We start from the raw sequence: 55,852 nt of genomic DNA, 5'->3' as shown, positions 1-55,852 counted from the left end.
CTGCTGTCGCTCATCGAGGGCCGCCCGAACCTCGTCGTCTCGCGGACGATGTCCAAGGCCTTCGGCGCGGCCGGGCTGCGGCTCGGCTACCTCGCCGCCGACCCGGCCGTGGTCGACGCCGTCCAACTGGTGCGGCTGCCCTACCACTTGTCGGCCGTGAACCAGGCGACGGCGCTCGCCGCCCTGGAGTACACCGACACACTGCTCCAGTATGTGGAGCAGCTGAAGGCCGAACGCGACCGTGTCGTCGGCGAGTTGGAGGGGCTCGGCTTCGATGTCACCGTCGCCGACGCCAACTTCATCCAGTTCGGCGTCTTCGCGGACCCGCACGCCGTGTGGCAGTTCATCCTCGACCGCGGCGTCCTCATCCGTGACAACGGAGTCCCGGGGCGCCTGCGGGTGACCGTCGGCACCCCCGAAGAGAACGACGCGTTCCTGGACGCGGCACGCGAAGTGAAAAAGGACCGAATGAACAGTCAGGAGCGGGGCGCATGAGCCGCGTAGGACGCGTAGAGCGCACGACCAAGGAGACCTCGGTCCTCGTCGAGATCGACCTCGACGGCACCGGAAAGGTCGATGTGGCGACCGGGGTCGGCTTCTACGACCACATGCTCGACCAGCTCGGCAAGCACGGCCTTTTCGACCTCACGGTGAAGACCGAGGGCGATCTGCACATCGACTCGCACCACACCATCGAGGACTCCGCCCTCGCGCTCGGCGCCGCCTTCAAGCAGGCGCTCGGCGACAAGATCGGCATCTACCGGTTCGGCAACTGCACGGTCCCGCTGGACGAGTCCCTTGCACAGGTGACCGTCGACCTGTCGGGCCGCCCGTACCTCGTGCACACCGAGCCCGAGAAGATGGCGCCGATGATCGGCGAGTACGACACGACGATGACCCGGCACATCCTGGAGTCCTTCGTCGCGCAGGCCCAGATCGCGCTGCACGTCCACGTCCCGTACGGGCGCAACGCGCACCACATCGTGGAGTGCCAGTTCAAGGCCCTCGCGCGCGCCCTGCGCTACGCGAGCGAGATCGACCCGCGCGCGGCCGCCGCCGGCATCCTCCCGTCCACGAAGGGCGCGCTGTGAGCGGCCTGTCGGCAGTACTGATCTTCGTCGGCCTCTTCCTCGCCGGCGGTGCCTGGTCCTTCTGGAAGCAGAAGCTGCCCAAGGGGCTCGTGGTGCTGATGGGGATCGGTGCCGCGATGTGCCTCGTCGCCGGAGTCCTGCGGTTGGAGTGGCTCTACTGATGTCGGCCGACAAGAGCAAGAGTGTCGTCGTCTTCGACTACGGCTTCGGCAACGTGCGCTCCGCCGAGCGCGCCCTCGCCCGCGCGGGCGCCGACGTCGAGATCACCCGCGACTTCGACAGGGCCATGAACGCGGACGGGCTGCTCGTGCCCGGCGTCGGCGCGTTCGCCTCCTGCATGCAGGGCCTCAAGGACGCGCGCGGCGACTGGATCGTCGGCCGCCGTCTCGCCGGGGGCCGTCCCGTGATGGGCATCTGCGTCGGCATGCAGATCCTGTTCGCGCGCGGCATCGAGCACGGTGTGGAGGCCGAGGGCCTCGACGAGTGGCCCGGCGTCGTCGAGCCGCTCAAGGCCGATGTCGTCCCGCACATGGGCTGGAACACCGTGGACGCCCCGCAGGGCTCCCAGCTGTTCGCGGGCGTCGACACCGACGAGCGGTACTACTTCGTGCACTCGTACGCCGTGCAGAACTGGGAGCTCGAAGTCCACAACCCTTCCATGCGTGCGCCCAAGGTCACCTGGTCCACGCACGGCGGCCCGTTCGTCGCCGCCGTCGAGAACGGCGCGCTGTGGGCGACGCAGTTCCACCCCGAGAAGTCCGGCGACGCCGGAGCGCAGCTGCTGAAGAACTGGATCTCCGTACTGTGACCGTTTCCCCGAGTGCCCAGAGCAACAAGCTCGAACTCCTCCCCGCCGTCGACGTCCGCGACGGCCAGGCCGTCCGTCTCGTGCACGGCGAGTCCGGCAGCGAGACCTCCTACGGCTCCCCGCTGGAGGCTGCCCTCGCCTGGCAGCGCTCCGGCGCCGAGTGGCTGCACCTGGTCGACCTCGACGCCGCGTTCGGCACCGGCGACAACCGCGACCTGATCTCCGAGGTCGCGAGGGCCATGGACATCAAGGTGGAGCTGTCCGGCGGCATCCGCGACGACGACTCGCTCGCCGCCGCCCTCGCCACCGGCGCCACCCGCGTCAACATCGGCACCGCCGCCCTGGAGGACCCCGAGTGGGTCGCCAAGATCATCGCCGAGCACGGCGACAAGATCGCGGTCGGCCTCGACGTCCGCGGCACGACGCTGCGCGGCCGCGGCTGGACCCGCGACGGCGGCGACCTGTACGAGACCCTGGAGCGCCTCAACTCCGAGGGCTGCTCCCGGTACGTCGTCACGGACATCGCCAAGGACGGCACGCTCCAGGGCCCGAACCTGGAGCTGCTGCGCAACGTCTGCTCGGCGACGGACCGCCCCGTCGTGGCCTCCGGCGGCGTCTCGTCCCTCGACGATCTGCGCGAGATCGCGGCGCTCGTCCCGCTCGGCGTTGAGGGCTCCATCGTCGGCAAGGCGCTGTACGCCAAGGCGTTCACGCTGGAAGAGGCGCTGGAGGCGGTGTCCGCGACATGAGCCTCGCGGTACGCGTCATCCCCTGCCTCGACGTGGACAACGGCCGCGTCGTCAAGGGCGTCAACTTCCAGAACCTGCGCGACGCGGGCGACCCCGTCGAGATGGCGAAGGTCTACGACGCCGAGGGCGCCGACGAGTTGACCTTCCTGGACATCACCGCGTCCTCCGGCAACCGCGAGACCACGTACGACGTGGTGCGCCGCACCGCCGAGCAGGTCTTCATCCCGCTCACGGTCGGCGGCGGCGTGCGCACCGCCGAGGACGTGGACAAGCTGCTGCGCGCCGGTGCGGACAAGGTGGGGGTCAACACCGCCGCGATCGCCCGCCCGGACCTGATCCGCGAGATCGCCGAGCGCTTCGGCCGCCAGGTGCTCGTCCTGTCCGTGGACGCGCGCCGCACCCAGTCCGGCTCCTTCGAGGTCACGACGCACGGCGGGCGCAAGTCCGCGGGCATAGACGCCGTCGAATGGGCGCACCAGGCCGCCGAGTTGGGCGCGGGCGAGATCCTGCTCAACTCGATGGACGCCGACGGCACCAAGGACGGCTACGACATCGAGATGATCGAGGCCGTCCGCAAGCACGTGTCGGTGCCGGTGATCGCGTCGGGCGGCGCGGGCCGCCTCGACCACTTCCCGCCGGCCGTCGCCGCGGGCGCGGACGCGGTGCTCGCCGCCTCCGTCTTCCACTTCGGCGATCTGCGCATCGGCGAGGTCAAGGACACGCTGCGCGCGGCGGGGCACCCCGTCCGCTGAGGCGGAGTGCTCAACTGCCTTACGAGACCGGTGATTTCGCCGATGCGGACGCGGCGGTACCGGCGCCACCGTGGTCGCTGTCAGTGACCACGGCGGCGCCCTCGGGACGGGCTCCGCCCTTCCGAGAGGAACCCGTCATCGTGCAGCAGCACAGAAGTGCGGCGCCCCCCGTGCACGCCGGGCGAGCCGTGAGCACGTTCCGAACCCGCCTCATCCGTACGGGACTTGCCACCCTGCTGGCCCTCGGCGGCCTCGCCACCCAGCAGGCCCTGACCGCAGAGGCGGCCGAGAACCCCTACGAGCGCGGCCCCGCCCCGACCGTCTCCAGCATCGAGGCCTCGCGCGGCTCCTACGCCGTCTCGCAGGCCAACGTGTCCTCGCTGAGCGTGAGCGGCTTCGGCGGCGGCACCATCTACTATCCGACGTCGACGGCGGACGGCACGTTCGGCGCGGTCGCGATCTCGCCGGGCTACACGGCGTACCAGTCGTCCATCGCCTGGCTGGGCCCGCGGCTCGCCTCGCAGGGCTTCGTCGTCTTCACCATCGACACCAACACCACGCTCGACCAGCCGGACAGTCGCGGCAAGCAACTCCTTTCCGCGCTCGACTACTTGACGGAGAAGAGCTCGGTGCGCAGCCGCATCGACACGAGCCGGCTCGGCGTCATGGGCCACTCCATGGGCGGCGGCGGAACGCTGGAGGCGGCCAAGAGCCGGCCCTCGCTCCAGGCGGCGATCCCGCTCACCGGCTGGAACCTCGACAAGACCTGGCCCGAGGTCAAGACCCCGACGCTCGTCGTGGGCGCCGACGGTGACACGATCGCGCCGGTGGCCTCGCACTCCGAGCCGTTCTACCAGAGCCTTTCGGGCTCGCTGGACAAGGCGTACCTGGAGCTGCGCGGAGCCACGCACTTCACGCCGAACACGTCCAACACCACGATCGCGAAGTACAGCATTTCGTGGCTCAAGCGCTTCGTGGACAACGACACCCGGTACGAGCAGTTCCTCTGCCCGCTGCCGAGTTCGAGCCTGACGATCGCGGAGTACCGGGGCAACTGCCCGCACACGTCGTGACGTTCTGAGATCTGTGCGCCGCGACAGCGTACGCACGCGCCGGTTGGGTTCCTGCCCAACCGGCGCTGTGCGTGCGACGGTTCGCGACTAGCGTGCGGCAAGTGAGCGGAAGAACCGTCCTGTTGCTTGCCGCCGCCGCGTACGAGGCCGACCCCGAGGGGCCCGGTGTCGACGCGGGGCTCGTGCTGCGGGCGGCCGAGGCCGCCGGGCTCGGCGCGGACGCCCTGGACGCGGCCGAACGGGCGGGCCTGCGCCGCGGGCCCGACGGCCGTCTCCACCTCCCCGGCCGGCGTCGCCTGTACGGGGCCGTGCGGCCGGAACGGCGCAGAGCCGCACACCAGTTGCTCGCCGCCGCGGCGACGGGCTCGGCGGCGCTGCTGCACCGGCTGCTCGGCGCGGCCTACCCGGACCCGGAGCTCGGCGCGGAACTCGCCGCGGCGGAAGGCGCCTCGCACGGCGAACGCACCACGGCGCTCACCCACGCGGCACGGCTCGCGGACGACCCGATGGACCGCGCCGAGCGCCTGGTCGCGGCAGCGGACCACGCCCGCCTCGCGGGCCGCCCGCACCGGGCACGTGAACTCCTCGACGAGGTGGGCGACTTGGCGGGGCGGGGCGTCGTGTGGAGCTGCGCCGCGCCTGCCTCGGGTGCCGCGCGGGGGTGTGCCGCGCTGGTCCCGGATGCCGTGCGGGGCGGCGGCGCGCTGGTCACGGATTCCGTACGGAGTTGCGGCGCGCTTGAGGTGGGTGGTCTGCGAGGGCGGGTCGCTCTGGTTCGTGGTCTCCTCGCGTTGCGCGACGGGCCGGTGGCGGACGCCCGTGAGTCGCTGCTGCTGGCGGCTCACCTCTGTCCCGAACCGGTCTCCCTCGAAGCCCGCCTCGGCGCGGCGGAGGCCTCATGGGCCGTGGGCGACGCCGACGGGTATCTGCAGGCGGCAGGGCCGACCGGGGGCCCGTGGCGTGCCGGAGCCCTGGGCGGCGGCCGGGGGGTTGCGGAGGACGCCGCCCGCTCCGCCCGCGACTACCGGGACGGCATGGCCGCGTCGCTGGGGGAGCGGGCCGGGGTGGGGCGGGTCGCGTTGCGGCGGGTCGTGGCGCGGTCGGCAGGGGAGCGGGAGCCGGGTGCGCTGCTGCTGGCCGGGGCCGCCGCCCTGGTCGCCGGGGACGTCGACGCGGCGTGCCGCCTGGGCAGCCGTGCGCTCGCCGCCGCGCGGGACCGGGACGCGGGGGTCGAACTGCCGCGCGCCCTGGAGCTGTTGGCCTACGGTGAGCTGCGCTCCGGGCGGCACGCCCGCGCTCGCGTCCATGCCGAGGAGGGGGTGCGGGCCGCGCTCGTCGCGGGGCAGCGCAACGTGCTCGCGCACCAGCATGCCGTCCTTGCCCTCGTCGCCTCGCTCGACCGCGACATCGGCACCGTCGCCCGCCATGCCGCCGCCGCGCAGGACATCGCGGGCCTGCACGGTCTCGTACAGGCCGCGACCCTCGCGCAATGGGCCCTGGCCCGCGCCGATCTGGCGCGCGGCGACGCGGCGCGGGCCGCCGCCCGGCTCGGCCCGCTCGTCGGACCCGGGCCCCGTCGCGGTCACTTCGCCGTGCGGATGCTCGCCGTCCCGTGCCTGGTGGAAGCCGCCGTCCTCGCGGGGGAGCCGGACGGGGCGCGGGTCGCGGTCGAGGAGTTCTCGGTGTGGGCCGAGCGCGGCTACGACCCGCTCGGTCCGGCCCAACTGGCGCGCTGCCAAGCCCTGTTGGCGTGGAGAGACCCTGCCACCGCCGAGCCCCGCTTCGACGAGGCCCTCGACCGCCACGAGCACGCGGGCGGCGACTTCGAACGGGCCCGCACCCTCGCCCTCTACGGCAAGTGGCTGCGCCGCACCCGACGCCCGGCGCGTGCCCGTACGTTGCTGCGCGATGCCCTCGTGGCCTTCGAGCGGTGCGGGGCCTCGGTCTGGGTCGGGCAGGTGGCGGCCGAGCTGCGGGCCACGGGCGAGTCGCCGGATGACGTCGAACCTCCGGGCAGACTTGCGGAGTTGACGCCGCAGCAGTTGCGGATCGCCCGCTGCGTCGCGACGGGTGACACCAACCGCGAGGTCGCCCGCCGGCTCTCGGTGAGCCCCCGCACGGTGGACCACCACCTGCGCAACGTCTTCGACCGGCTGGGTGTCCGCTCCCGCGTCGAACTGACCCGACTGGTGGACCGCACGGAGGCGGCGGGACGCCCCTGAATGCCCCACCCCACCCCTTCCCGAAAGTCCTGCCGGACGGGCCTGCTCAATCGCCGCAGGGGCTTGATGGATCAAGCGGAGCCCCGTGGCGTGAGGGGGTACACCTGCACGTTTGTCGCTAGGGCTGGAGACCGACCAGACGGTATGTCATTCTGCGGACTCGTGAGCCGAGCCGTGGAGGACCGCCATGCCCGCGCATCTCGTACGTCCCCGACCCCCCGCACGGGCCGGCGCCGGTTCGGACGCGGTCGCCGTCCTGCGCCGCGCCGCACGACCGCTCCTCGGCCAACTGCCCACGCTCACCGACCGGTTGGCGGCGCAGCTGTACGAGCAGGAGCCGGTCTACCGCGCCGTCCTCGACACCGACCCCGGCGACGTACGCGCGGAGATCCAGCGTTCGCTGCGGCACAGCGTCGCCTCGCTGCTCGACCCCGCGCGCAACCGGGACGCCGCCCGCGTCTGCTCCGCCCGGATCGGCGCCGCCCGCGCCGCCCGCGGGTTTCCGCTCGACGCCGTGTCGCACGCCTTCCGGCTCGGCGGCGCCCTGGTCTGGCAGGCGCTCGTCGACGAGGTGACCCTGCGTCATCCCGAGGACGCGCACCTGCTCGTCCATCTCGCCGTCGACGTGTGGAATTACGTCGACGAGCACTGTGCGCACGTCGCCGCGTCCTACCGCCGCGCCGAGCGCGAACTCACCTGGCGGCGCGAGAACCGGCGCAGAATCATGGCCGCGGCCCTCCTCGACGGCGCGATCCGCATCGCCGACCTGCCGGACGCCGCCACCGCGCTCGACCTGCCGGAAAGCGGCCGGTACGCGGTGCTCACCGCCGCCGGCGGCAGCCGGGGCGCGCCGCGGCCCACCCTGCCGGGTGCCGTACGGGCCGTGTGGCACACCGCCGCCGAGGCCGACCGCGCCATCGTCGACCTCGGGGGCCTTGACGCGCCTGACATGCCTCAACTCGCCGCCGTGCTACGGGAGTTCTGTCACCGCAGACCCGGCCTGCGCGTCGGCATCAGCCCCGCCGTCGAAGGGCTCGCCGCCGTGGGCGGCGCCCGGCGGCTCGCCGAGACCGCGCTGCGCATCTGCCCGGAGGGCGGCGGCACCGTACTCCTGGACGAGCAACTGCCCGCCGCGCTCGTCGCCGCCGCGCCCGCGCTCGGCCGGATCCTCGCCGACCGTGTGCTCGGCCCACTGCTCGCCCTGCCGCCGGCCGACCGGACCCTGCTGCTCGACACCCTGACGGCCTGGCTGGACTGCGACGGCTCGGCGCAGCGCGCCGCCACCCGCCTCTACTGCCACCGCAACACCGTCCTGAACCGGCTGCGCCGCTGCGAACAGCTCACGGGCCGCAGCCTCGCCCGCCCCGCCGACCTGGTGGAACTGGGCCTCGCCCTCAGCGCGCACCGGCTTCAGGCGCAGGCGGTCAGAGCCCCAGCGCCTTCGTCTCGGTGAGCCGGTCGACCGCCGACTTCTCGCCGTCCATCTCCACGTCCGCCGCCTCCTGCCGGCCGAACACGAACATCACCAGCTCCGAGGGCGCACCCGTCACCGTGACCACGGGAGCGCCGCGGTGGGCCACCGCCGTCTGGCCGTCGGGGCGGCGCAGCACCAGGCCGACGGGCGCCTTGCGGCCCATCACCCGCGCCATCCGCTCCAGGCGCGACCACAGGACGTCGGCGAAGACCGGATCGAGCTCGCGCGGCGTCCAGTCGGGCTGCGCACGGCGTACGTCCTCGGTGTGGACGTAGAACTCGATCGCGTTCGACGCCTCGTCGATCTGCTTCAGCGAGAACGGCGAGAAGCGCGGCGGCCCGGTGCGGATCAGCTGGATCAGCTCTTCGTACGGCTTCTCCGCGAACTCGGCCTGCACCCGTTCCAGGCGCGACGCGAGCTGTTTGACGAGGAGGCCGCCCGCGGCGTCCGGGCGGCGCTCGCGCACCACCACGTGCGCCGCGAGGTCCCGGGCGTTCCAGCCCTCACACAGGGTGGGGGCGTCGGGGCCCGACGCCTCCAACAGATCGGCTAGCAGAAGTCGTTCACGCTTGGCATGGGTCGACATGCCGCCAGCCTACGACCGGCCGTGCCACACCGGACAGTGGACGTCCGGCTCGGCGCGGCACAATGGTCCGTATGACCAGCGCGCCGGAACCCATCAGCAGCCTCGACCCGGCCATCGCCGCCCGCCTCAAGCGCAGCGCCGACGGCCTGATCCCCGCCATCGCCCAGCAGTACGACACCGGCGAGGTGCTCATGCTCGGCTGGATGGACGACGAGGCGCTGCACCGCACCCTGACCACGGGACGCTGCACGTACTGGTCGCGCAGCCGCCAGGAGTACTGGGTCAAGGGCGACACCTCCGGTCACTTCCAGCACGTGAAGTCGGTCGCCCTCGACTGCGACGCCGACACCGTGCTCGTGAAGGTCGACCAGGTGGGCGCCGCCTGCCACACCGGAGCCCGCACCTGCTTCGACCGCGACGAACTGCCGATCAGCGACAGCGCAGCGTGATCTCCTGACCGTCCCGGAAGACGATCCGGGCCGGGTCCCCGGCCACCGGGGCGCCGTCGACCTCGGCGCGGCACGTGGGACGCACGCCCCACTCCGTGAGGAACTGGCCGAGCGTGAAGTCCCGCCACTGGGCCGACTCCACGTGCACGGTGCCGCTGGTGTCGTGCGTGTGCAGCGGGCTGTACCGGGGCTTCGCGCCGGAGCGGTCGATGCCGATGTCGGCGGGCACGGTCACCTGGCGACCGCCCGCGTACACGGTCAGGTGCGGGTGGATGTGCATGGTCAGCTTCTCGGAGTCGAGCATCTTCAGGCCCGCGGCCTCGACCCGCGCCTCGACGTCTCGGGGAGCGGGCGCGGCCCAGTCACCGGAGGCGGAAGCAGGGACGGGCGCGGCGCCGGTCAGCGCGGTCACGGCGACGGCGGCGAGGGCGATCCCGGACAGGGCGCTCGCGATGCGGGGGTTTCGGTGGCTCTTGTTCTTCGTCACCGCTCCCTTCTAGCGGGACGCCGTCCACCCCTCGACCAGGCGCGCGGGGCGTCCCCCCGACGGAAGTAGGCTCCTGCCATGGACCTCGAGACCTTCCGCAAGCTCGCGACCGACCGCCGAGTGATCCCCGTCAGCCGCAAGCTCCTCGCGGACGGTGACACGCCCGTCGGTCTGTACCGCAAGCTGGCCGCCGAGCGGCCCGGCACGTTCCTCCTGGAGTCCGCGGAGAACGGCCGCTCCTGGTCCCGGTACTCGTTCGTCGGCGTACGCTCCGCCGGGACGCTCACCGAGCGCGACGGACAGGCGCACTGGCTGGGTACACCGCCCGTCGGTGTCCCCGTCGACGGCGACCCCCTCGCCGCCCTGCGCGCCACCGTCCAGACACTGCACACGCCCCGCTACGAGGGCCTGCCCCCGTTCACCGGCGGCATGGTCGGCTACCTCGGCTACGACATCGTGCGCCGCCTCGAGAAGGTCGGCCCGGGGGAGCGCGACGACCTCAAGCTCCCCGAGCTGACGATGCTGCTCACCAGCGACCTCGCCGTGCTCGACCACTGGGACGGGTCGGTCCTGCTGATCGCCAACGCGATCAACCACAACGACCTGGAGACCGGCGTCGACGAGGCGTACGCCGACGCCGTCGCCCGCCTCGACGCCATGGAGGCCGACCTCGCGAAGCCGGTCGAGAGCGCGCCCGTGGCCCTCCCGCCGTCCGAGGTCCCCGAATTCAGCGCGCTCTGGGGCGGCAAGCAGTACCAGGACGCCGTCGAGGACATCAAGGAGCGGATCAGGGCGGGCGAGGCCTTCCAGGTCGTACCGTCCCAGCGCTTCGAAACCCCTTGCACCGCAAGCGCGTTGGACGTGTACCGGGTCCTGCGGGCGACCAACCCCTCCCCGTACATGTACCTGTTCCGCTTCGACGGGTTCGACGTCGTCGGCTCCTCGCCCGAGGCGCTCGTCAAGGTCGAGGACGGGCGCGCCATGGTGCACCCGATCGCCGGGACCCGGCCGCGCGGCGCGACCCCGCAGGAGGACCACGACCTCGCCGAGGAACTGCTCGGCGACCCCAAGGAGCGGGCCGAGCACCTGATGCTCGTCGACCTCGGGCGCAACGACCTGGGGCGGGTCTGCGAGCCCGGCTCCGTCGAGGTCGTCGACTTCATGTCCATCGAGAAGTACAGCCACGTCATGCACATCGTGTCGACGGTGACGGGGCAGGTCCGCGAGGAGCACACCGCCTTCGACGTGCTGACCTCCTGCTTCCCCGCCGGCACCCTGTCCGGCGCCCCCAAGCCGCGCGCGCTCCAGATCATCGACGAGCTGGAGCCGTCACGCCGCGGCGTCTACGGCGGCTGCGTCGGCTACCTCGACTTCGCGGGCGACTCCGACACGGCCATCGCCATCCGCACCGCGCTGCTGCGCGAGGGCACCGCGTACGTGCAGGCGGGCGCGGGTGTCGTCGCCGACTCCGACCCGGTCGCCGAGGACACCGAGTGCCGCAACAAGGCGGCGGCGGTGCTGCGCGCCGTGCACACCGCGAACCGGATGTGAGGCACAACGCCCTGTGACGTGACGCACGACTCCGCGCCCCGGCTCACCTAAACCCGTACAGACAGGCGATAGTGGAGTACGTGACTGCTGTACCGCACCCCCGAACCGATGCCGCCGAGCCGGCCGAGTCGGCCGCTTCCTCGTCGAACGGCCGGCGCAGCCTTGCCGTCGCCCTGCTCTGCGGAGCCGCGGGAGCCGCGATCGCGCTGCTCGCCTCCCGGCAGGAGTGGTGCTCGGGCGTCGCCGCCGTCGCCGGCGGCAAGCTGCCGCTGACGGCCAAGGGCAGCGACGTCACGGGCGTCCCCGCTGCCCTCGCCATCGTGGGCCTCGCGGCGCTCGTCGCCGTGTTCGCGGTCCGCAAGGTCGGCCGCGTCCTGGTCGCCCTGCTGCTCGCGCTCAGCGGCGCGGGAGCCGTCGCCGCCGCCGTGCTCGGGGCGCGCGACAGCGCCGCGCTCGACGAGAAGGCGGCGCAGGCCGCGGGGGACGCCTCCGCCACCATCCACGCGCTGAGCAGCACCGCGTGGCCGTACGTCTCGGCGGTCGGCGGCGCACTCATCCTGATCGCCGGGATCCTCGCCGTGATCTACGGCGCGGCCTGGCCCTCGATGGGCGGCCGCTACGAGCGCTCCGGCGCTCCGCGTTCGCGCCGCGCCAAGGCCGTGGACCCGGAGCGCCCCGAGGAGCTCTGGAAGGCCCTCGACCGCGGCGAGGACCCGACCGGCGCCTAGGGCCCTGTCGTTTGGATCAGGACGGGCGTCCCGACCCCGCGTGCCGAGCATGCGTGCGAGTACGGGACAATAGATAGGAACGTCGTACGTCATGCGTACGCATAGGCCATAAGCAACGAGGAGCAAGCCATGGCGGACAGCAGCCACGGACACACCCCGGCCGCCTGGACCGGTGTCATCATCGCCTTCATCGGTTTCTGTGTCGCTGGCACCTTCATGGTGATGAGCAACGTCGCCGGTTTCTGGGTCGGCATGGCCCTGCTGGCGCTCGCCGCGGTCGTCGGCGGCGTGATGAGCGCCATGGGCATGGGCAAGCCGAAGCGTGCCGAGCTGCAGCTCAAGTCCGCCGGCGCGGCGCAGCCCGCGGGCTCAGGAGCCTGAGTTCTCCCACATACCCGCGGAAGGGGTGGAGCGGCCGACCGACCGGCCGCCCTGCCCCTTTCGCGTTTCCCGGGGAGCGGTCGCCGCCCCGCGGATGCAGAATTCACGGGTGACCGTGGAGACGACCGACACCGACACCGATCCCGACCTCGACGCCGCCCCCGCCCGCTTCGGCGCCCTGCGCCGGCTGGCCGTCCCGCTCGGTGTGCTCGGCGGTGTCGCCCTCGCCTTCGCCTATGTGGGCGCCGTCGACCCCAATGAGCCCGGCCACTACCCGGCCTGCCCGCTCCTCCGGCTCACCGGCGTCTACTGCCCCGGCTGCGGCGGACTGCGCAGCGCGCACGCGATCGCGCACGGGGACCTCACGGGCGCGCTCGGCGCCAATGCCCTCGCCGTCGTCGGCTACGCGCTGTTCGCCGTGGTGTGGACGGTGTGGGCGGTACGGGCGGCCCGCGGCAGGCCCGTGAGCCTCGCGCTCGGCCGCGTACAGCTGTGGGTCGTCGGCGGGATCGTGCTCGCCTTCACCGTTGTCCGGAACCTGCCGTTCGGTGGCTTCCTAAGCCCTTGATCAATAGTGTTTGTCCAGGTAGTGGGACCGGTGTCAACCGGATGCGGGACCTTCGCCCTTCGACGGATACCATTCACAAAGACCAGATGAACGCCCAGGGGATGCCCGGAAAGGAGTCCGCTCGCGTGAGTGTGCTCGACGAGATCATCGACGGAGTCCGTGCCGACCTTGCGGAGCGGCAGGCGCGCGTCAGCCTCGACGAGCTCAAGGAGCGCGCGGAGCAGGCTCGCCCGGCCAAGGACGGGGTTGCCGCGCTCAAGGGCGACGGCGTCAAGGTGATCTGCGAGGTCAAGCGGTCCAGCCCCTCCAAGGGTGCGCTCGCCGCGATCGCCGACCCGGCCGCCCTCGCCGCCGACTACGAGGCGGGCGGCGCGGCCGTCATCTCCGTCCTCACCGAGCAGCGCCGCTTCGGCGGCTCGCTCGCCGACCTCGAGGCCGTCCGCGCCAAGGTCGACATCCCGATCCTGCGCAAGGACTTCATCGTCACGTCGTACCAGCTGTGGGAGGCCCGCGCGTACGGCGCCGACCTCGCGCTGCTGATCGTCGCGGCCCTGGAGCAGCCCGCTCTGGAGTCCCTCATCGAGCGCGCCGTGTCCATCGGCCTCACGCCGCTCGTCGAGGCGCACGACGAGGACGAGGTGGAGCGGGCGATCGACGCCGGGGCGAAGATCATCGGCATCAACACCCGCAACCTCAAGGACCTTTCGGTCGACCGCGGCACCTTCGAGCGCGTAGCCCCGGACATCCCGGACCACATCGTCAAGGTGGCCGAGTCCGGTGTGCGCGGCCCGCACGACCTGATCGCGTACGCCAACGCGGGCGCGGACGCCGTCCTCGTCGGCGAGTCCCTGGTGACCGGCCGCGACCCGAAGTCCGCTGTCGCCGACCTCGTCGCGGCAGGTGCCCACCCGGCCCTGCGCCACGGACGCTAAACTCACCGCCATGCCCATCGCCTCCCGCCTCGCCCCCGGCTGCCGCCCTCGCGGCTGCCGCGCGCCGGCGAGGCGTGTGCGCGGGCGCCGGGTCCGCTACCACATCGGTGCGGAACCGGGCCAGATCAACGGAATGCGATGGCAGGGCGCCCCTATAAGGGGCGCGGGGAACTGCGCAAAAAACGGGTAACCGCAAGGCGCGATTCCGCACGCCCCACGGCCTTTAGTGATCACACACCTACCGTGAGGCACACGCATGTCCAGCGACTACTTCATCCCTGACCCGGAGGGTCAAGTCCCCACCGCCGAGGGGTACTTCGGCGCGTTCGGCGGCAAGTTCATCCCGGAGGCCCTCGTCGCCGCCGTGGACGAGGTCGCCGTCGAGTACGACAAGGCCAAGAACGACCCGGCCTTCGCCGCCGAGCTCGACGACCTCCTGGTCAACTACACGGGCCGCCCGAGCGCCCTCACCGAGGTGCCCCGGTTCGCCGAGCACGCAGGTGGCGCCCGCGTCTTCCTCAAGCGCGAGGACCTGAACCACACCGGCTCGCACAAGATCAACAACGTGCTCGGCCAGGCCCTGCTCACCAAGCGCATGGGCAAGACCCGCGTCATCGCCGAGACCGGCGCGGGCCAGCACGGCGTCGCGACCGCCACCGCCTGCGCGCTGCTCGGCCTCGAGTGCAAGATCTACATGGGCGAGATCGACACCGAGCGCCAGGCCCTCAATGTGGCCCGGATGCGCATGCTGGGTGCCGAGGTCGAGGCCGTGAAGTCCGGCTCGCGCACCCTCAAGGACGCCATCAACGAGGCGTTCCGCGACTGGGTCGCCAACGTCGACGACACGCACTACCTGTTCGGCACGGTCGCGGGCCCGCACCCGTTCCCGGCGATGGTCCGCGACTTCCACCGGGTCATCGGCGTCGAGGCGCGCCGCCAGATCCTGGAGCGCGCAGGCCGGCTCCCGGACGCCGCGATCGCCTGCGTCGGCGGCGGCTCGAACGCCATCGGCCTGTTCCACGCGTTCATCCCGGACGCCGGCGTCCGCCTGATCGGCTGCGAGCCGGCCGGGCACGGCATCGAGACCGGCGAGCACGCGGCGACGCTCAGCGCGGGCGAGCCCGGCATCCTGCACGGCTCCCGCTCCTACGTCCTCCAGGACGAGGAGGGCCAGATCACCGAGCCGTACTCGATCTCGGCGGGCCTGGACTACCCGGGCATCGGCCCCGAGCACGCCTACCTCAAGGACTCGGGCCGCGGCGAGTACCGCGCGGTCACGGACGACGCCGCGATGCAGTCCCTGCGCCTGCTGTCGCAGACCGAGGGCATCATCCCGGCCATCGAGTCCGCGCACGCGCTCGCGGGCGCGCTGGAGGTCGGCAAGGAGCTGGGCAGGGACGGGCTGATCGTCATCAACCTGTCCGGGCGCGGCGACAAGGACATGGACACGGCCGCGCGCTACTTCGGCCTGTACGGCACGGACGGCGCCGTGGCGGCGAACGCCGACACCGCGGTGGCCGAGATCGAGGGAGACGCCAAGTGAGTGCCACTGAAAATCGTCGCGGCGTACAGCTGCTGGACGACACCCTCGTCGGCGCGAAGGCCGAGGGCCGCTCCGCCCTCATCGCCTACCTGCCCGCCGGTTTCCCGACCGTCGACGGCGGCATCGAGGCGATCAAGGCCGCCTTCGACGGCGGCGCCGACGTGGTCGAGGTGGGCCTGCCGCACTCCGACCCGGTGCTCGACGGCCCGGTCATCCAGACCGCCGACGACATCGCGCTGCGCGGCGGCCTGAAGGTCAAGGACGTCATGCGCACCGTGCGCGAGGCGCACGAGGCCACCGGCAAGCCGGTCCTCGTCATGACGTACTGGAACCCCATCGACCGCTACGGCATCGAGCGGTTCACCACCGAGCTCGCGGAGGCGGGCGGCGCGGGCTGCATCCTGCCGGACCTGCCGGTGCAGGAGTCGGCGGTGTGGCGCGAGCACGCGGACAAGCACGGTCTCGCGACCGTCTTCGTCGTTGCGCCCAGCAGCAAGGACGAGCGCCTGGCCACCATCACGGCGGCCGGTTCGGGCTTCGTGTACGCGGCGTCCCTGATGGGCGTCACCGGCACCCGCGAGTCCGTCGGCAACCAGGCCAAGGAGCTCGTCGAGCGCACCAAGGCCACGACCGACCTTCCGGTGTGCGTGGGCCTCGGCGTCTCCAACGCGAAGCAGGCCAAGGAGGTCGCCGGTTTCGCGGACGGGGTCATCGTCGGCTCGGCGTTCGTGAAGCGGATGCTGGACGCCCCGGACGAGAAGGCCGGATTCGAAGCGGTGCGCGCCCTCGCCGGTGAACTCGCCGCGGGCGTAAGGGAAAAGGGCTAGAAACCACCCGTAGTAACAGGGAGTCACGTCACCCATACGGATGGAAACCGGACCGGGGAGGCACGCTCGTGCCTTCCCGGTTCGTTGGCGCTGATGTGAGCGAGAAGAACCGAGACGGAAAGCGCGCGGCCCGCGAACGCCTTGCCGCAGAGCGCCAGAAGCAGAAGTCCGCCGAGAAGCGGCGCAGGACGTTGATCGTGGGCGCGTCCGTGGTGTGTGTGCTCGCCCTGGCCGCGGTGATCGGGGTGGTCGCCGCGAATTCGGGTGACGACAGTTCTGGTGACGCGGCGGCGGGGCCCGTGGTCGCGCCGAAGGGCGCCGACGGCAAGGACGAGCTGGCGATCCCCGTCGGCAAGGCCGGTGCGAAGTCGACGCTGGAGGTCTGGGAGGACTTCCGCTGTCCCGCCTGCAAGACCTTCGAGGACACCTACCGCTCGACGATCCACGAACTCGCCGACGCGGGTGAGCTGAGGGTGCAGTACCACCTGGTCACGCTGATCGACTCGAACATGCAGGGCACGGGCTCGCTCCGCGCGGCCAACGCGGCGGCGTGCTCGCAGGACGCCGGGAAGTTCCGCGACTACCATGACGTGCTGTTCGAGAACCAGCCGGAGGAAACCGACGACGCCTTCGCGAAGAACGACAAGCTGATCGAGCTCGCCGGAAAGGTCGGTGGCCTCGACACGGGCACGTTCAAGTCGTGTGTGAACAAGGGCACGCACGACAGCTGGGTGAACAAGACGTACAAGGCCTTCCAGGACGCGAAGCACACCGGCACGCCGACGGTCCGGCTCAACGGCAAGGACATCCTGAGCGACCAGAGCCTGACCCCGGCCAAGTTCAAGAAGATGGTCGAGGAGGCGAACAAGTAGTCGGAGCCGTTACTCAGCCGTTGCCGGGCTGCCCGTCGTGGCAGCGGCCCGGCACGGTAGCGTCGGACCTGCCATGGAACTTGCCTTCATTCCCAGCCCCGAGCAAGGAGTGGTCCATCTCGGACCCATTCCGCTGCGCGGCTACGCGTTCTGCATCATCATCGGCGTCTTCGTGGCCGTCTGGCTCGGCAACAGACGCTGGATCGCCCGCGGCGGGCGGACCGGCACGGTTGCCGACATCGCCGTGTGGGCGGTGCCCTTCGGCCTGGTCGGCGGTCGCCTCTACCACGTGATCACGGACTACGAGCTGTACTTCAGCGAGGGCCGTGACTGGGTGGACGCCTTCAAGGTCTGGGAGGGCGGCCTCGGTATCTGGGGCGCCATCGCCCTCGGCGCGGTCGGCGCCTGGATCGGCTGCCGCCGCCGCGGCATCCCGCTCCCGGCCTACGCCGACGCCCTCGCACCCGGCATCGTCCTCGCCCAGGCCATCGGCCGCTGGGGCAACTGGTTCAACCAGGAGCTGTACGGCCGGGCCACCGATGTGCCGTGGGCCCTCAAGATCACCTCGGACACGGACGGGCGGGTGCCGGGCACGTACCACCCGACGTTCCTGTACGAGTCGCTGTGGTGCATCGGCGTCGCGCTGCTCGTCATCTGGGCCGACCGGAAGTTCAAGCTCGGGCACGGGCGGGCGTTCGCGCTGTACGTCGCGTCGTACTGCGTGGGCCGGTTCTGGATCGAGTACATGCGCGTGGACGACGCGCACCACATCCTCGGCCTGCGCCTCAACTGCTGGACGGCGCTGGGCGTCTTCCTGCTCGCCGTGATCTACATGGTGGTGTCCGCGCGGAAGCGGCCGGGCCGCGAGGAGATCGTCGAACCGGAGGTCTCCGACGGGGCGGCGGACGAGGGTGACGGTGACGTCGAGGACGACGTCGACCTCTCGAAGAGTGGGGCCTCCGACAAAAAGACGTGAGGTTTTGGCTGTACGTGGGTGAGGGCGCCGGGCCGGTGGGTTCGGCGCCCTTTGCCGTTGCGGTGTGCCGCCTGAACGGCGTGTCCTCAATCGCCGGACGGGCTGGGAGTGGTGGAGCCGGCCAAGGTGAGGGTTCTGCGGGCGGAAGCGACGACCGCCGCGTCGACGAACCGGCCGTCCGGGAGGGCCAGCGCGCCCGCCTCCGTGGCCGCCGCGCACACGATCTCCTGGGCCGCCGCCACCTCCGCCGCCGTGGGGCGGAAGGCCTCCTCGATCACCGGGAGCTGGCGGGGGTGGATCGCCGTACGGCCGAGGAAGCCCAGCGCACGGCCCTCGGCGCAGGAGCGGGCCAGGCCCTCCGTGTCGCGGACGTCCGGGTAGACCGACTGAGGCGGAGGTGGCAGCCGGGCCGCACGCGCCGCCACGACCGCCCGGCCGCGCACCCACGCGAGGCCCGCCGCGTCCGTGACGCCGAGGTCGGCGCGCAGGTCCGCCTCGCCGAGCGCGATGCCGTGCACGCCGTGGTGCGCGGCGATGTCGTAGGCGTGCTCGACGCCCGTCGCCGACTCCAGCAGGGCGTACAGCGGCGGGACTTCGACCGCCCAGTCCTGTACGCGGGTCAGGTCCGCGGGGCCGCCCACCTTCGGCAGGCGCAGTGCGTCGAGGCCGGGGAGCGGGGTGAGGCGGCGTACCTCCTGCTCGGCGAGCGGCCCGTCGAGCGCGTTGACGCGGACGTGCACCGGCGTCTTGTGCTTGTCGGCGAGGAGTTCGGCGGTGGCGTCGAGCGCGTACGCCTTGCGGTCGGGAGCGACCGCGTCCTCCAGGTCGACCAGGACGACATCGGCGCCGGAGCCGAGCGCCTTGGCGACGACTTCGGGGCGGTCCCCGGGCACGTACAGCCAGGTCAGGTACGTCTTTTCCAGCGGCTCGCTCATACCGCACCAGCCTCCCGCAGGGACGCGACGGCCGCCTCCGACAGGCCGAGCCCTGCCAGGATCTCGTCGGTGTCCGAGCCGTGCGGGCGGCCCGTCCACTGGATGGCGCCGGGGGTCTCGGAGAGGCGGAAGAGGACGTTCTGCATCTTGACCGTGCCGAGGTCCGGGTCGGGGAGTTCGGTGATCGTGTCGAGGGCCTGGTACTGCTCGTCGGCCAGGACGTCGCGGATGTCGTAGACCGGGGCGATGGCGGCCTCCGCCTTCTCGAAGGCCGCGACCACCTCGTCGCGGGTGTGCGCCGCGATCCAGCCGCCGACCGCCGCGTCGAGCTCGTCGGCGTGGAGCGCGCGGCCCGAGCCCGTCGCGAACCACTCCTCGTCGATGAACTCGGGCCGCCCGACCAGATGCATCACGCGCTCCGCGATCGACTGCGCGGACGTCGACACCGCGACCCACTTCTCGTCGCGGGTGCGGTACGTGTTTCGCGGGGCGTTGTTCGTCGAGCGGTTGCCGGTGCGCGGCTGGACGTAGCCGAGCTGGTCGTACCAGGTGGCCTGCGGGCCGAGGATCGACAGCATCGGCTCGATGATCGCCATGTCGACGACCTGGCCACGCCCCGTCGTGTCCCGGCCGCGCAGCGCCGCCATGATCGCGTACGAGGTGGCGAGCGCGGCGATGGAGTCGGCGAGGCCGAACGGCGGGAGCGTCGGCGGCCCGTCGGGCTGCCCGGTGATCGCGGCGAAGCCGGACATGGCCTCCGCGAGCGTGCCGAATCCGGGGCGGCGCGCGTACGGGCCGAACTGGCCGAAGCCGGTGACGCGGGCGAGGACGAGGCGCGGGTTGGCGGCGCTCAGCTCGTCCCAGCCGAGGTGCCACTTCTCCAGGGTGCCGGGGCGGAAGTTCTCGACGACGACGTCCGAGTCCGCCACCAGCTTGAGGAGGACCTCGCGGCCGCCGGGGGAGGAGAGGTCGAGGGTGAGGTTCTTCTTGTTGCGGCCGAGGGTCTTCCACCAGAGGCCGACGCCGTCCTTGGAGGGGCCGTGGCCGCGGGAGGGGTCGGGCCTGCGGGGGTGTTCCACCTTGATGACCTCGGCGCCGAAGTCGCCGAGCATCGTGGCGCAGATCGGCCCGGCGAAGAGGGTGGCGAGATCGAGGACGCGCAGGCCGGTCAGAGGGCCCGGCTGGGTGGGTTCTTGCGGGTGCGTCATGCGCGGGCCTCCAGGGTGAGCCGGGCCAGTTCGTCGAAGCCGATGCCGTCGAATCCGGCGACTGTTGTCGCGAGGCGGTTCTTGAGCGGGGCCGTCCAGCGGTCGCCGAGCGCGTCCGGGTGGCCGGCGAGCAGACCGGCGATCGAGCCGGCGGTCGCGCCGTTGGAATCGGTGTCCCAGCCGCCGGACACCGCGCGGCAGATGGAGCCCTCGAAGTCGCCGTCGGCGTGGGTGAGGGCGGCGGCGAGCAGGGCGGCGTTGGGGAGGACGTGGACCCAGTGGTGGTCGGCGTAGGTGGCGTGCAGCTCGTCGACGGCGGAGTCGAAGTCCGTGTGTTTCACGGCCAGTTCGATGCCCAGGTGGACGGCCTGGGCGTAGCGGGATTGCGGTGGTACGACGGCGAGGCCGGATCGGAGAGCGGTGTGTACGTCCGCCGTGCCCGTAGCGGCGGTGGCGATGGCGGCGGCCGTGAACATCGCGCCGTACACGCCGTTCGCGGTGTGCGTGAGAACGGCGTCCCGGTGGGCGAGACGGGCGGCGTGGGTCGGGTCGCCGGGGGTGATCCAGCCGAAGACGTCGGCGCGGATCTGGGCGCCGATCCATTCGCGGCAGGGGTTGCGGTAGGTGGCGGTGTGCGGGGGTTCGAGGCCGGTGAGGAGGTTGCGGTAGGCGATGCGTTCGGCGGTGAAGGTGCGGCCGGCGGGGAGTTCGTCGAGCCAGAGTTTGGCGACGTCGGTCGTGGTGAAGGCGGGGCCGTGGCGTTGGATCAGGAGCAGGGCGAGGAGGGGGTAGTTGAGGTCGTCGTCCTCCGGCATGCCGTTGATGTTTTCGGCGAGGGAGGTGGGGGCGCTGCGGCGGTTCCAGGGGTATGTCGCCGCTACCGCGGGGTCCAGGCCGGTCTGCGTGAACCAGGTGTGCAGGGGCCAGTTCCCGGTTGAGCGGGCGATGGCGCGGATCCCTTCGAGCGGCAGCTTCTCGACGGGCTTGCCCAACAGACACCCGACGGCCCGCCCGAGCCACGCGGCGTGCAGCCGGTCGAGCAGAGCGTCCTCATCCCCCACCCCGCCCCTCCCCGAAACCGGGGCTCCGCCCCGGACCCCGTTCCTCAAGCGCCGGAGGGGCTGATCTTTCCGCCTCTCCGGCCCCGGGCTCCCGGTGCCTCCCGCGCCAAGGCGGGGCTTGATTTCAAGCCCCGCCGGCGATTGAGGCGGCCCGTCCGGCAGGACTTTCGGGAAGGGGTGGGGTGGGGGAGAGGTCTTTGTTGCGGACTCGATCGCGGACAGGGCTGTCGGTTCCGGCAAAGGTGAGGGGAGTGCGGCGAGGTCGTCGAGGAGCTGCTCGGCGAGCTGCCGAAGGGCGGGGCTCGCCGGGGTGGCGGACGCACCCGCTCGGTCCGGTGCGAGGTGGCCGCCCGCTGACAACCAGCGGGACGCGATCGCGGACGCGTCGCGGCCGTCCTGCGCCGCCTGGCGCAGCTCGTGGCCGATCAGATCCTCCGGCTGGACCCACGTCAGACGGAGCATCACGACCCCGCCACCGCCGCGAACGCGGCATCGTGGGCCCGGCGCCGGTCCACATCCTTCGCGTACACCTCACGCGTGACCCGCGCGAGCGAGGCCGCCGGACCGTGCAGGTCCAGCTTGCTGGCCCGCGCGATCTCGGCGCTCCACTCCTTGGGCACGGCCCCCTCCCCGTACAGCGCCCCGACGATCGCCCCGCTCATCGTGGCGATCGAGTCGCAGTCGCGGCCGTAGTTGACCGAGCCGAGGACGGTGTGGCGGAAGTCGCCGTGGCCGACGAGCAACATCCCCAGAGCGACTGGGAGTTCCTCGATGGCGTGCAGGCGGGAGGGGCGGCGGGCGCCGAGTGAGGGCTTGCGGTAGTCGGGGCCGACCGTGTCGAAGGGGGTGACCGCTTCTCGCAGCGGCTTCAGTGCGTTCTCGAAGTCGTCGTGGCGGGAGGCCACTTCGCAGACCGCCTCGATCGCCGACCGCGTGCCGTCCTTCGCGAGAGCCAGGGCGTCCTCGACGACGGACTCGGGCGTCGCGCCCGGCTTGTACGCGGCCGCGACCGCCGCCGCGAAGACGCCCGCCGCCTCCCGGCCGTACGAGGACTGGTGCGCGCCGGCGACGTCGAGGGCTTCCTCGTAGGCCTTCAGCGGGTTGCCCGCGTTGACCGCGCCGACCGGGGCCATGTACATCGCCGCGCCGCAGTTCACGATGTTGCCGACGCCCGCCTCGCGCGGGTCCACATGCCCGTAGTGGATGCGCGCGACGATCCACTTCTCGGCGAGGAACAGGCGCTGGAGGGGGAGGGCCTCCGCCTCGAGTTCCGGGATCCAGCGGGGGGTGGTGATCAGGTCGGGGACGAGGTGGTCGGCGACCGCGTACGCGTCGAGGTGGTCCCGGACCTTCTCGTAGACCCGGACGAGCGCGTGCGTCATCAAGGTGTCGTCGGTGACGTGGCCGTCGCCCTTGTGGTACGGGGCGATGGGGCGGGCCGTCTTCCAGTCGTCCTTGTAGAAGGGTTCGACGATGCCGCGCACCCGGCCGCCGTGCCGCTCAGCGATGGCCTCCGGCGTCCAGCCCTCGACCGGGCCGCCGAGCGCGTCGCCCACGGCCGCGCCGACCAGGGCGCCGGTTGTGCGGTCCTCCAGGGAAACGGTAGTCATGCCGAAGTTCCTTCCGCTGCAAGGGAGTTGGTGGTGGCGCGGGCGAGCCGTTCGGCCAGGGTCGTCAGCTCGGTTCCCGCGAGTTGGGGCAGTGCGCAGCCCGCGAGGATGTCGCAGGCGTCCCGCCAGGTGTGCGGCAGCGCCTGTGCGCCGCCGATCGCGCCGGTGAGGGCGCCGGTCAGGGCGGGCGCCGAGTCGGCGACGCGGGACAGGCAGGCGGCGGTGGGCACGGCCTCGGTGACCGATCCCGCGGCCGCCGTCGCCATCGCGAGCGCTACGGGGACGGTTTCCGCTGCCGCGATGCCGTAGCTGTAGACGTGGTCGACGATCTCGTGTTCCAGGACGGGGACCAGCGCGAACGCGTTGCCGGGCTGACCCGGGCGGTCCGCTGCCGCGGCGCGGCCGAGTTCCACGGCGCGGTGGGCGTTGCGGTGGATCTCGGTGCCGGCCGGGAGCTGGGCGAGTGCGGCGTCCACGCAGGCGTCGACGTCCGCGCCGCCGAGTGCGGCCGCGACGGCTGCCGCCATGGCGCGGGCGCCGTGCACGCCGTCGCCGTCCTGGGTGTAGCGGGCGTCGAACTCGGCGAGGTCCGCGGCGAGTTCGGGTTTGCCCGGGTGGACGACGGCGAGGACCGCGGCGCGGACGCAGGCCGCGTCGTCGAAGTAGTGCGGGTTGTCGTGGCCGGTGGCGGGTGGGCGCAGGCCCGCGGCGAGGTTGCCGAGTCCTGCGCGGACGGAGATGCGGGCGCGCAGGGGGATGTCGGCGGATTCGATCTCGTCGGCGCGGGCCGCTGCGGCGGAGATTTCGTCGGCGAGGGTGTTCCAGGCGAGGGAGAGGGAGGAGCGGACGCGGTGGTCGGGTGGGAGGTCGCCGAGGCCTTCGGCGTGGGCGGAGAGGATGGCGAAGGCGGTGAACGCGGCCCATTCGGCGTCGTCGGAGGGGCCGAGGCGGAGGGGTTCCGGGGGTTGGTTCAGGGCGATGGGGACGGGGAGGGTGGTGGTGGCGTTCTGCTCGGCGAAGGTGTCGAGTTCGCGGGTGAGGCGTCTCGTCCAGTCGGGGAGGCGTGCGGCGCGGTGGCGTCCCGACGGCCAGCCGGCGGCGTCGCCTGCGGCGATTCCCAGGAGGAGGCCTTGGATGCGGTCCGCCGTTGCTGTTGCGGCGGATGTCGTTGCGGCCGCGGGGCTCTGCCCCGGACCCCGCTGCTCAGTCGCCGCAGGGGCTTGATTTGGGTGGGCAATATCAGCCCCGCCGGCGTTTGAGGCGCGGGGGCCGGGGCGGAGCCCCGAGGCGTGGTCGGGGTTCATGCCACGGCCCCCGTCCGGTCCGGCGGCGGAGGCACTAGGCGATCCGCGACGTCGAGGACGTGGCGGCCTGCCATTGACGGGAGGCAGCTGCCGCGGACCGGGCCGATCGCCGCCGCCCAGTCGGCCGGGATCGACGACTCGCCGCACAGCGCACCGGCCAGCGCCCCGGCCACGGCCGCCGTCGTATCCGCGTCGCGCCCCATGTTGACCGCCGTGAGGACCGATTCGCGGAAGTCGCCGCGGGCCACCGCGAACGCGCCGAAGGCCAGGCCGACCGCCTCGGGGGCGAGATCCGTCCACGGGTAGCCGCCGATGACCACCGCCTTGCGGACCGCCCGTTCCATGGAGAGCTGCGTGCCGTCCGGATCACGGCGGGCCCGCCGCGCCGCCGAGACCGCGCGGTGCAGGGAGCGTGCCGTCCACGAGTCGTCGGGGACGACCGAGAGCGCCGCCTGCACCACCGCGTCGGGGTTGTGGCTGACCATCGCCGCCGCGACGCCCGCCGCGACCGCCCGGCCGCCGTGGATGCCCTCCCCGTCGTGCGACACCGTGCCGTCGATCGACACCAGGCGGGCCGCCTCGGCCGGGCGGCTCGCCGCGTACACCCCGAAGGGCGCCGCACGCATCGCGAGGCCGTCGCTCCAGGCGTGCCGGTGCTGGGCGGAGATGGGGGCGACGAGGCCCCGGCGGAGGTTCTCGAGCGTGCCGCGTTCGCTGAAACCGGCGCCCTTGAAGGGGCCCTCGTCGCGGTCCGCGATCCACGTGTGCCAGGCCCGCTCGACGTGCTCGATGGTGAGGCCCGCGCCGTGCTCGGCGAGGAGGAGGCCCGAGAAGATCGCGTACTCGGTGTCGTCCGTGCCCGCCGGGTCGGCGGAGACGAAGCCCTCGATGCGGCCCCAGCGTTCGCGGATCTGGGACGGCTTCATGTTCTCCGCGGGCGCGCCGAGCGCGTCACCGACGGCGAGGCCGAGGAGCGCCCCGCGGGCGCGGTCCCGCAGGGAGATCGGGGCCTCGGGGGGAGGTGGCGGGACCGTGCGGAGTCTGCGCGGTCCCGCCGTGTCGTCCGCCGGAGGATCCGGTTCGACGCTGACGCTCATGGTGTGTTCGTGCTCATCTCTGGGGTTGTGCTGGTCGTACCGATGGAGCGATGGGGCGGCTCAGCGTTGGTAGCGGTTCAGAATCAGATTGCCGTCGTCTGCCAGGCGCTTGCGCAGCTCTGTTACGCCGAACGCGCCGTTGTAGTACTCCTGGAAGGCCGGCGTGGCGATCTTGTCCTTCCATTCGGCGTAGCCCCGCACCCCGAGCACCGGGGACGGGCGCAGCGAGGCGGCCAGCTCCGAGCCGGTCCTCCAGCCGTACTTCTCGGTGGTCAGGGACGGGTCCTTGAGAGCGGCCCGGCTGGTGGGCAACAGCCAGTCGCCGCGCGCCAGTTGGACCTGGTGGTCGGCCTCGGTGAGGTAGGCGATGAACCGGGCCGCCGCCTCCTTGTGCTTGCTGTCCTCGGAGACGGACAGGGTCTGCGGGGCGACGCCCTGGGCCAGGCCGTCCGAGCCCGCGGGCATCGGCAGGACGGTCCAGTCGAAGCCCTTGGGCGCCTGCTGCTGGACCTGCTGCCGGAACGAGAAGTTCAGCGGCAGCATCGCGTACTTGCCCGCGAAGAAGCCGGGCAGCGTGTCCGAGCCGGCCATGCCGAGCGCGGATTTGGGTGCGGTCTGCGCCTTGTTGACCTGCCGGTCGATCAGCCGGGCGACGGCCGAGTCGGCGGCGCCGTAGCGGATCTCGTTCTTGCCCTCCGCGTCCTTGTAGAAGATCTTGCCGCCGGTGGACTGCGCGAGGTTCACGGACTGGGTGACGGGCTCCTTCATCGACCAGGCGACGCCGTACTGTTCGGGCTTGCCGTCGCCGTTCCTGTCGCGCGTGAGCTTCTTGCTCGCCTGCTCGAACTCGGCCCAGGACCAAGGGTGTTGCGCTGTCGGCACACGCACCCCCGAACGCTTCAGGAGCTTCTTGTTCACGACGAGTACGCGCGGCTCCTGGAGGAACGGGATGCCGTAGATCTTCTTCCCGTACGTCGTCGTGGCCCAGGACGCCTTCGGGATGTCGGCGCGCAGCGACTTCGGCAGATAGGGGCTCAGGTCGGCGAGGTAGCCGCCGTGTCCGAAGTCGGTGAGGTCGGAGGCGTCGTCGTGGAAGATGTCCGGCGCCTTGCCGCCCTCGAAGGAGGTCAGCATCTGGTCGTGGATGCTGTCCCAGACGCCCTGGACGTACTTGACCTTGACCTTGTCGTGGGTGTCGTTCCACTGCTCGACCAGCGCCTTGTTGGCCTCGATCGACTCCTTCTGCCAGGCGAGGCTGAGGAAATCGAGGGTGACCGTGCCGTTCGCCGACTCGGAGTCCGAGGACCCGGAGCAGCCGGCGACCAGGGCGAGCGAGAGCGCGGCCGCGGCCGCCGCGGTGAACTTCCGTACGCGCATCAGCCCTTCACCGCCCCGCTGAGCATGCCGCCCACGAGCCGCCGCTGGAGCAGCGCGAAGAACACGAGGCTGGGGATCGTGGCGAGGACCGAGGCCGCGGCGAGCGGCCCGAGGTCGGCGACGCCCTCGGCGCCGAGGAAGCGGGTGAGGATGACCGACATCGTCTGGTTCTCCGGAGACTTGAGGAGGACGAGGGCGAAGAAGAACTCGTTCCAGGCGGTCACGAAGCTGAACATCAGCGTCGCCACCAGGCCGGGAGTGAGCAGCGGGAGCACCACGCTCGTGAGGGTGCGCAGGCGGCCCGCGCCGTCCACCGCCGCGGCCTCCTCCAGGGAGCGCGGCACCGACTTCACGTAGCCCTGGAGCATCCAGAGCGAGAAGGGCAGGTTCCAGACGACGTAGACGATGATCAGGCCGAAGAGGCTGTCGATCATCTGCAGGTTCTTCAGGACCAGGAACAGCGGGATGATGATCAGCACGAACGGGAACATCTGGCTGACCAGGATCCAGCCCGTGCCCGCCTGGCTGACGCGGGTCTTGTACCGGACCATGACGTACGAGGCCGGGACCGCGATCGCCACCGAGATCACGGAGGCGCTGACCGCGACGACCAAACTGTTGAGCGCGGAGCGGAGCAGTGGCTGCGCGTCGAACGCGGCGCGGTAGTTGTCCAGGCTCGGATGCTTCGGAATCCAGCTCGGGTCGATCGATCCCAGCTCCTGCGGGGACTTGAACGACGTCGAGATCAGCCACAGGAACGGGAAGGCGAGGAAGACCATGTAGCAGAGCAGGGCCACGTACTGGCCTGCTCGGCCCGCGACCCGGGGGAGTGTCGTACTCGTGCTCATGCCGCTGCCTCCACATCTTCCTTGAGCTTCTTACGGAGGAACAGCGTCAGCAGCACCGCGATCACCGCGACCATCGCCAGGCCCATCGCCGCGGCGTATCCGAACTGCCCGTACTTGAAGGCCTCTTCGTACGCGAACAGCATCGGGAGCCGGGTCTGGCCGCCGGGCCCGCCCTGCGTCAGCACGTAGACCAGGCCGAAGGAGTTGAAGTTCCAGATGAAGTTGAGCGCCGTGATGGCGATGACCACCGGCTTCAGGGCCGGCCAGGTCACGGCCGAGAAGCGGCGCCACAGGCCCGCGCCGTCCAGCTGCGCGGCCTCCCGCAGCTCCACCGGCACGTTCTGCAGCCCGGCGAGGAGCACCACCGTCGTCTGCGGCATGCCCGCCCACACGCCCACCACGATCACGGCGGGCAGCGCGTACGACAGGTCGGCGAGCCAGTCGACGTTCTCGTGGATGAGGCCGAGCTGGGTCAGCGTCTTGTTCAGGACGCCCGCGTCCGAGTGGTAGACGAGCCGCCACATGATGCCGACGACGACCTCGGGCATCGCCCACGGGACGAGCGCCAGGGTGCGGGCCAGCCAGCGGAACCGCAGATTCTGGTTGAGCAGCAGCGCGAGGCCGAGCGCGAGCACGAACTGCAGGGCCGTCACGGATACCGCCCAGACCAGGCCGATCCGGAACGACTCCCAGAACAGCGAGTCGTGGCGCAGGTCGAGGAAGTTGTCCAGGCCGATGAACTGCGTCGGGGAGGTCCGCCCCGCCTGCGAGTCGGTGAACGCCAACGACAGGCCGTACAGGAGCGGGCCCACGCTGAGTATCAGAATCGGGATCAGCGCGGGCATCAGCAGGAACCACGCGCCCCGGTCCAGACCCAGCGCTCGCTTGCGCTGACCCGGCGTACGGGGTGGCGGTGTGCCGCGGCTGCCGCCAGGGACGGCACTGTCCCGGGGCGCGGTGAGACTCATGGGAATCCTCGGTGTCTCAACTGTCGGACGCCGCCCGGCCCGTGGAGGCGCGGACGACGAGGCGGGGACGGGCGGTGGTGCTGTGGGGGGCGGGGTTCTCGGGGCTTTCGGCACTGGTGAGGCGGTGCAGCAGAAGTTCGGCGGCGCGCCGTCCGCGCTCGGTGGAGCCGAGGTCGACGCTGGTCAGCGGGGGCCAGCCGGCCTGCGCGAGCTCGCTGTCGTCCATCCCCGCGACGGCGACGTCCTCGGGGATCCGCAGCCCGCGGGCGTGCAGGGCGCGGGCCGCGCCGAGCGCCAGCTGGTCGTTGGCGCCGAAGACCGCGTCGGGCCTCAGGTCCAGGAGCGCCTCGGTGGCCGCGGCCCCGGACTCGATGCCGAAGTCCGTGTGCACGATGAGCTCCGGTTCGTAGGCGAGGCCGCAGTCCGCGAGGGCCTTGCGGAAGCCCTCGCCGCGCTTGCGCCCGGGAACCGTGTCCGCGGGGCCGTTGACGAAGGCGATGCGGCGCCGGCCCGTCTCGTACAGATGGCGCACGGCGAGCGCGACGCCCTCGACGGAGTCGGCGCGCACGCTGTCGACCGGGACGCCGCCGGGCAGCGAACCGATGACGACGACCGGCCCCGAGGCCGAGCGCAGCGCGGCCACATGGGCGTCCGTGATGCGGATGGGGCACAGGATGAGGCCGTCGCTGGTGCGGTCGCCGAGGCTGTGGAGCACGGCCAGTTCGTCCTCGGCGACGGCGTCCGTGGAGTGCAGGAGGAGGCGGTACCCGGCGGCCTTCGCGACGGACTGGATGGCGCGGACCATCGCCACGTACACGGGGTTGCCGATGTCGGGCATCGCGAAGGTGAGCTGGCGGGTGCGGCCGTCCTTGAGGGAGCGGGCCACCGCGTTGGGCACATAGCCGAGTTCGGCGGCGGCGCGCTCGACCTTCTCGACGGTCGCGGGGCGGGCCCCGATCCCGTTGAGCACGCGGGAGACGGACGCGATGGAGACCCCGGCGCGCTCGGCGATGGAGATGATCGTCGGCTTCGACACCGCGTTCCCCCTCCACTTCTGTAAACGTTTTCCGCTACTGGAAACGTTTACGGATGTTGCTCCCTCGTTTCCCGCCCGTCAACGCGCATTTCCTGTGATCCAGGTCACCGGCCGGTTCGGGAAGGTGGAGGTCAGCGTGTTGCGCAGGGTGCAAAACCGCAGGTAAGTACGGCCTTCCTTGCTGGCAGGGCCGATTTTTCGCGCGTACTTTCGGACTCGTAGAAACAGCAGTCACAGGGGAGCGGAGTTCACGAGCATGACCATCATCGAGACCGGGGCAGCACTGCACGACGCCCACCGGGACAACCACACGCACCGTGATGTCAACGGTGGCTGGCTGCGCCCCGCGGTCTTCGGCGCGATGGACGGGCTCGTCTCCAACTTCGCGCTCATGACCGGCGTCGCGGGCGGCGCCGCCTCGCACCAGACGATCGTCATCACCGGCCTGTCGGGCCTCGCTGCCGGAGCCTTCTCCATGGCCGCGGGCGAGTACACCTCCGTCGCCTCCCAGCGTGAGCTGGTCGAGGCCGAACTCGACGTCGAGCGCCGCGAGTTGAGGAAGCATCCGGCCGACGAGGAGAAGGAGCTCGCCGAGCTGTACGTCTCCCGCGGCGTCGAGCCGGAGCTCGCGCACGAGGTGGCCAGGCAGCTGTCGCGGGACCCCGAGCAGGCCCTGGAGATACACGCACGCGAGGAGTTGGGCATCGACCCCGGCGAGCTTCCCTCGCCGATGGTCGCCGCCGTCTCGTCCTTCGGATCGTTCGCGCTCGGCGCCCTGATCCCGCTGCTGCCGTATCTGCTCGGGGCGAGCGCGCTGTGGCCCGCTGTGATCCTCGCGCTCGTCGGACTCTTCGCGTGCGGGGCGGTCGTGGCCAAGGTGACGGCGCGATCCTGGTGGTTCAGCGGGCTGCGGCAGCTGGCCCTCGGTGGCGCCGCGGCGGGTGTGACGTATCTCCTGGGGAGCGTCTTCGGCACTTTTGCTGGTTGACGGGTCGCGGCCGTGGCCTGAAGATGCCTATACAGCGTCTTGCATAAGTAGTCGTTACCGCGCGGTTTCGATTACTTGACCACGGGGCATGAGCCGTAAGCGCTGGGGGCAATGAGGCCCGCGGCGCACGCCGGCACCACCCGGCCTCCGGTCATCGATCTGCCCGGTGAGGCCTCTTCCGCCGCCACCCGCGGTGTCCGCATGTTGGAACGCAGTATCCGGTTCCCGAGAACCGACCCATCATGTAATCTGCACGAAATTTTTTGAGCTGCACTTCTCAGCAGTGAGCTGCACTTCTCAGCAGAGGGCCAACGTCGTCCCTCGGCACGTTCCTTGCCACGACGACGACGGGAGAGCCGATGCGTACCTCGCGCCAGCCGTCCCAGCATTCCAACAGCGGCCAGACCTGGTCGCACATGGATGCTCGCCCTGCTGCCCAGGGCATGTACGACCCGCGTAACGAGCACGACGCCTGCGGCGTCGGGTTCGTGGCCACCCTCACCGGCGAGGCGAGCCACACGCTGGTCGAGCAGGCCCTGACCGTTCTGCGAAATCTGGAACACCGCGGTGCCACCGGCTCCGAGCCCGACTCGGGCGACGGTGCGGGCATCCTGTCCCAGGTTCCGGACGCCTTCCTGCGCGAGGTGGTCGACTTCGACCTCCCCGAGGCCGGTGCGTATGCCGTCGGTATCGCCTTCCTGCCCGAGGAGGGCACGGAGGACTTCGTCTCGAAGATCGAGACAATCGCGTCCGAAGAGGGCCTGAACGTCCTCGGCTGGCGCGAGGTCCCGGTCGCCCCGCAGCTCCTCGGCGCCACCGCCCGCTCGACGATGCCGGCGTTCCGCCAGATCTTCGTCGCGGACGGTTCCTCGAAGGACATCGCGCTCGACCGCAAGGCCTTCGTGCTGCGCAAGCGCGCCGAGCGCGAGGTCGACGTGTACTTCCCGTCGCTGTCCGCGCGCACGATCGTATACAAGGGCATGCTGACCACCGGCCAGCTGGAGCCCTTCTTCCCGGACCTGTCCGACCGCCGCTTCGCATCCGCGATCGCGCTCGTGCACTCCCGGTTCTCCACGAACACGTTCCCGTCGTGGCCGCTCGCGCACCCGTACCGCTTCGTCGCGCACAACGGTGAGATCAACACCGTCAAGGGCAACCGCAACTGGATGCGCGCCCGTGAGTCGCAGCTCGGCTCCGAGCTCTTCGGCGGTTCGGACAATCTGGAGCGGACCTTCCCGGTCTGTACGCCGGACGCCTCCGACTCCGCCTCCTTCGACGAGGTCCTGGAGCTGCTGCACCTCGGTGGCCGTTCGCTTCCGCACAGCGTCCTGATGATGATCCCGGAGGCCTGGGAGAACCACGCCTCCATGGACCCGGCCCGGCGCGCCTTCTACCAGTACCACTCCAACCTGATGGAGCCCTGGGACGGCCCGGCCTGTGTCACCTTCACCGACGGCACCCAGGTCGGCGCCGTTCTCGACCGCAACGGTCTGCGCCCCGGCCGCTACTGGGTGACCGACGAGGGCCTCGTCGTCCTCGGCTCCGAGGTCGGCGTCCTCGACATCGACCCGGCCAAGGTCGTCAAGAAGGGCCGCCTGCAGCCCGGCCGGATGTTCCTCGTGGACACCGCCGAGCACCGCATCATCGAGGACGACGAGATCAAGAACGCTCTCGCCTCCGAGCACCCCTACGAGGAGTGGCTCGAGGCCGGCGAGATCGAGCTCTCCGACCTCCCCGAGCGCGAGCACATCGTGCACACGCACGCCTCCGTCACGCGCCGCCAGCAGACCTTCGGCTACACCGAGGAAGAGCTCCGCATCCTCGTCGCGCCGATGGCCAAGGCCGGCGCCGAGCCGATCGGCTCGATGGGCACGGACACCCCGATCGCGGCGCTCTCCGCCCGCCCGCGGCTGCTCTTCGACTACTTCACGCAGCTGTTCGCGCAGGTCACCAACCCGCCGCTGGACGCCATCCGCGAGGAGCTCGTCACCTCGCTGCGCTCCCCGCTGGGCCCCGGCAACAATCTCCTGGAGCCCACGGCCGCCACGTGCCGCGCGGTCACGTTGCCCTTCCCGGTGATCGACAACGACGAGCTCGCCAAGCTCATCCACATCAACGCCGACGGCGACATGCCCGGCATGAAGGCCGTGACCCTGTCCGGCCTGTACCGGGTGCACGGCGCGGGCGACTCGCTCGCCGCCCGGATCGACGAGATCTGCGCAGAGGCCGACGCCGCCCTCGAGGCCGGCGCCCGCCTCATCGTGCTCTCCGACCGGCACTCGGACGCCGAGCACGCGCCGATCCCCTCGCTGCTGCTCACCGCGGCCGTACACCACCACCTCATCCGTACGAAGAAGCGCACCCAGGTGGGCCTCCTCGTCGAGGCCGGTGACGTGCGCGAGGTCCACCACGTCGCGCTGCTCATCGGTTTCGGTGCCGCGGCCGTCAACCCGTACCTCGCCATGGAGTCCGTCGAGGACCTGGTCCGCGCCGGTACCTTCCTCAAGGCCGACGAGGTGGGATCGGCCGAGGACGCGATCCGGAACCTGATCTACGCGCTCGGCAAGGGCGTCCTCAAGGTCATGTCCAAGATGGGCATCTCGACCGTCGCCTCCTACCGCGGCGCCCAGGTCTTCGAGGCCGTCGGCCTCGACGAGGCCTTCGTCGAGAAGTACTTCAACGGCACCACCACCAAGATCGGCGGCGCCGACCTGCGCGTCATCGCCGAGGAGGTCGCCGCCCGGCACGCCAAGGCGTACCCCGCCTCCGGCATCGCGCCCGCGCACCGCGCGCTCGACATCGGCGGCGAGTACCAGTGGCGCCGCGAGGGCGAGCCGCACCTGTTCGACCCGGAGACCGTCTTCCGCCTCCAGCACGCCACGCGCTCGGGCAGCTACGACATCTTCAAGAAGTACACGGACCGCGTGAACGAGCAGTCCGAGCGGCTCATGACGCTGCGCGGCCTGTTCAACTTCAAGGCCGAGGGCCGCGAGCCGATCTCCATCGACGAGGTCGAGCCCGCCTCCGAGATCGTCAAGCGGTTCTCGACCGGCGCCATGTCGTACGGCTCGATCTCCCAAGAGGCGCACGAGACGATGGCCATCGCCATGAACCAGTTGGGCGGCAAGTCCAACACCGGTGAGGGCGGCGAGGACCCGGAGCGCCTGTACGACCCGGCGCGCCGGTCCAGCATCAAGCAGGTCGCGTCCGGCCGCTTCGGCGTGACGAGTGAATACCTCGTCAACTCCGACGACATCCAGATCAAGATGGCCCAGGGCGCCAAGCCCGGCGAGGGCGGCCAGCTGCCAGGCCACAAGGTGTACCCGTGGGTCGCCAAGACGCGTCACTCGACGCCGGGCGTGGGCCTGATCTCCCCGCCGCCGCACCACGACATCTACTCCATCGAGGACCTGGCTCAGCTGATCCACGACCTCAAGAACGCCAACCCGCAGGCCCGCATCCACGTGAAGCTGGTCTCCGAGGTCGGCGTGGGTACGGTCGCGGCCGGTGTGTCCAAGGCGCACGCGGACGTCGTCCTGATCTCGGGTCACGACGGCGGCACGGGTGCCTCACCGCTCACCTCGCTCAAGCACGCGGGTGGTCCCTGGGAGCTCGGCCTCGCCGAGACCCAGCAGACGCTGCTGCTCAACGGCCTGCGCGACCGCATCGTCGTGCAGACCGACGGACAGCTCAAGACCGGCCGCGACGTGCTCATCGCCGCGCTGCTCGGCGCCGAGGAGTTCGGTTTCGCGACCGCGCCGCTCGTCGTCTCCGGCTGCGTCATGATGCGCGTCTGCCACCTGGACACCTGCCCGGTCGGCATCGCCACGCAGAACCCGACGCTGCGCGAGCGGTTCTCCGGCAAGGCCGAGTACATCGTCAACTTCTTCCGGTTCATCGCCGAAGAGGTCCGCGAGCTGCTCGCCGAGATGGGCTTCCGCTCCATCGAGGAGGCCGTCGGCCACGCCGAACTCCTCGACACCGAGCGGGCCGTGAACCACTGGAAGGCGCAGGGCCTCGACCTGGAGCCGCTGTTCCACGTGCCGGACCTGCCCGCGGGCGCCGTCCGGCACCGGATCATCGAGCAGGACCACGGCCTGGAGAAGGCGCTCGACAACGAGCTGATCAAGCTCTCCGCCGACGCCCTCGTCACGAACGGCCAGACGGACGCCCAGCCGGTGCGCGCCCAGGTCGCCATCCGCAACATCAACCGCACGGTCGGCACCATGCTCGGCCACGAGGTGACGAAGAAGTTCGGTGGCGCGGGCCTGCCCGACGACACCATCGACATCACCTTCACGGGCTCCGCGGGCCAGTCCTTCGGCGCCTTCGTGCCGCGCGGCGTGACGCTGCGCCTGGAGGGCGACGCCAACGACTACGTCGGCAAGGGCCTCTCCGGCGGCCGCATCATCGTCCGCCCGGACCGCGGCGCCGACCACCTCGCCGAGTACTCGACGATCGCCGGCAACACCATCGCGTACGGCGCGACGGGCGGCGAGCTGTTCCTGCGCGGCCGCACCGGCGAGCGCTTCTGCGTCCGCAACTCCGGTGCCACGGTCGTCTCGGAGGGCGTGGGCGACCACGGCTGCGAGTACATGACCGGCGGCCACGCGGTGATCCTCGGCGAGACGGGCCGCAACTTCGCGGCCGGCATGTCGGGCGGCATCGCGTACGTCATCGACCTCGACGTCGACAACGTGAACGCCGCGCTCCAGCCGGCGGTCGGCGTCCTCGACGACACCGACAAGCAGTGGCTGCACGACGTCGTGCGCCGGCACGCCGAGGAGACCGGCTCGACGGTGGCCGAGAAGCTCCTCGCCGACTGGGATGCCTCGGTGGCCCGGTTCGGCAAGATCATCCCCAGCACGTACCAGGCAGTGCTCGCCGCCAAGGACGCCGCCGAGCGAGCCGGTCTCTCCGAGACCGAGACCACCGAGAAGATGATGGAGGCGGCGACCAATGGCTGATCCCAAGGGCTTTCTCAACCATGGCCGCGAGGTCGCCGAGACCCGCCCGGTCGACGAGCGCGTCAAGGACTGGAACGAGGTCTACGTTCCCGGTTCCCTGCTGCCCATCATCAGCAAGCAGGCGTCCCGCTGCATGGACTGCGGCATCCCGTTCTGTCACAACGGCTGCCCGCTGGGGAACCTGATCCCCGAGTGGAACGACTACGCGTACCGTGAGGACTGGTCGGCCGCGCAGGAGCGCCTGCACGCGACCAACAACTTCCCGGAGTTCACCGGCCGGCTCTGCCCGGCCCCCTGTGAGTCGGCGTGCGTGCTCGGCATCAACCAGCCGGCCGTCACCATCAAGAACGTCGAGGTCTCGATCATCGACCAGGCGTGGGACCGGGGCGATGTCGCCCCGCAGATCCCGGAGCGCCTGTCGGGCAAGACCGTCGCCGTCATCGGCTCGGGCCCGGCCGGTCTGGCCGCCGCCCAGCAGCTGACGCGGGCCGGACACACGGTCGCCGTCTACGAGCGCGCCGACCGCATCGGCGGCCTGCTCCGCTACGGCATCCCCGAGTTCAAGATGGAGAAGCGCCACATCAACCGCCGCATCGAGCAGATGCGCGCGGAGGGCACCAAGTTCCGTACGGGTGTGGAGATCGGCCAGGACATCGACGCGGCGAAGCTGCGCAAGCGCTACGACGCCGTCGTCGTCGCCGCGGGTGCGACCGTGTCGCGTGATCTCCCGGTCCCCGGCCGTGAGTTGAACGGCATCCACTACGCGATGGAGTACCTGCCGCTCTCCAACAAGGTGCAGGAGGGCGACTTCGTCCAGCCGCCCATCACCGCCGAGGGCAAGCACGTCGTCGTGATCGGCGGCGGCGACACCGGCGCCGACTGCGTGGGCACCGCCCACCGTCAGGGCGCCGCCTCGGTGACGCAGCTGGAGATCATGCCGCGCCCGAGCGAGGACCGGAACACGACCACGCAGCCGTGGCCGACGTTCCCGATGCTCTACAAGGTCACCTCGGCCCACGAGGAGGGCGGCGAGCGCATTTACTCGGCGGGCACCACCCACTTCGAGGGCGACGAGGACGGCAACGTCCAGTGGCTGCACCTCAACGAGGTCGAGTTCATCGACGGCAAGCTCACGCCGAAGCCCGGCAGCGAGCGCAAGATCCCGGCGCAGCTGGTCACCCTCGCGATGGGCTTCACGGGCACGGACCAGGAGAACGGTCTGGTCTCGCAGTTCGGCCTCGACCTCGACGCGCGTGGCAACGTCGCCCGCGACGACGAGTTCCAGACCAACGTCCCCGGCGTCTTCGTCGCCGGTGACGCGGGCCGCGGCCAGTCCCTCATCGTGTGGGCCATCGCGGAGGGCCGCTCGGCCGCCCGCGGCGTGGACCGCTTCCTGACGGGGGTGTCGGAGCTGCACGCTCCGATCCGGCCGACGGACCGCTCGCTGACCGTGTGATCCGTGCGGGCCTGACGGCCCGTCAATGAACGTCCCGTACAACGGCGTACGGAACTGAGCGCGACGCTCGCCCTAAAGTCCCCGACCGGACGCTGGGCGGGCGTCGCGGTGCGTTCGGCCCGGTTCGGCCCGGTTCGGCCCGGTTCAGCCAGGGATGTGGAAGGTCTCGCCGTAGACCTTCCATGTCAGGGGCGTCTTCAGGGACAGGTTGCCGTCGTAGAGGAACTGGCGCTGCGCCGTGTCGATGCGGGTCGTGTCGCGGTCGGGGTTCTTCGCCTTCATGGCCTTGCGGCGCAGGTCGAGGAAGATGTCGAGGTAGGCCTTCTCCTTTCCGCCCTGGGACGGGGTGTCGGCCTCCTTGAGCGCCGCCTCGCGCAGGCCGTAGAAGCCGTGCGGGCCCGTGCCGGGGCCGTGCAGGACCATCGCGTCGTAGTAGATGAACTGGCCGAGCGTGCCCAGGCCGTCGAGCTTGGCGAGGCGGACCGCCGGGTCGAAGTAGCCCCGGTCGCGCTCCTTCTCCTGGACGTCCCGGAAGGCCTTGTGTGTGGCCTCCTGCTTCCACGCGGCGGTGAAGCCGGGGTCGAGGCCCTTGTGGGAGTCGGTGCCGTCGACCTTGCGCAGGGCCGGGAGGAAGCGGGCCAGGCCGTTGTCCGGGTGGGCCTTCGTGTAGCGCTCGACCAGGGTAAGCAGGTCGTGGGTGCCGGTGCAGAAGCCGATGATGCCGGCCGTGTAGCCCTGGCCGTCGTCGATGTCCTCGATGTAGCCGTACGCGCTGCGCCAGTCCAGCGTGGAGTTCTCGGCGCTGGCGACGATCTGCTGCGCCAGGTCCTTCTTCTGCGGGGCGGCGAGGCCGGGCGGCAGGCTCGCGATCGCCTTGTCATCGGCTTTGCGCTCCGCTTCGGGCTGGTGGGCGGAGGCGGGGGGCCGCGCGTGCGGGGCGGGGGCGTCGGTGGGCGACAGGAGGTATACGGCGGCTGTGGCGAGGGGGGCCACGGCCAGGAGGGAGAGGGTTATGCAGCCCGCGCGTTTCATGCGGCACAGATTATGCGCCCGGCACCGTCGTTACGCCCTCGGGGCTCCGCCCCGGCCCCCGCGCCTCAACCGCCGGCGGGGCTTGATTTTGCCGCAGGGGCTCGATCTATCAAGCCCCTGCGGCGTGTGAGCAGGCCCGCCCGGCAGGGCTGCTCCTAGCCCCTGCGGCGTTTGAGCAGGCCCGTCCGGCAGGACTTTCGGGAAGGGGCGGGGTGGGGGAGACAAGCGGCCCCGGCCTACCCCACCACTCGCGCCCGGCACGCCGCCGGCGACCCCCACGCGTCGCGCAGCGGGCGCGCCTTGCGGAGCCACAGGGACAGGTCCAACTCCTCCGTGTACCCCACCGCCCCGTGGAGTTGAAGGGCCGCGCGAGCCGCCACATAGCACGCCTCGCCCGCCGCAAGCTTCGCCGCCGCGATGTCCGCCGACGCCATCGTGAGCGCCGCCCCGAACAGCAACGGACGCGCGAACTCCAGCCCCACCAGCGCATCCGCGAGCCGATGCTTGACCGCCTGGAACGATCCGACCGGCACGCCGAACTGCTCCCGCTGCCGGACGTAGTCGACCGTACGGCGGAGCAACTCCAGTCCCACGCCGAGCGACTGCGCCGCCGTCAGGAACGCCGCCATGTCCCTCGCCTCCCGCACCTTCGCGCCCCGCGCCACGACCTCGCCGCCCTCGTCCGGTGCGAACAGCCGGCGCGCCGGGTCCGCCGACTCCCGCAGCGGACCGTGACCGGCGGCGAGCCGCACCGTGTCGCCCTCCACGAGGAACACGGCGTCCGCCGAATCCGCGTCCAGCGCATACGGTCCCGACGCCAACGTCACCGCCACGTCCCCCGCCGCGATCCGAGGCAGCCACTCCTTCGCGGCCTCCGTACCGTTCAGCAGCACCGCCACCGCCGCCGTCTCGACGACCGGCCCCGGTATCGCGTGGCGCCCCAACTCCACGTACGACAACGCCAGTTCCACGGGCAGCGGGCCCACCCCTTCGTACGCCTCCGGGACGGCCAGCGCGAACACTCCCGCCTCCGCGAGCCGCCCCCACAGAGCCCGTCCGGGCCCGGCGTCACCGCCCGCCCACGCGCGGACCGCCGATGGGGTGTCCGCCGCCGTCAGCATCCGGTCGAGCGTGCGGCCGAACTCGGCCTGCTCCGCGTCCAGGAGGAACCTCATCAGCGGCGTCCCTTCGGCAGGCCGAGCAGACGCTCGGCGATGATGTCGCGCTGGATCTCGTTCGTCCCCGCGTAGATCGGCCCGGCGAGCGAGAAGGTATAACCCTCGGCCCACTCGCCCTCCGCCAATTCGCCCTCCGCGCCCAGTAGTTCCAGCGCCGTCTCGTGCAGCGCGATGTCGTACTCCGACCAGAACACCTTGTTCAGGCTCGACTCCGCCCCGATCTGCTCACCCGCCGCGAACCGCGACGCGTTGCCGTACGTGAACAGCTGGTACGCGCGCGCCCCCACCACCGCGTCCGCCACCCGGTCCCGCAGCGCCGGATCCGCGCCGCTCTCCCGCCACAGCCCGAGCAGCCGGTCCGACGCGGCCAGGAAGCGGCCGGGGGAGCGCAGCATGAGACCCCGCTCGTTCCCCGTCGTCGACATCGCGATGCGCCAGCCGTTGCCGACCTCCCCGATCACGTCCTCGTCCGGGACGAACACGTCGTCAAGGAACAGCTCGGCGAAGGCCGGTTTGCCGTCGATGCGGCCGATCGGCCGGACCGTGACACCCGGCGCGCGCAGGTCGAACATCAGGTACGTGAGCCCGTGATGGGGCTTGGCCGCCTCCGGGTCCGTACGGAAGATGCCGAACGCCCGGTCGGCGAACGCGGCCCGCGACGACCACGTCTTCTGCCCGTTCAGCAGCCACCCGCCGTCCGTGCGCACCGCCCGCGAGCGCAGCGCCGCCAGGTCGGAGCCCGCTTCCGGCTCCGACCAGGCCTGCGCCCAGATCACCTCGCCGCTCGCCATCGACGGCAGTACGCGCGCCCGCTGCTCGTCCGTGGCGTGGTCGAAGAGTGTGGGGGCGAGAAGGTTGATGCCGTTCTGTGAGACGCGGCCAGGGGCCCCCGCCGCGTAGTACTCCTCCTCGAAGATCAGCCACTTGAAGATGTCGACGCCGCGGCCCCCGAACTCCTCGGGCCACGAGACGACCGACCAGCGGTCCGCGGACAGCTCGGCCTCCCACGCGCGGTGCGCGGCGAAGCCCTCCTCGGTCTCCAGGGACGGCAGCGGCTCGGCCGGTACGTGCTCCGCGAGCCACGCCCGCGCCTCCTCGCGGAACGCGTCCTGATCCGGGGTGAACTCCAGGTTCATCGGGCACCCGCCTCCTTCATGGCGTGGACGTCCATGCCGCCCAGCGAGTCCGACGCCGTCTCCGCGTTGTGCGCGTGCGCCAGGTGGTGCAGGCCGAAGACGGAGTCCAGGCCCGCGTGCATGCCCTGGAGGTCCTCCGCCTGGTTCACCGCGCGCTTGGTCAGCGCGAGCCCGAGCCGCGGCATCTCGCCGACCCGGTCCGCCAGATCGCACGTGGCGGCCGCCAGTTCGTCCCGGGGCACCACCCGGTTGATCATCCCCACCTCGTGCGCCCGGCGTGCGCTCATCCGCTCGCCCGTGAACAGGAACTCCTTGGCGATCCGCGGCGGCATCACCCACGGGTGCGCGAAGTACTCGACGCCCGGGATCCCCATCCGGACGACGGGATCCGCGAAGAACGCGTCCTCGCTCGCCACGATCAGGTCGCACACCCAGGCCAGCATCAACCCGCCCGCCACGCACGCCCCTTGCACCGAGGCGATCACCGGCTTCGGCAGCTCGCGCCAGCGCCTGCACATGCCCAGGTACACCTCCGACTCGCGGGCGAACCGCGACTCGGCGCCCCGCTTGTCGGAGTGGTCCCACCACAGCCCGGCCCGCCGCTCGAACGGCAGATGCGCGTCCCGCTCCGGCGTCCCGATGTCGTGCCCCGCCGAGAAGTGCTCGCCCGCGCCCGAGAGGACGACGACCTTGACGGCCTCGTCCTCGGCGGCCCGGTAGAGGGCGGAGTCCAGGGCATACGTCATCGCCGAGTTCTGCGCGTTGCGGTACTTCGGCCGGTTCATCGTCACGTGCGCGACCCGGCCCCTGACCTCGAACAGGACGGGCTGCGGCGCGGTTTGTTCTGTGGGCATCGGAGACATCCTTCCCTAACAAGTGTTTGGTAGGTTAGCTTATGAGCATGGACAGCGTCGAGGACTCCCGATCCCGCTCCACCACTCCCGCGTACGTCTCGGGCCACCAACTGCTCGACGGGCGCAGTGCCGTCATCACCGCGGCCGCCGGCGCCGGGATCGGCGGCGCCACCGCGCGCCGCTTCCTGGAGGAGGGCGCCCGCGTCGTCATCAGTGACGCGCACGCGCGCCGCCTGAAGGAGAGCGAAGCGGCCCTCGCCGCCGAGTTCGGCGCCGAGCGGGTCTCCGCGCTCGCCTGCGATGTCACCGACGAGGAGCAGGTGCAGGCACTCTTCGCGCACACCGCCGAGCGGCACGGCGGGCTCGACATAGTCGTCAACAACGCGGGCCTCGGCGGCACTTCGCCGCTCGTCGACATGAGCGACGAGCAGTGGACGAAGGTCCTGGACGTCACCTTGAACGGGACCTTCCGGTGCGTGCGGGCCGCCCTGCGCGCCTTCCGCGAAACCGGGCGCGGCGGCGCGATCGTCAACAACGCGTCGGTCATCGGCTGGCGCGCCCAGGCCGGACAGGCGCACTACGCCGCCGCGAAGGCCGGCGTGATGGCCCTGACCAGGACCGCCGCGATAGAGGCCGCCGAATACGGAGTACGGGTCAACGCGGTGGCGCCCAGCCTCGCCATGCACCCGCACCTGGTGAAGGTCACCTCGGAGGAACTGCTCGCCGAACTGACCGAGAAGGAGGCCTTCGGCCGGTACGCCGAGCCCTGGGAGGTGGCCAACGTGATGGTCTTCCTCGCCTCCGGCTACTCCTCGTACATGACCGGCGAAACCGTCTCCGTCAGCAGCCAGCGCGCATGAGCCCCTCGCCCGAGCGGCGTCGAGAACTCCTCGCCACGGCGGCCGAGGTGTTCGCGGCGCAGGGCTACGACGCCACCACCGTGCGCCGGATCGCGGACGCCGCGGGGATGCTCGCGGGCAGCCTCTACTACCACTTCGACTCCAAGGACTCGATCGTCGAGGAGATCCTGCGCGGCTTCCTCGACGAGCTGTGGGGCCGCTACGACACCGTCCTCGCCGCAGGCCACGAGCCGCGCGAGACGATGCGGGCCCTGGTCACCGAGTCTTTCCGGGAGATCGACCGGCACGGACCCGCCGTCGCCATCTACCAGAAGGAGTCGAAGGCGCTCGCCGCGAGGGAGCGGTTCGCCTTCCTCGCCGCGTCGCAGCGCAAGTTCGAGCAGACCTGGCTGACCACCCTGAAGGACGGGGTCGCGGCCGGATCGTTCCGCGCCGACCTCGACATCCGGCTCACCTACCGGTTCGTGCGCGACACCGTGTGGGTCGCCGCGTCCTGGTACCGGCCGGGCGGCAGACACAGCCCCGAGGAGATCGCCCGCGAGTACCTCGCGATGGTGCTCGACGGGATAGCCCAGCCCCACCATCCTTAGAAACGACTGGAGTTGATGCGTCATGGCCGAGGCCTACATCGTCGATGCGGTCCGTACGCCCGTAGGGCGGCGCAAGGGCGGGCTCAGCGCCGTCCACCCCGCCGACCTGGGCGCCCACGTCCTGAAGGAGCTCGTCGCGCGCACCGGGGTCGACCCGGCCGCCGTCGAGGACGTCGTCTTCGGCTGCCTCGACACCATCGGCCCGCAGGCAGGCGACATCGCCCGCACCTGCTGGCTCGCCGCGGGACTTCCCGAGGAGGTGCCGGGCGTCACCGTCGACCGGCAGTGCGGTTCGTCCCAGCAGGCCATCCACTTCGCGGCACAGGGCGTGCTCTCCGGTACGCAGGACCTCGTCGTCGCGGGCGGCACACAGAACATGTCGATGATCCCGATCGCCTACGCCTCCCGGCAGGCCGCCGAACCGCTCGGCCTCACCGAGGGCCCCTACCTGGGCAGTGAGGGCTGGCGCGCCCGCTACGGCGACGCGCCCGTCAACCAGTTCCACGGCGCGGAGCTCATCGCCGAGAAGTGGGGCATCACGCGGCAGGACCAGGAGGAGTGGGCGCTCCGTTCCCACCAGCGGGCCCTGCGCGCGATCGACGAGGGTCGGTTCGCGAAGGAGTCCGTCGCCTACGGGGACGTCACCGCCGACGAGGGCCCGCGCCGCGACACGAGCCTGGAGAAGATGGCGGGCCTGAACCCGGTCGTCGAGGGCGGCACCATCACCGCCGCCTGCTCCTCGCAGGTCTCGGACGGCGCGGCGGCCCTGCTGATCGCCTCCGAACAGGCCGTGCGGGAGCACGGGTTGACGCCCCGGGCCCGCATCCACCACCTCTCCGTACGCGGCGAGGACCCCATCCGGATGCTGTCCGCGCCCATCCCGGCGACCGCGTACGCGCTGAAGAAGACCGGCCTCACGATGGACGACATCGACCTCGTCGAGATCAACGAGGCCTTCGCGCCGGTCGTCCTCGCCTGGCTGAAGGAGACCGGCACCGACCCCGAGAAGGTCAACGTCAACGGCGGAGCCATCGCGCTGGGCCACCCTCTCGGCGCCACCGGCAGCAAGCTGATGACGACCCTGCTGCACGAACTGGAGCGCACCGGCGGCCGGTTCGGCCTCCAGACCATGTGCGAGGGCGGCGGCCAGGCCAACGTCACGATCATCGAGCGCCTGTGACCGTGCCTCTGACCGCCCCTGTGACTGCTGCTGCGGGATCCGCGTCCCGCTGAGCGGGAATCGGCGGTGGGGCGCCGGGGGAGGCGCGGACAGGGTGAGGGCATGACCCGTACCCCTGTACCTTCCGAGCCCACCGCCGACGCCCCGCGCGTCCGGCGGATCGCCGTCCGTGCCGTACTTCCCCAGTGGTGCGAGAGGAGCGAGACGCTGTGAGCGGCAACCCTGACGTGGAGTGGGACGAGACGGTCGACGTGCTGGTCGTCGGCTCCGGCGGCGCCGCCCTGACCGGCGCGTACAGCGCCGCCGCGCGCGGCCTCGACACCCTCGTCGTCGAGAAGACCGAGTACTTCGGCGGAACGACCGCGTACGCCGGAGCCTGCCTGTGGCTGCCCGGCAACCAGGCGCAGGCCCGCGCGGGCCTCGAGGACAGCGCCGACCTGGCCCGCACGTACTTCCGGTCCCTCGTCGGCGACTCGACGCCGCACGAGATGCAGGACGCGTACCTCGACGGGGCCGGGCCCACGGTCGAGTTCCTTGAGCGCAGCGAACTGCTCCGGTTCGAACACCGGAAGTTCCCCGACTACTACCCGGGCCCCGGCCGCTTCGACGCGGGACGCGGCGTCTTCCCCGTCCCCATGGAGCGGCCCGCGGGCGAGCAGCCGCTGCTCGACGCCGTCCGCCCGCCCGCGCGCTGCGAGCGGCTGGGAGCGCCGGCGCCCGAGGGGGCGCTCACGGACGGCCGCGCGCTGATCGGCCGACTGCTGCTCGCCCTCGATCAGGCCGGCGGGCGGGCGCGCTCCCGCACCGCGTTCACCGGGCTCGTGCAGGGCGAGGACGGGCGGGTCGTCGGCGCCGAGGTCCGCGACGCACAGGGCAGTACGGCCCGGATCCGGGCCCGCCGCGGTGTGCTGCTCGGTGCCGGCGGCTACGAGCGGGACGCCGAACTGCGCCGCGCCTTCGACAACGGGCCGGGGGCCGACTGGACGATGGGGCCCGCGGGCGGCGGCACCGGGGACGCGCTGCGGGCCGCGCAAGGGCTCGGGGCGGCGACGTCGCTGCTCGACGAGAGCTGGTGGTGCCCGTCCGTGCTCTTCCCCGACGGCAGCGCGGCGTTCGCCCTCGGCTTCCGCGGCGGCGTCTTCGTCGACGCCGAGGGCCGCCGGTTCGCCAACGAGTGCCTGTCCTACGACCGGATGGGCCGGGCCATGATCGCGGCGCGGGCCGGGGACGCGCCGGAGCGCCCCGTGTGGTGGGTGTGGGACGCGCGGCACGGCGAGGAGCCGCCCGGCATCGTCCTCGTCCCGGTCGACCGGGAGTCGTTCGAGGCGGCCGGGGTGTGGCGCAGCGCGGACTCGGTGGAGGCGCTCGCCGAGGCGATCGGAGTGCCGGCCGAAGGCCTCGCCGCGACCGTCGCGGCGTTCAACAAGTACGCGGGGAACGGCCACGACCCGGAGTTCGGCCGCGGCGACGACCCCTACGACCGGTTCTTCGCGGGCGCGGGCGAGCAGGGCGCGCCCAACCCGTGCCTGCTGCCGCTGTCGTCCGGCTCGTTCCACGCGGTGCGGATCGTGCTCGGCGACCTGGGCACGAAGGGCGGCGTCCGCACGGACACGGACGCGAGCGTGCTGCGCGAGGACGGGTCCGTGATCGAGGGCCTCTACGCGGTGGGGAACACGGCGGCGAACGTGACGGGCTCCGTCTACCCGGGGCCGGGAGCGCCGATCGGCACGGGGATGGTGTTCGGGTACCGGGCGGCGGGCCGGATGGCCGGGGAGGGGTGACCCCTGGTCGTACGGGTGGGTGGCTCGAGTCGCCCCTGGGTTGTTCGGAGACAACGTGGAGCCGGAGGGATACGCGGATGCGTGAGGGACAACTGGACGGAAAGGTCGCCCTGGTGACCGGGGCGGCGCGCGGGATGGGCGAGGCCATTGCCAGGGAAATGGCAGCCCGTGGGGCGCGGGTCGTGCTCGGCGACGTACTCGTGTCCGAAGGGGAGCGGGTCGCCGGTGAACTCGGGGAAGCCGCACGGTTCGTCCGGCTGGACGTCACCGGCGCCGACTCCTGGGCCCATGCCGTCCGTGTCGCCACCGACACGTACGGACGGCTCGACATCCTCGTCAACAACGCCGCCATCTACACGACGTCCCCCATCGTCGACGAGGATCCGGCCCAGCTGGAGCGGATCCTCAAGGTCGATCTCGTCGGCCCGTTCCTGGGGCTCCAGGCCGTCGTCCCCGCCATACGGGCGGGGGAGCGGGGCGGCGCGATCGTCAACATCTCCTCGCAGGCCGGGGTTCAGGGCATCTGGGGGCATGGTTCGTACGGCGCCGCGAAGTGGGGGCTGCGCGGGCTGAGCCGGACCGCCGCCCTCGAACTCGGCGGCGACGGCATCCGCGTCAACGCCGTCTTCCCCGGCGCCATCGACACGGCGATGACCGCCCATCTCGGCACCACCGAGCACCCGGCCGCCGCGCTCGGCCGCATCGGCCGCCCCGAAGAGGTGGCCCGGCTCGTCGCGTTCCTCGCCTCCGACGACGCCTCCTACCTCACCGGCGCCGAAGTCACCGCGGACGGCGGCGCGTCGGCCGGCCGGATGCCCGTGTCCGCGCAGCGCGGCGGCGGACAGGGGGACAGCCGGTGACCCCGCCCGGCCGCCGCACCCTGCTGTGACACCCGGGACGCCCGCAGCCGCGGCACCCGGGACAATGGGCCCGTGCCTACGAAGAAGAAGTCCCAGTCGACGAACGCGGCGCCCGAGCGGCGCGGCGAGCTCCTGCACACCGCGGCCGAGGTCTTCGCCGAGCAGGGCTACAACGCCACGACCGTCCGCAAGATCGCCGACCACGCGGGCATGCTCGCCGGCAGCCTCTACTACCACTTCGACTCCAAGGAATCGATGCTGGAGGAGATCCTGCGGACCTTCCTCGACGAGCTGTGGTCCGGCTACGACACCGTGCTCGACGACGAGCTCGGCCCGCGGCAGACCCTGGAGGCGCTGGTCACCGAGTCCTTCCGGGAGATCGACCGGCACCGCGCCGCCGTCGCGATCTACCAGCGGGAGTCCCAGCAGCTCGTCGCGCAGGACCGCTTCGCGTTCCTCGCCGAGTCGCAGCGCAGGTTCGAGAAGACCTGGCTGACCACCCTGGAGCGCGGCGTCGCCGACCAGGTCTTCCGCGCCGACCTCGACATCCGCCTCACCTACCGGTTCGTGCGCGACACCGTCTGGGTCGCGGCATCCTGGTACCGGCCCGGCGGGCGGCACAGCCCAGAGGAGATCGCGCGCCAGTATCTGTCGATGGTTCTGGACGGGATCGCGGTGCGGTGAAGTCCCATGCTAAGATTCATGACGTTGCAGTTTTGGTACCCATAGACTTTATGCGCGCCTGACGGGAATGTTCCTCAGGCGCATTATTGTTTCCACCGGGAAATTTCCCGGTTTCCGGCGTTCACGTGGGCGTTCGTGGAATGGGGACTGCTACCTGTTCTTAAGGAGAACGACATGGCCACCGGTATCGTTAAGTGGTTCAACTCGGAAAAGGGCTTCGGCTTCATCGAGCAGGACGGCGGCGGCGCCGACGTCTTCGCCCACTACTCGAACATCGCCACCTCGGGCTTCCGTGAGCTCCAGGAGGGCCAGAAGGTGACGTTCGACGTCACGCAGGGCCAGAAGGGCCCGCAGGCGGAGAACATCCTCCCCGCCTGATCTCGCTCGTAGATCACTCGACCCCGCCGGGCTGACCCGGCGGCGTCGGATCGAGCATCACCGGGCCGGGGCCCGCACCGCTACGGTGCGGGCCCCGGTTCCTGCTGTCCCGTCCCGGAAGGCATCGCCGCATGGCCAGTTCTGCCCGCCCGTCCCGCCGCAGCCCGCGTCCCGCAGCCGGGCAGCGCCGTGCTCCCGAGCAGCGCCGCAGGCAACAGCCCTCGCCGCCCGCCGAGTTCACCATGCCGGAGAACACCACCCCCGCGCTTCCCGCCGTGGACAGCTTCGCCGAACTCGACATGCCGGCCGCCCTTCTGAAGACGCTGGGTGAGCAGGGCGTCACCGACCCCTTCCCCATCCAGGCCGCGACGCTCCCCAACTCGCTCGCCGGACGGGACCTCCTCGGCCGCGGCCGCACCGGCTCCGGCAAGACCCTCGCCTTCGGCCTCCCGCTGCTCACCCACACGACCGGCGCCAAGGCCGAGCCGAAGTCCCCTCTCGCGCTCGTCCTCGTCCCCACGCGTGAGCTCGCGCAGCAGGTCACCGACGCCCTCACCCCGTACGCCACCGCGCTGCGGCTGCGCATCGCGACCGTCGTCGGCGGCATGTCGATCTCCCGGCAGGCGGGCCAGCTGCGCCGCGGTGCCGAGGTCGTCGTCGCCACCCCGGGCCGCCTCAAGGACCTCATCGAGCGCGGCGACTGCATGCTCGGCTCGGTGCGCACGACGGTGCTCGACGAGGCCGACCAGATGGCTGACATGGGCTTCATGCCGCAGGTCACCGCGCTCCTGAAGCAGGTCGAGTCGGGCGGCCAGACCATGCTCTTCTCGGCGACGCTCGACAAGAACGTCGACCGGCTGGTCAAGCAGTTCCTCAACGACCCGGTGGTCCACTCCGTCGACCCGTCGGCCGGCGCGGTCACGACGATGGAACACCACGTCCTGCACGTCCAGGACGAGACCGACAAGAAGGCCGTCACCGCGCGCATCGCCGCGCGTGAAGGCCGCGTCATCCTCTTCGTCGACACCAAGCGCTCCGCCGACCGGCTCGCCAAGCGGCTCCTCGCCAGCGGCGTGTACGCGGCTCCGCTGCACGGCGGCCGCAGCCAGCCGCAGCGCAACCGCACCCTGGAGCAGTTCAAGGACGGCCGGGTCACCGCGCTCGTCGCCACGAACGTCGCGGCGCGCGGCATCCACGTCGACGACCTCGACCTCGTCGTCAACGTCGACCCGCCCACCGAGCACAAGGACTACCTGCACCGCGGTGGCCGCACCGCGCGCGCCGGTGAGTCCGGCAGCGTCGTCACGCTGGTCCTGCCCGAGCAGAAGCGCGACATGCAGCGCCTGATGCGCGACGCGAAGATCCAGCCGCGGACGACGCAGGTCCGCTCCTCGGACGAGGCGCTGACGCAGATCACCGGCGCGCGCGAGCCGTCCGGTGTCGCCGTGGTCATCGCCGTGCCGGAACCGGTCGCCCCGGCCGCCACGACCAAGCCCCGCCGCTCACGCCGCTCCCGCGGCGGATCGGGCAACGGCAACGGCCGCGCCGCAGCCACCGAAGGCCAGCGCACGAGCTCGGGCGGCAACAACCGCCGCCGCTCCGCCTCGCCCAACGGCAGCCAGTCCGCCTCCGGCACAGGCAACAACCGCCGCGGCTCCGGCTCGGCCAACGCCGGCCAGTCCGCCTCCGGCACAGGCAACAACCGCCGCGGCCACGGCCCCCGCCAGGCCGCTTAACCCGAAGCACAGCCCGGCGGGGCCAACTCCAGCCCCGCCGGCAACGCCTCCTGGCACCGGGCAATTCAAGCCCCGCCGGCGATTGAGGCGCGGGGTCCGGGGCAGAGCCCCGTGGCCTCCGCCCCGTGGGGGCGCAACACGTCGGGGGCCCGGGGCGGAGCCTCCATGGTGGCGCAACACCTCATCCCACCAGCCGCGCCCGCAACGCCCCCACCACCCCCCGATCCACCCCGAGCCCCTCGGCCACATACCGGCGCAGACTCCCGTAGCCGCACCGAACCTCCTCACGCGCCGCATCCAGGTACTCCATCCGCACCTCCTGGACAGGAATCAGCAGGTCCGGATCCCGCATCAACCCCGCCCGCCGAAGCCCCTCGCGGACCTCCGCGTCATGTGCCGCGCGAAACGCGTTCGACGCCAAGTAGTCGCCCTCCGCCGCCCGTTGACCCACCCCGAGCACGCTCAGCAGGACGTACGTCATCCAGCCCGTGCGGTCCTTCCCGGACGTGCAGTGGTAGAGCAGCGCGCCGGACCCACCGCTCGCCGCATCCCGGAGCGTCGCCGCGAACCGCGCGCGGTTGGCCGCGTCGGTCACGAACATCCGGTACGTGGTACGCATCGCGGCGGCCGCCTTGCCGCCCCCCAGCACTTCCTGCTGCACCGCCGGGTCCTTGGAGCCGATCGCGGCCATCATCCGCTCGTACTGGCCACCGTCGGAGACGGACCGCGCGGTCACCGCCAGACCCGCGGGCAGCCGGTCCGCGCCGTCCGTACGCACCTCGAACGGCACCCGGAAGTCGACCACTTGGTCAAGGCGCAGACCGGCGACCCGCGCCACGTCCGCGTCGGTGAGTTCGCTCAGCGCGTCGGCCCGGTAGACGAGGCCGTACCGGACCCGGCCGCGGCCCCGCGCGCGATGGCCACCGATGTCCCGGACGTTCACCGCCCCTTCGAGCGGGATCTGCCGGATGCCACCGGCGCCCGACCCGGTGTCCGGCCTTCCCGGCGACTGCGACGGCGCCGCCGCGGCGACGGGGGCCCCGGCGAACGCCGCGACCGTGCCGAGCGCGGCGCCGAGCGCACCGCGCCGCGAGAGCGCCCGCCCCGCCGTGTGCGGGTGACCTGTTCTGTACGTGTGCGACATACATGAACTCCCTTGCGGTGGCGGGCGATTGACGCGCCCGGTCAGGGTGGCGTGGGAAGTGCCTCCAGCGTCTTACGTGCCTCGGTCATCACGCGGTCGACCAGCTCGGCGCAGTTGGGCAGGTCCTCTATGAGGCCCGCCACCTGGCCGGAGGCCATGACCCCCAGGTCGGTGCGGCCCTCGACCATGGACGCCCTCAGGAGCATCGGGGTGTTCGCGGCCAGCAGCACCTGGCTCCACGTGAGGTCCTTGCCGTGCTTCATGGCGAGGCCGTCCCGCACCATCTGCGGCCAGCTCAGGCCAGAGAGCTTCTTGAAGCCCGTGGCGCGACGCACGGCGTGCAGCAACGCGCGCGTGCGCCCCGCGTTCTCCAGCGAGTCGACCAGCTCGGAACGGAGCATGCGGTGCGGCAGACCGTCCACCGCCGTCGTCACCGTGACGTCCTTGACGCTCGCCGCCAGGTACTTCGCCTTCACCGCGTCCGGCACCGTCGAGTCCGACGTCAGCAGGAAACGGGTCCCCATGGCAACCCCGGCCGCCCCGTAGGCCAGCGCGGCGACCAGGCCCCGGCCGTCACGGAAACCGCCCGCCCCGACCACCGGGATGTCGACGGCGTCCACCACCTGCGGCAGCAGCACCGACGTCGCCACCTCCCCGGTGTGCCCGCCGCCCTCGCCGCCCTGCACGATCACCGCGTCCGCGCCCCACGCCGCGACCTTCTCGGCGTGCCGGCGCGCCCCGATCGACGGGATCACGACGGCGCCCGCGTCCTTCAGTTCGGCGATCAGCTCGCGCGAGGGGGCCAGCGCGAACGACGCGACCTTCACGCCCTCCTCGACGATCACCTTGACCCGCTCGCGGGCGTCCCCCGCGTCGGCCCGCAGGTTCACCCCGAAGGGCTGGTCCGTGCGCGACTTCACCTCGCGTACAGCGGCGCGCAGTTGGTCGAGCGTCATGGTGGCGGACGCGAGGATGCCGAGCGCCCCCGCGTTCGCCGCCGCCGACACCAGGCGCGGCCCCGCGACCCATCCCATGCCGGTCTGCACGATGGGGTGGCGCACTCCGGTAAGCCGGGTCAGGGGCGTCGGGATCGTGAACGCGGCGGAGTCCCGGGCCGGTTCGGAAGACGGCTCAGGTGGCGTCATACCGGCTTGACCTCCCGGTCCCGCGTCGCCTTCGGGTCGATGACCTCTCGGATCAGCCGCAGCTCCTCCGCCGTGGGCTCCCGCGTGGACGGCACCTCGCCGCCCTCCGGGAGTACCAGCGCGAACCCCGTCGCCTCCTGGACCTCCTCCACCGTGACACCCGGATGCACGGACAGCAGCCGCATCGCGTGGTCTGCGGTGTCGAAGTCCAGGACGGCCAGATTCGTCACCACGCGCGGGATGCGATGGAACCGCGTCGCCGACGGGCCCGCCGCGGCCGCGCTGTCGTAGCCCACCCCGCTGATCATGTCGACCTTCTCGACGAAGACCCGGCGGCTGTGCTTGGGAACCCAGTAACTCACCGGATTGTTCAGCGTGTTGACCGGAGCGCCACGCACCCCGAGGAGCTGCCGGTCGGGCCGCTCCCAGTCGCCGATGCACGAGATGTTCTGGTTGCCGAACCGGTCGATCTGGCTCGCCCCCATCATCACGTGCCGCTTCCCGCCCGTGACCATCGTCAGATGCTGCCGGTACGGGAGCCAGCCCTCCGCCGAACCGTCGAGCCCGACGACCATCGCCTCGCCGTCGGTCAGCAGCAGGCCGGGGGAGAAGGTGCGCTTGGCCAGCCGCGCCCCCACGGACGGGATCAGGCCCATCGGGCTGGCCAGCACCTCCCCGTTGTCCCGCCAGGCCTCGGCGCACGCGATCGCGCAGTACTCGGCACGGGACACATCTGTCGTGGTGACGCTCACTTCTGCTCCTCGTGCCAGGCCTGGACGGCGGACTGGTACTGCTTCTCGTCACCGCCGGGCGGCAGGAACCGCTCGGCGAACTCGGGCCAGGGCGTGCTCGCGTACAGCTTCTGGAACGGCTCGTCGCGGTCGTAATCGGGCACACAGGACGTGAAGTGCGCCCCGCCCGGCGTCTCCACGACGCCCGTCACGCAATGCCGCTTCACCAGCAGCGTCTGCGGCACGGTGTCCGCCCCGAAGCCGTCGACCAACTGCTCGCACGACACGTACGCGCTGTCCGCCGCCTCGCAGAACAGGTCGTCGAAGTACGGGTCCGGGCCCAGGTACTGGCCGTTGCCCGCGCGGTCCGCCCGGTTCACGTGCACCAGGGCCGCGTCGAGGCGCAGCGCCGGCATCGCGACGAACGTCTCCCCGTCCTCGTACGGCGACGTCACCGTCCGCAGCCCCGGGTTGACGCGCATGACGTCCGAGCCGATCCCCGCCCGCACGGGCAGGAACGGCAGCCGGTTCGCCGCCGCGTGCAGGCCCCACATGAACATCGCCTCGTCGACCTCCATCAGCTCGAACGCGCCCTGCTGGCGCGCCGCCCTGAAGTTCGGTTCGAGCGGGATGGAGTCGAGCGTCGCGAACGCCGCGACCAGTTTGCGGATCTTCCCGGCCGCCGCGAGCAGCCCGACGTCCGGACCCCCGTACGAGACGACGGTCAGGTCCGTGACGTCGCTGCGCAGCAGCGCCCTTACCAGCGCCATGGGCTTGCGGCGCGAACCCCAGCCGCCGATGCCGATGGTCATGCCGCTGCGCAGCCGCCCGACCACCTCGTCGGGCGTCATGATCTTGTCCGGTGTGGTCATCGCTCGGTCTCCTGTCCGAAGGTGTCGCGGACCCGGTCGGCGACACCGCTCAGGTTCGCCTCGAAGGTGAAGCCCTGCTCGAAGCGGTAGCTGCGGTGCACGTCGACCGGGTCGATCCCGTTCAGCGCGGATTTGGCGAGGCGGAGCAGGTAGCCGTCCTTGCGGGCGATGTCGCGGGCCAGCTCCAGGGCCGCCTCGCGCAGCCGCTCCCTCGGCACGACCTGCCACACCGAGCCGTGCGCCTGCAGTTCGGCGGCCGTCGCCGTGCGGGACGTGTAGAACAGCGCGCGCATCAGGTGCTGCGGGACGAGGCGGGCCAGGTGCGTGGCCGCGCCGAGCGCGCCCCGGTCCAGCTCGGGCAGGCCGAACGTCGCGTCGTCGCTCGCGACGATCGCGTCCGCGTTCCCCACGAGTCCGATGCCGCCGCCCAGGCAGAACCCGGCGACCGCCGCGATCACCGGGACCTCGCACTGGTACACCGCCGAGAACGCTTCGTAGCAGCCGCGATTGGCGCCGAGCAGGGCGCTGTGCCCGCCGCCCGCCGCGGCCGTCTCGCGCTGCATCTCCTTGATGTCCACCCCGGCGTTGAACCCACGGGAGGTCTCGGCCGCGGTCAGCACGACGCAGCGCACATCGGGATCGCGGCCCGCGGCGCGCACGGCGTCCGCCAGGTCGTACCAGCCCCGCACCGGCAGCGCGTTGACGGGTGGGAAGTCGACCGTGACGACGGCGATGCCCTTTTCGAGTGAGGAGGTGGAGACACCCATGGCGTTCAGCTACCTTTCCACCTAACGTTTGTTTGGTACGTCGATGACGGTAGCAGGCGGCGAGGGCCGACGGAATGGGTCGGCGCGAGAGGGACCCGAAAGGGTCGGGAATGGGAGCGGGATGGATCTGAGCGGTCGGGTCGTCGTCGTCACGGGCGGGACGAGGGGAGTGGGCGCCGGGATCGCGGGCACCTTCGCGCGAGCCGGGGCGCGGGTGATCACCTGCGCCCGCAGACCACCCGAAACCCCCGTGGACGGCTGCGAGTTCATACCGGTCGACCTGCGGGACGCGGCGGCCGTGGAGGAGCTGTTCGCGGGCCTCGACCGGGTGGACGTACTCGTGAACAACGCGGGGGGCACGCCGTACCGCCCGCTCGCGGAGGCGGACGCGGTCCGGCACGCGCGCGTGCTCGAGCTGAATCTTACGGCGGCGCTGACCGCGTCCCTGGCCGCCCGCGAGAAGCTCGCCGCCGCGCACGGCTCGATCGTCATGATCGGCAGCGTCAGCGGCAGTCGCCCCTCGCCCGGCAGCGCGGTGTACGGGGCGGCGAAGGCGGGCCTGGAGCACCTCGCGCGGTCCATGGCCGTGGAGTGGGCACCCCGAATCCGGGTGAACACACTGGTGCTCGGCATGGTCCGTACCGAACTGAGCGAACTGCACTACGGGGACGAGGCGGGCGTCGCCGCGGTGGGCGCGACCGTGCCCATGGGGCGCCTGGCCGAGCCGCGCGAGGTCGGTGACGCCGCGGTGTTCCTGGCGTCCGACGCCGCCTCGTACATCACCGGGGCGAGCCTGCTGATGCACGGCGGCGGCGAGCTCCCCGCGTTCCTGGACGCGGCAACTGCCAACAAGGAGGCGTGAGATGACGGACACGAAGTCGACCGACAGCAACAGCGGAGCCCTGTGCGCGGGGCGGGTGGTCGCCGTCACGGGAGCGGGACGCGGACTCGGACGCGCGCACGCACTCGCGTACGCGGCCGAGGGCGCGAAGGTCGTCGTGAACGACCTGGGGGTGGGCCTGGACGGCGCCCCCGCCCCCGACAGCCCGGCGGCCCAGGTCGTCGAGGAGATACGCGCGACGGGCGGCGAGGCGGTGGCGCACGGCGCGGACATCGCGAGCTCCGAAGGTGCCGCCTCGCTCGTCGCTGCGGCAGTCGACACCTTCGGGCGCCTCGACACACTGGTGAACAACGCAGGGTTCCTGCGCGACCGGATGCTGGTCAACCTCGACGAGGACGACTGGGACGCCGTGATGCGGGTCCACCTCAAGGGCCACTTCCTGCCGCTCAAGCACGCCGCCGCGTACTGGCGGGCGGAGTCGAAGGCGGGGCGCACGCCGGTGGCCCGCGTCGTCAACACCTCTTCCGGGGCTGGCCTGTTGGGGTCCGTCGGGCAGGGCAACTACAGCGCGGCGAAGGCCGGGATCCTCGGCCTGACCCTGGTCGCGGCCGCCGAGATGGGACGCTACGGCGTGCAGGTCAACGCGATAGCGCCGGCCGCCCGCACCCGGATGACCGAGGCGACGTTCGCCGAGACCATGACGGCACCCGGAGCCGGAACCTTCGACGCGATGGCGCCGGAGAACGTGTCACCGCTGGTCGTATGGCTCGGCTCGGGAGCCGCGGCGGACGGGGTGACCGGCCGGGTCTTCGAGGTGGAGGCGGGCCGCATCACCGTGATGGAGGGCTGGCAGCCCGGCCCGACCGTCGACAAGGAAGAGCGGTGGACACCGGCGGGCGCGGGCGACACGGCCCGCGAACTGCTGGCCCGCGCGGCCGTACCGGGAGGTGTCTACGGGGCGTCGTAACACCCACGCGGCGCCCCGCCACCGGTTGACCTCATCAAGTCCCGCCGCTGATCGACCACATCAAGCCCCGCTCTTGTGACGAGAGCCCGCGGGGCGCGGGGGGGGGGCCCCCCCCCCCCCCCCCCCCCCCCCCCCCCCCCGGGGGCCGGGGGGGGCCCCCACCCCCCCCCCCCCCCCCCCCCCCCCCCCCCC

54 protein-coding genes (1 of these 54 cut by a window edge) are annotated in these 55,852 nt (G+C 71.6%); 33 read left to right on the top strand and 21 right to left on the bottom strand.

What is annotated here, in order from left to right; translation table 11 throughout:
• From ABT004_RS13305 to ABT004_RS13265, 9 genes are all read left to right on the top strand, one after another.
• Positions 1-495 carry the end of a histidinol-phosphate transaminase gene (locus tag ABT004_RS13305; RefSeq protein ID WP_451189614.1) on the top strand. It extends 624 nt beyond the left edge of the window, so the window shows 495 of its 1,119 coding nt (coding positions 625-1,119); the start codon falls outside the window, past its left edge; its stop codon occupies positions 493-495.
• Positions 492-1,091 (top strand): imidazoleglycerol-phosphate dehydratase HisB, encoded by a 600-nt coding sequence (gene hisB, locus ABT004_RS13300; RefSeq protein ID WP_351335212.1) that lies wholly within the window; start codon positions 492-494, stop codon positions 1,089-1,091. Before ABT004_RS13305 ends, hisB begins: the two co-directional genes overlap by 4 nt.
• On the top strand, positions 1,088-1,252 hold the full coding sequence (locus ABT004_RS13295) for a CG2302 family histidine operon protein (protein ID WP_351335210.1): 165 nt from the start codon (positions 1,088-1,090) through the stop codon (positions 1,250-1,252). The genes hisB and ABT004_RS13295 overlap by 4 nt, the downstream gene beginning before the upstream one ends.
• Positions 1,252-1,899, top strand: a complete 648-nt coding sequence (hisH, locus tag ABT004_RS13290) for an imidazole glycerol phosphate synthase subunit HisH (protein ID WP_351335207.1) — start codon at positions 1,252-1,254, stop codon at positions 1,897-1,899. The genes ABT004_RS13295 and hisH overlap by 1 nt, the downstream gene beginning before the upstream one ends.
• A complete protein-coding gene (priA, locus tag ABT004_RS13285) occupies positions 1,896-2,648 on the top strand; it encodes a bifunctional 1-(5-phosphoribosyl)-5-((5-phosphoribosylamino)methylideneamino)imidazole-4-carboxamide isomerase/phosphoribosylanthranilate isomerase PriA (protein WP_351335204.1) in 753 nt (250 codons plus the stop codon). Before hisH ends, priA begins: the two co-directional genes overlap by 4 nt.
• Positions 2,645-3,400, top strand: coding sequence for an imidazole glycerol phosphate synthase subunit HisF (gene hisF, locus ABT004_RS13280; protein ID WP_351335202.1), 756 nt, complete (start codon positions 2,645-2,647; stop codon positions 3,398-3,400). The genes priA and hisF overlap by 4 nt, the downstream gene beginning before the upstream one ends.
• Positions 3,401-3,588: 188 nt before the next feature.
• Positions 3,589-4,473 (top strand): bis(hydroxyethyl) terephthalate hydrolase, encoded by an 885-nt coding sequence (gene bdeA / locus ABT004_RS13275; RefSeq protein ID WP_451189555.1) that lies wholly within the window; start codon positions 3,589-3,591, stop codon positions 4,471-4,473.
• Between the two features lie 101 nt (positions 4,474-4,574).
• Positions 4,575-6,695, top strand: a complete 2,121-nt coding sequence (locus tag ABT004_RS13270; protein ID WP_351335199.1) for a LuxR C-terminal-related transcriptional regulator — start codon at positions 4,575-4,577, stop codon at positions 6,693-6,695.
• A 187-nt stretch (positions 6,696-6,882) separates the two neighbouring features.
• On the top strand, positions 6,883-8,148 hold the full coding sequence (locus ABT004_RS13265) for a PucR family transcriptional regulator (RefSeq protein WP_351335196.1): 1,266 nt from the start codon (positions 6,883-6,885) through the stop codon (positions 8,146-8,148).
• Here the strand turns inward: ABT004_RS13265 and ABT004_RS13260 are convergent.
• On the bottom strand, positions 8,120-8,755 hold the full coding sequence (locus tag ABT004_RS13260; RefSeq protein ID WP_351335193.1) for a TIGR03085 family metal-binding protein: 636 nt from the start codon (positions 8,753-8,755) through the stop codon (positions 8,120-8,122). The genes ABT004_RS13265 and ABT004_RS13260 overlap by 29 nt on opposite strands.
• A gap of 71 nt (positions 8,756-8,826) precedes the next feature.
• Here ABT004_RS13260 and hisI point away from each other — a divergent pair, with 71 nt between their 5' ends.
• Positions 8,827-9,204: a phosphoribosyl-AMP cyclohydrolase gene (gene hisI / locus ABT004_RS13255; protein WP_351335190.1), complete on the top strand. Its 378-nt coding sequence runs from the start codon at positions 8,827-8,829 to the stop codon at positions 9,202-9,204.
• Here hisI and ABT004_RS13250 read toward each other — a convergent pair.
• The gene (locus ABT004_RS13250; protein ID WP_351335187.1) at positions 9,185-9,691 is read right to left on the bottom strand and encodes a hypothetical protein; all 507 of its coding nucleotides are present in this window, start codon (positions 9,689-9,691) and stop codon (positions 9,185-9,187) included. The genes hisI and ABT004_RS13250 overlap by 20 nt on opposite strands.
• 78 nt (positions 9,692-9,769) lie before the next feature.
• Here ABT004_RS13250 and ABT004_RS13245 point away from each other — a divergent pair, with 78 nt between their 5' ends.
• The 10 genes from ABT004_RS13245 to lgt all read left to right on the top strand — a co-directional run bounded on the left by ABT004_RS13245 (position 9,770) and on the right by lgt (position 18,069).
• The gene (locus ABT004_RS13245; RefSeq protein ID WP_351335185.1) at positions 9,770-11,242 is read left to right on the top strand and encodes an anthranilate synthase component I; all 1,473 of its coding nucleotides are present in this window, start codon (positions 9,770-9,772) and stop codon (positions 11,240-11,242) included.
• A 71-nt stretch (positions 11,243-11,313) separates the two neighbouring features.
• The gene (locus tag ABT004_RS13240; protein ID WP_351335182.1) at positions 11,314-11,970 is read left to right on the top strand and encodes a TIGR02234 family membrane protein; all 657 of its coding nucleotides are present in this window, start codon (positions 11,314-11,316) and stop codon (positions 11,968-11,970) included.
• 129 nt (positions 11,971-12,099) lie between these two features.
• Entirely contained in the window at positions 12,100-12,351 is a 252-nt protein-coding gene (locus ABT004_RS13235; protein ID WP_351335179.1) for an HGxxPAAW family protein, read from the top strand.
• Between the two features lie 109 nt (positions 12,352-12,460).
• Positions 12,461-12,919 carry a DUF2752 domain-containing protein gene (locus tag ABT004_RS13230; RefSeq protein WP_451189550.1) on the top strand — a complete coding sequence of 153 codons (459 nt, stop codon included), beginning with the start codon at positions 12,461-12,463 and terminating at the stop codon, positions 12,917-12,919.
• A 125-nt stretch (positions 12,920-13,044) separates the two neighbouring features.
• Complete coding sequence (trpC, locus tag ABT004_RS13225) at positions 13,045-13,851, top strand: indole-3-glycerol phosphate synthase TrpC (RefSeq protein WP_351335176.1); 807 nt, start codon at positions 13,045-13,047, stop codon at positions 13,849-13,851.
• Between the two features lie 10 nt (positions 13,852-13,861).
• On the top strand, positions 13,862-14,041 hold the full coding sequence (trpM, locus tag ABT004_RS36380; protein ID WP_426904125.1) for a tryptophan biosynthesis modulator TrpM: 180 nt from the start codon (positions 13,862-13,864) through the stop codon (positions 14,039-14,041).
• A 66-nt stretch (positions 14,042-14,107) separates the two neighbouring features.
• Complete coding sequence (gene trpB / locus ABT004_RS13220) at positions 14,108-15,394, top strand: tryptophan synthase subunit beta (RefSeq protein ID WP_351335174.1); 1,287 nt, start codon at positions 14,108-14,110, stop codon at positions 15,392-15,394.
• On the top strand, positions 15,391-16,221 hold the full coding sequence (trpA, locus tag ABT004_RS13215; protein WP_351335171.1) for a tryptophan synthase subunit alpha: 831 nt from the start codon (positions 15,391-15,393) through the stop codon (positions 16,219-16,221). Before trpB ends, trpA begins: the two co-directional genes overlap by 4 nt.
• Positions 16,222-16,316: 95 nt before the next feature.
• Positions 16,317-17,093, top strand: a complete 777-nt coding sequence (locus tag ABT004_RS13210; RefSeq protein WP_351335168.1) for a thioredoxin domain-containing protein — start codon at positions 16,317-16,319, stop codon at positions 17,091-17,093.
• Between the two features lie 73 nt (positions 17,094-17,166).
• A complete protein-coding gene (lgt, locus tag ABT004_RS13205; protein ID WP_451189546.1) occupies positions 17,167-18,069 on the top strand; it encodes a prolipoprotein diacylglyceryl transferase in 903 nt (300 codons plus the stop codon).
• A gap of 86 nt (positions 18,070-18,155) precedes the next feature.
• Here lgt and ABT004_RS13200 read toward each other — a convergent pair whose 3' ends face one another.
• From ABT004_RS13200 to ABT004_RS13155, 10 genes are read right to left on the bottom strand one after another with little or no spacing between them, the layout of a single operon-like run.
• Positions 18,156-19,004 (bottom strand): HpcH/HpaI aldolase/citrate lyase family protein, encoded by an 849-nt coding sequence (locus ABT004_RS13200; RefSeq protein WP_351335166.1) that lies wholly within the window; start codon positions 19,002-19,004, stop codon positions 18,156-18,158.
• Positions 19,001-20,212 (bottom strand): CaiB/BaiF CoA transferase family protein, encoded by a 1,212-nt coding sequence (locus tag ABT004_RS13195; protein ID WP_351335164.1) that lies wholly within the window; start codon positions 20,210-20,212, stop codon positions 19,001-19,003. Before ABT004_RS13195 ends, ABT004_RS13200 begins: the two co-directional genes overlap by 4 nt.
• A complete protein-coding gene (locus tag ABT004_RS13190; protein ID WP_351335161.1) occupies positions 20,209-21,735 on the bottom strand; it encodes an ADP-ribosylglycohydrolase family protein in 1,527 nt (508 codons plus the stop codon). Before ABT004_RS13190 ends, ABT004_RS13195 begins: the two co-directional genes overlap by 4 nt.
• Complete coding sequence (locus ABT004_RS13185) at positions 21,735-22,883, bottom strand: ADP-ribosylglycohydrolase family protein (protein ID WP_351335158.1); 1,149 nt, start codon at positions 22,881-22,883, stop codon at positions 21,735-21,737. The genes ABT004_RS13190 and ABT004_RS13185 overlap by 1 nt, the downstream gene beginning before the upstream one ends.
• Positions 22,880-24,187 (bottom strand): ADP-ribosylglycohydrolase family protein, encoded by a 1,308-nt coding sequence (locus ABT004_RS13180; RefSeq protein WP_351335156.1) that lies wholly within the window; start codon positions 24,185-24,187, stop codon positions 22,880-22,882. Before ABT004_RS13180 ends, ABT004_RS13185 begins: the two co-directional genes overlap by 4 nt.
• Positions 24,184-25,284 carry an ADP-ribosylglycohydrolase family protein gene (locus ABT004_RS13175; protein WP_351335153.1) on the bottom strand — a complete coding sequence of 367 codons (1,101 nt, stop codon included), beginning with the start codon at positions 25,282-25,284 and terminating at the stop codon, positions 24,184-24,186. The genes ABT004_RS13180 and ABT004_RS13175 overlap by 4 nt, the downstream gene beginning before the upstream one ends.
• A 60-nt stretch (positions 25,285-25,344) precedes the next feature.
• Complete coding sequence (locus tag ABT004_RS13170) at positions 25,345-26,661, bottom strand: ABC transporter substrate-binding protein (protein WP_351335150.1); 1,317 nt, start codon at positions 26,659-26,661, stop codon at positions 25,345-25,347.
• Positions 26,661-27,509, bottom strand: a complete 849-nt coding sequence (locus ABT004_RS13165; RefSeq protein ID WP_351335148.1) for a carbohydrate ABC transporter permease — start codon at positions 27,507-27,509, stop codon at positions 26,661-26,663. The genes ABT004_RS13170 and ABT004_RS13165 overlap by 1 nt, the downstream gene beginning before the upstream one ends.
• Complete coding sequence (locus ABT004_RS13160; protein WP_351335145.1) at positions 27,506-28,477, bottom strand: carbohydrate ABC transporter permease; 972 nt, start codon at positions 28,475-28,477, stop codon at positions 27,506-27,508. The genes ABT004_RS13165 and ABT004_RS13160 overlap by 4 nt, the downstream gene beginning before the upstream one ends.
• A 16-nt stretch (positions 28,478-28,493) precedes the next feature.
• A complete protein-coding gene (locus ABT004_RS13155) occupies positions 28,494-29,513 on the bottom strand; it encodes a LacI family DNA-binding transcriptional regulator (protein WP_351335143.1) in 1,020 nt (339 codons plus the stop codon).
• Between the two features lie 256 nt (positions 29,514-29,769).
• On the opposite strand from ABT004_RS13155, the gene ABT004_RS13150 reads away from it, so the two are divergent.
• From ABT004_RS13150 to ABT004_RS13140, 3 genes are all read left to right on the top strand, one after another.
• Positions 29,770-30,501: a VIT1/CCC1 transporter family protein gene (locus ABT004_RS13150; RefSeq protein ID WP_351335140.1), complete on the top strand. Its 732-nt coding sequence runs from the start codon at positions 29,770-29,772 to the stop codon at positions 30,499-30,501.
• A gap of 359 nt (positions 30,502-30,860) precedes the next feature.
• Positions 30,861-35,468 carry a glutamate synthase large subunit gene (gene gltB, locus ABT004_RS13145; RefSeq protein ID WP_351335138.1) on the top strand — a complete coding sequence of 1,536 codons (4,608 nt, stop codon included), beginning with the start codon at positions 30,861-30,863 and terminating at the stop codon, positions 35,466-35,468.
• Positions 35,461-36,924, top strand: a complete 1,464-nt coding sequence (locus tag ABT004_RS13140; protein WP_351335135.1) for a glutamate synthase subunit beta — start codon at positions 35,461-35,463, stop codon at positions 36,922-36,924. Before gltB ends, ABT004_RS13140 begins: the two co-directional genes overlap by 8 nt.
• A gap of 144 nt (positions 36,925-37,068) precedes the next feature.
• Here the strand turns inward: ABT004_RS13140 and ABT004_RS13135 are convergent, their stop codons facing one another.
• The 4 genes from ABT004_RS13135 to ABT004_RS13120 form a co-directional block, all read right to left on the bottom strand.
• A complete protein-coding gene (locus ABT004_RS13135; protein WP_351335132.1) occupies positions 37,069-37,956 on the bottom strand; it encodes a chitosanase in 888 nt (295 codons plus the stop codon).
• A 236-nt stretch (positions 37,957-38,192) separates the two neighbouring features.
• Positions 38,193-39,131, bottom strand: a complete 939-nt coding sequence (locus tag ABT004_RS13130) for an acyl-CoA dehydrogenase family protein (protein WP_351335130.1) — start codon at positions 39,129-39,131, stop codon at positions 38,193-38,195.
• Positions 39,131-40,270: an acyl-CoA dehydrogenase family protein gene (locus tag ABT004_RS13125; protein WP_351335127.1), complete on the bottom strand. Its 1,140-nt coding sequence runs from the start codon at positions 40,268-40,270 to the stop codon at positions 39,131-39,133. The genes ABT004_RS13130 and ABT004_RS13125 overlap by 1 nt, the downstream gene beginning before the upstream one ends.
• Complete coding sequence (locus ABT004_RS13120) at positions 40,267-41,124, bottom strand: enoyl-CoA hydratase (RefSeq protein ID WP_351335125.1); 858 nt, start codon at positions 41,122-41,124, stop codon at positions 40,267-40,269. The genes ABT004_RS13125 and ABT004_RS13120 overlap by 4 nt, the downstream gene beginning before the upstream one ends.
• Positions 41,125-41,171: 47 nt before the next feature.
• On the opposite strand from ABT004_RS13120, the gene ABT004_RS13115 reads away from it, so the two are divergent.
• The 8 genes from ABT004_RS13115 to ABT004_RS13080 all read left to right on the top strand — a co-directional run bounded on the left by ABT004_RS13115 (position 41,172) and on the right by ABT004_RS13080 (position 49,193).
• Positions 41,172-41,984: an SDR family oxidoreductase gene (locus ABT004_RS13115; protein ID WP_351335122.1), complete on the top strand. Its 813-nt coding sequence runs from the start codon at positions 41,172-41,174 to the stop codon at positions 41,982-41,984.
• The gene (locus tag ABT004_RS13110; RefSeq protein WP_351335120.1) at positions 41,981-42,574 is read left to right on the top strand and encodes a TetR/AcrR family transcriptional regulator; all 594 of its coding nucleotides are present in this window, start codon (positions 41,981-41,983) and stop codon (positions 42,572-42,574) included. The genes ABT004_RS13115 and ABT004_RS13110 overlap by 4 nt, the downstream gene beginning before the upstream one ends.
• A gap of 22 nt (positions 42,575-42,596) precedes the next feature.
• Positions 42,597-43,754, top strand: coding sequence for an acetyl-CoA C-acetyltransferase (locus tag ABT004_RS13105; protein ID WP_351335117.1), 1,158 nt, complete (start codon positions 42,597-42,599; stop codon positions 43,752-43,754).
• Positions 43,755-43,963: 209 nt separating this feature from the next.
• Complete coding sequence (locus ABT004_RS13100; protein WP_351335114.1) at positions 43,964-45,535, top strand: FAD-dependent oxidoreductase; 1,572 nt, start codon at positions 43,964-43,966, stop codon at positions 45,533-45,535.
• A gap of 77 nt (positions 45,536-45,612) precedes the next feature.
• Positions 45,613-46,395, top strand: coding sequence for an SDR family NAD(P)-dependent oxidoreductase (locus ABT004_RS13095; protein ID WP_351335111.1), 783 nt, complete (start codon positions 45,613-45,615; stop codon positions 46,393-46,395).
• 72 nt (positions 46,396-46,467) lie between these two features.
• Positions 46,468-47,079, top strand: coding sequence for a TetR/AcrR family transcriptional regulator (locus ABT004_RS13090; protein ID WP_351335109.1), 612 nt, complete (start codon positions 46,468-46,470; stop codon positions 47,077-47,079).
• Between the two features lie 174 nt (positions 47,080-47,253).
• A complete protein-coding gene (locus ABT004_RS13085; RefSeq protein WP_266720703.1) occupies positions 47,254-47,457 on the top strand; it encodes a cold-shock protein in 204 nt (67 codons plus the stop codon).
• A gap of 131 nt (positions 47,458-47,588) precedes the next feature.
• Complete coding sequence (locus ABT004_RS13080; RefSeq protein WP_351335106.1) at positions 47,589-49,193, top strand: DEAD/DEAH box helicase; 1,605 nt, start codon at positions 47,589-47,591, stop codon at positions 49,191-49,193.
• A gap of 181 nt (positions 49,194-49,374) precedes the next feature.
• On the opposite strand, the gene ABT004_RS13075 is transcribed toward ABT004_RS13080, so the two are convergent.
• Genes ABT004_RS13075 through ABT004_RS13055 form a run of 5 tightly spaced genes read right to left on the bottom strand, consistent with a single transcriptional unit; the run spans position 49,375 to position 53,852 of the window.
• Positions 49,375-50,337 (bottom strand): tyrosine-protein phosphatase, encoded by a 963-nt coding sequence (locus ABT004_RS13075; RefSeq protein ID WP_351335104.1) that lies wholly within the window; start codon positions 50,335-50,337, stop codon positions 49,375-49,377.
• Between the two features lie 41 nt (positions 50,338-50,378).
• The gene (locus tag ABT004_RS13070) at positions 50,379-51,428 is read right to left on the bottom strand and encodes an NAD(P)H-dependent flavin oxidoreductase (RefSeq protein ID WP_351335270.1); all 1,050 of its coding nucleotides are present in this window, start codon (positions 51,426-51,428) and stop codon (positions 50,379-50,381) included.
• 50 nt (positions 51,429-51,478) lie between these two features.
• Positions 51,479-52,234, bottom strand: a complete 756-nt coding sequence (locus ABT004_RS13065; protein WP_351335101.1) for a CoA-transferase subunit beta — start codon at positions 52,232-52,234, stop codon at positions 51,479-51,481.
• Positions 52,231-53,085: a CoA transferase subunit A gene (locus ABT004_RS13060; protein WP_351335099.1), complete on the bottom strand. Its 855-nt coding sequence runs from the start codon at positions 53,083-53,085 to the stop codon at positions 52,231-52,233. Before ABT004_RS13060 ends, ABT004_RS13065 begins: the two co-directional genes overlap by 4 nt.
• Positions 53,082-53,852, bottom strand: a complete 771-nt coding sequence (locus ABT004_RS13055) for an enoyl-CoA hydratase family protein (RefSeq protein ID WP_351335097.1) — start codon at positions 53,850-53,852, stop codon at positions 53,082-53,084. Before ABT004_RS13055 ends, ABT004_RS13060 begins: the two co-directional genes overlap by 4 nt.
• A 121-nt stretch (positions 53,853-53,973) precedes the next feature.
• On the opposite strand from ABT004_RS13055, the gene ABT004_RS13050 reads away from it, so the two are divergent.
• Both ABT004_RS13050 and ABT004_RS13045 read left to right on the top strand, forming a co-directional pair.
• Positions 53,974-54,714 carry an SDR family oxidoreductase gene (locus ABT004_RS13050; RefSeq protein WP_351335095.1) on the top strand — a complete coding sequence of 247 codons (741 nt, stop codon included), beginning with the start codon at positions 53,974-53,976 and terminating at the stop codon, positions 54,712-54,714.
• 1 nt (position 54,715) lies between these two features.
• On the top strand, positions 54,716-55,660 hold the full coding sequence (locus ABT004_RS13045) for an SDR family oxidoreductase (RefSeq protein WP_351335093.1): 945 nt from the start codon (positions 54,716-54,718) through the stop codon (positions 55,658-55,660).
• Positions 55,661-55,852 lie beyond the last annotated feature (192 nt).

This window comes from Streptomyces sp. NPDC002790, from assembly GCF_040295505.1.
Classification (GTDB): Bacteria; Actinomycetota; Actinomycetes; order Streptomycetales; family Streptomycetaceae; genus Streptomyces.
This window is presented reverse-complemented; position numbering and strand designations above follow the sequence as displayed.

What these genes read in the sequence shown, in the direction of transcription:
- ABT004_RS13265 (WP_351335196.1), top strand. Translation starts at nt 6,883, where the DNA reads ATGCCCGCGCATCTCGTACGTCCCCGACCCCCCGCACGGGCCGGCGCC.
- ABT004_RS13200 (WP_351335166.1), bottom strand. Translation starts at nt 19,004, where the DNA reads ATGAGCGAGCCGCTGGAAAAGACGTACCTGACCTGGCTGTACGTGCCC.
- ABT004_RS13260 (WP_351335193.1), bottom strand. Translation starts at nt 8,755, where the DNA reads ATGTCGACCCATGCCAAGCGTGAACGACTTCTGCTAGCCGATCTGTTG.
- ABT004_RS13190 (WP_351335161.1), bottom strand. Translation starts at nt 21,735, where the DNA reads ATGCTCCGTCTGACGTGGGTCCAGCCGGAGGATCTGATCGGCCACGAG.
- ABT004_RS13075 (WP_351335104.1), bottom strand. Translation starts at nt 50,337, where the DNA reads ATGTCGCACACGTACAGAACAGGTCACCCGCACACGGCGGGGCGGGCG.
- ABT004_RS13105 (WP_351335117.1), top strand. Translation starts at nt 42,597, where the DNA reads ATGGCCGAGGCCTACATCGTCGATGCGGTCCGTACGCCCGTAGGGCGG.
- ABT004_RS13170 (WP_351335150.1), bottom strand. Translation starts at nt 26,661, where the DNA reads ATGCGCGTACGGAAGTTCACCGCGGCGGCCGCGGCCGCGCTCTCGCTC.
- ABT004_RS13140 (WP_351335135.1), top strand. Translation starts at nt 35,461, where the DNA reads ATGGCTGATCCCAAGGGCTTTCTCAACCATGGCCGCGAGGTCGCCGAG.
- ABT004_RS13115 (WP_351335122.1), top strand. Translation starts at nt 41,172, where the DNA reads ATGGACAGCGTCGAGGACTCCCGATCCCGCTCCACCACTCCCGCGTAC.
- trpB (WP_351335174.1), top strand. Translation starts at nt 14,108, where the DNA reads ATGTCCAGCGACTACTTCATCCCTGACCCGGAGGGTCAAGTCCCCACC.
- hisF (WP_351335202.1), top strand. Translation starts at nt 2,645, where the DNA reads ATGAGCCTCGCGGTACGCGTCATCCCCTGCCTCGACGTGGACAACGGC.
- gltB (WP_351335138.1), top strand. Translation starts at nt 30,861, where the DNA reads ATGCGTACCTCGCGCCAGCCGTCCCAGCATTCCAACAGCGGCCAGACC.
- ABT004_RS13150 (WP_351335140.1), top strand. Translation starts at nt 29,770, where the DNA reads ATGACCATCATCGAGACCGGGGCAGCACTGCACGACGCCCACCGGGAC.
- ABT004_RS13160 (WP_351335145.1), bottom strand. Translation starts at nt 28,477, where the DNA reads ATGAGTCTCACCGCGCCCCGGGACAGTGCCGTCCCTGGCGGCAGCCGC.
- ABT004_RS13080 (WP_351335106.1), top strand. Translation starts at nt 47,589, where the DNA reads ATGGCCAGTTCTGCCCGCCCGTCCCGCCGCAGCCCGCGTCCCGCAGCC.
- ABT004_RS13045 (WP_351335093.1), top strand. Translation starts at nt 54,716, where the DNA reads ATGACGGACACGAAGTCGACCGACAGCAACAGCGGAGCCCTGTGCGCG.
- lgt (WP_451189546.1), top strand. Translation starts at nt 17,167, where the DNA reads ATGGAACTTGCCTTCATTCCCAGCCCCGAGCAAGGAGTGGTCCATCTC.
- ABT004_RS13050 (WP_351335095.1), top strand. Translation starts at nt 53,974, where the DNA reads ATGGATCTGAGCGGTCGGGTCGTCGTCGTCACGGGCGGGACGAGGGGA.
- ABT004_RS13195 (WP_351335164.1), bottom strand. Translation starts at nt 20,212, where the DNA reads ATGACGCACCCGCAAGAACCCACCCAGCCGGGCCCTCTGACCGGCCTG.
- ABT004_RS13120 (WP_351335125.1), bottom strand. Translation starts at nt 41,124, where the DNA reads ATGCCCACAGAACAAACCGCGCCGCAGCCCGTCCTGTTCGAGGTCAGG.
- hisH (WP_351335207.1), top strand. Translation starts at nt 1,252, where the DNA reads ATGTCGGCCGACAAGAGCAAGAGTGTCGTCGTCTTCGACTACGGCTTC.
- hisI (WP_351335190.1), top strand. Translation starts at nt 8,827, where the DNA reads ATGACCAGCGCGCCGGAACCCATCAGCAGCCTCGACCCGGCCATCGCC.
- ABT004_RS13180 (WP_351335156.1), bottom strand. Translation starts at nt 24,187, where the DNA reads ATGAACCCCGACCACGCCTCGGGGCTCCGCCCCGGCCCCCGCGCCTCA.
- ABT004_RS13055 (WP_351335097.1), bottom strand. Translation starts at nt 53,852, where the DNA reads ATGGGTGTCTCCACCTCCTCACTCGAAAAGGGCATCGCCGTCGTCACG.
- hisB (WP_351335212.1), top strand. Translation starts at nt 492, where the DNA reads ATGAGCCGCGTAGGACGCGTAGAGCGCACGACCAAGGAGACCTCGGTC.
- ABT004_RS13165 (WP_351335148.1), bottom strand. Translation starts at nt 27,509, where the DNA reads ATGAGCACGAGTACGACACTCCCCCGGGTCGCGGGCCGAGCAGGCCAG.
- ABT004_RS13175 (WP_351335153.1), bottom strand. Translation starts at nt 25,284, where the DNA reads ATGAGCGTCAGCGTCGAACCGGATCCTCCGGCGGACGACACGGCGGGA.
- ABT004_RS13085 (WP_266720703.1), top strand. Translation starts at nt 47,254, where the DNA reads ATGGCCACCGGTATCGTTAAGTGGTTCAACTCGGAAAAGGGCTTCGGC.
- ABT004_RS13135 (WP_351335132.1), bottom strand. Translation starts at nt 37,956, where the DNA reads ATGAAACGCGCGGGCTGCATAACCCTCTCCCTCCTGGCCGTGGCCCCC.
- ABT004_RS13095 (WP_351335111.1), top strand. Translation starts at nt 45,613, where the DNA reads ATGCGTGAGGGACAACTGGACGGAAAGGTCGCCCTGGTGACCGGGGCG.
- ABT004_RS13125 (WP_351335127.1), bottom strand. Translation starts at nt 40,270, where the DNA reads ATGAACCTGGAGTTCACCCCGGATCAGGACGCGTTCCGCGAGGAGGCG.
- ABT004_RS13130 (WP_351335130.1), bottom strand. Translation starts at nt 39,131, where the DNA reads ATGAGGTTCCTCCTGGACGCGGAGCAGGCCGAGTTCGGCCGCACGCTC.
- ABT004_RS13235 (WP_351335179.1), top strand. Translation starts at nt 12,100, where the DNA reads ATGGCGGACAGCAGCCACGGACACACCCCGGCCGCCTGGACCGGTGTC.
- ABT004_RS13245 (WP_351335185.1), top strand. Translation starts at nt 9,770, where the DNA reads ATGGACCTCGAGACCTTCCGCAAGCTCGCGACCGACCGCCGAGTGATC.
- ABT004_RS13110 (WP_351335120.1), top strand. Translation starts at nt 41,981, where the DNA reads ATGAGCCCCTCGCCCGAGCGGCGTCGAGAACTCCTCGCCACGGCGGCC.
- ABT004_RS13060 (WP_351335099.1), bottom strand. Translation starts at nt 53,085, where the DNA reads ATGACCACACCGGACAAGATCATGACGCCCGACGAGGTGGTCGGGCGG.
- trpM (WP_426904125.1), top strand. Translation starts at nt 13,862, where the DNA reads ATGCCCATCGCCTCCCGCCTCGCCCCCGGCTGCCGCCCTCGCGGCTGC.
- ABT004_RS13185 (WP_351335158.1), bottom strand. Translation starts at nt 22,883, where the DNA reads ATGACTACCGTTTCCCTGGAGGACCGCACAACCGGCGCCCTGGTCGGC.